General features: G+C 47.4%; 48 protein-coding genes, 2 tRNA genes and 1 other RNA gene. 16 read left to right on the forward strand and 35 right to left on the reverse strand.

What is annotated here, in order from left to right; genetic code table 11:
• Positions 1-450: 450 nt before the first annotated feature.
• Genes JWH17_RS17445 through JWH17_RS17455 form a run of 3 tightly spaced genes read right to left on the reverse strand, consistent with a single transcriptional unit; the run spans position 451 to position 4,327 of the window.
• The gene (locus tag JWH17_RS17445) at positions 451-3,009 is read right to left on the reverse strand and encodes an ABC transporter permease (RefSeq protein ID WP_205223944.1); all 2,559 of its coding nucleotides are present in this window, start codon (positions 3,007-3,009) and stop codon (positions 451-453) included.
• On the reverse strand, positions 3,006-3,668 hold the full coding sequence (locus JWH17_RS17450; protein WP_205223945.1) for an ABC transporter ATP-binding protein: 663 nt from the start codon (positions 3,666-3,668) through the stop codon (positions 3,006-3,008). The genes JWH17_RS17445 and JWH17_RS17450 overlap by 4 nt, the downstream gene beginning before the upstream one ends.
• On the reverse strand, positions 3,665-4,327 hold the full coding sequence (locus JWH17_RS17455; RefSeq protein ID WP_205223946.1) for an arylesterase: 663 nt from the start codon (positions 4,325-4,327) through the stop codon (positions 3,665-3,667). The genes JWH17_RS17450 and JWH17_RS17455 overlap by 4 nt, the downstream gene beginning before the upstream one ends.
• Before the next feature lie 164 nt (positions 4,328-4,491).
• Between JWH17_RS17455 and JWH17_RS17460 the strand changes: the two genes are divergently transcribed.
• Complete coding sequence (locus tag JWH17_RS17460) at positions 4,492-4,701, forward strand: hypothetical protein (RefSeq protein ID WP_205223947.1); 210 nt, start codon at positions 4,492-4,494, stop codon at positions 4,699-4,701.
• A 204-nt stretch (positions 4,702-4,905) separates the two neighbouring features.
• Here JWH17_RS17460 and JWH17_RS17465 read toward each other — a convergent pair whose 3' ends face one another.
• Positions 4,906-5,112: a hypothetical protein gene (locus JWH17_RS17465; protein ID WP_205223948.1), complete on the reverse strand. Its 207-nt coding sequence runs from the start codon at positions 5,110-5,112 to the stop codon at positions 4,906-4,908.
• 337 nt (positions 5,113-5,449) lie between these two features.
• On the opposite strand from JWH17_RS17465, the gene JWH17_RS17470 reads away from it, so the two are divergent.
• From JWH17_RS17470 to JWH17_RS17485, 4 genes are all read left to right on the forward strand, one after another.
• On the forward strand, positions 5,450-6,403 hold the full coding sequence (locus JWH17_RS17470) for a helix-turn-helix transcriptional regulator (RefSeq protein WP_205223949.1): 954 nt from the start codon (positions 5,450-5,452) through the stop codon (positions 6,401-6,403).
• Entirely contained in the window at positions 6,400-6,786 is a 387-nt protein-coding gene (locus tag JWH17_RS17475; RefSeq protein WP_205223950.1) for a hypothetical protein, read from the forward strand. Before JWH17_RS17470 ends, JWH17_RS17475 begins: the two co-directional genes overlap by 4 nt.
• Before the next feature lie 249 nt (positions 6,787-7,035).
• Positions 7,036-7,719: a CBS and ACT domain-containing protein gene (locus tag JWH17_RS17480; protein ID WP_205223951.1), complete on the forward strand. Its 684-nt coding sequence runs from the start codon at positions 7,036-7,038 to the stop codon at positions 7,717-7,719.
• A 230-nt stretch (positions 7,720-7,949) separates the two neighbouring features.
• Positions 7,950-9,131, forward strand: a complete 1,182-nt coding sequence (locus JWH17_RS17485; RefSeq protein WP_205223952.1) for a glycosyltransferase family 2 protein — start codon at positions 7,950-7,952, stop codon at positions 9,129-9,131.
• Positions 9,132-9,250: 119 nt separating this feature from the next.
• On the opposite strand, the gene ftsH is transcribed toward JWH17_RS17485, so the two are convergent.
• Positions 9,251-11,083 (reverse strand): ATP-dependent zinc metalloprotease FtsH, encoded by a 1,833-nt coding sequence (gene ftsH / locus JWH17_RS17490; RefSeq protein ID WP_205223953.1) that lies wholly within the window; start codon positions 11,081-11,083, stop codon positions 9,251-9,253.
• A 162-nt stretch (positions 11,084-11,245) separates the two neighbouring features.
• Between ftsH and JWH17_RS17495 the strand changes: the two genes are divergently transcribed.
• Entirely contained in the window at positions 11,246-11,413 is a 168-nt protein-coding gene (locus JWH17_RS17495; protein ID WP_205223954.1) for a hypothetical protein, read from the forward strand.
• A gap of 19 nt (positions 11,414-11,432) precedes the next feature.
• Here JWH17_RS17495 and ilvN read toward each other — a convergent pair whose 3' ends face one another.
• The 7 genes from ilvN to JWH17_RS17530 form a co-directional block, all read right to left on the reverse strand.
• Positions 11,433-11,939 carry an acetolactate synthase small subunit gene (gene ilvN, locus JWH17_RS17500; protein WP_205223955.1) on the reverse strand — a complete coding sequence of 169 codons (507 nt, stop codon included), beginning with the start codon at positions 11,937-11,939 and terminating at the stop codon, positions 11,433-11,435.
• Positions 11,940-12,164: 225 nt separating this feature from the next.
• On the reverse strand, positions 12,165-13,871 hold the full coding sequence (locus JWH17_RS17505) for a thiamine pyrophosphate-binding protein (protein WP_205223956.1): 1,707 nt from the start codon (positions 13,869-13,871) through the stop codon (positions 12,165-12,167).
• 847 nt (positions 13,872-14,718) lie between these two features.
• Positions 14,719-16,035, reverse strand: a complete 1,317-nt coding sequence (locus JWH17_RS17510) for a diaminopimelate decarboxylase family protein (protein WP_205223957.1) — start codon at positions 16,033-16,035, stop codon at positions 14,719-14,721.
• Entirely contained in the window at positions 16,022-17,386 is a 1,365-nt protein-coding gene (locus JWH17_RS17515; RefSeq protein WP_205223958.1) for an ATP-grasp domain-containing protein, read from the reverse strand. The genes JWH17_RS17510 and JWH17_RS17515 overlap by 14 nt, the downstream gene beginning before the upstream one ends.
• Positions 17,376-18,347, reverse strand: coding sequence for a GNAT family N-acetyltransferase (locus JWH17_RS17520; RefSeq protein ID WP_205223959.1), 972 nt, complete (start codon positions 18,345-18,347; stop codon positions 17,376-17,378). Before JWH17_RS17520 ends, JWH17_RS17515 begins: the two co-directional genes overlap by 11 nt.
• A 1-nt stretch (position 18,348) precedes the next feature.
• Complete coding sequence (speD, locus tag JWH17_RS17525; RefSeq protein ID WP_232371163.1) at positions 18,349-18,789, reverse strand: S-adenosylmethionine decarboxylase; 441 nt, start codon at positions 18,787-18,789, stop codon at positions 18,349-18,351.
• 216 nt (positions 18,790-19,005) lie between these two features.
• The gene (locus JWH17_RS17530) at positions 19,006-19,164 is read right to left on the reverse strand and encodes a hypothetical protein (RefSeq protein ID WP_205223960.1); all 159 of its coding nucleotides are present in this window, start codon (positions 19,162-19,164) and stop codon (positions 19,006-19,008) included.
• A 467-nt stretch (positions 19,165-19,631) separates the two neighbouring features.
• Between JWH17_RS17530 and JWH17_RS17535 the strand changes: the two genes are divergently transcribed.
• On the forward strand, positions 19,632-21,044 hold the full coding sequence (locus JWH17_RS17535; protein ID WP_205223961.1) for a sigma-54 interaction domain-containing protein: 1,413 nt from the start codon (positions 19,632-19,634) through the stop codon (positions 21,042-21,044).
• Positions 21,045-21,150: 106 nt separating this feature from the next.
• On the opposite strand, the gene JWH17_RS17540 is transcribed toward JWH17_RS17535, so the two are convergent.
• The 3 genes from JWH17_RS17540 to JWH17_RS17550 form a co-directional block, all read right to left on the reverse strand.
• Entirely contained in the window at positions 21,151-22,536 is a 1,386-nt protein-coding gene (locus JWH17_RS17540; RefSeq protein ID WP_205223962.1) for an MATE family efflux transporter, read from the reverse strand.
• A gap of 229 nt (positions 22,537-22,765) precedes the next feature.
• Positions 22,766-23,353, reverse strand: coding sequence for a TetR/AcrR family transcriptional regulator (locus JWH17_RS17545; RefSeq protein ID WP_205223963.1), 588 nt, complete (start codon positions 23,351-23,353; stop codon positions 22,766-22,768).
• A gap of 606 nt (positions 23,354-23,959) precedes the next feature.
• The gene (locus JWH17_RS17550) at positions 23,960-24,625 is read right to left on the reverse strand and encodes a 7-cyano-7-deazaguanine/7-aminomethyl-7-deazaguanine transporter (protein ID WP_205223964.1); all 666 of its coding nucleotides are present in this window, start codon (positions 24,623-24,625) and stop codon (positions 23,960-23,962) included.
• Positions 24,626-25,066: 441 nt separating this feature from the next.
• On the opposite strand from JWH17_RS17550, the gene JWH17_RS17555 reads away from it, so the two are divergent.
• Positions 25,067-25,327 (forward strand): hypothetical protein, encoded by a 261-nt coding sequence (locus JWH17_RS17555; protein WP_205223965.1) that lies wholly within the window; start codon positions 25,067-25,069, stop codon positions 25,325-25,327.
• A gap of 132 nt (positions 25,328-25,459) precedes the next feature.
• On the opposite strand, the gene JWH17_RS24685 is transcribed toward JWH17_RS17555, so the two are convergent.
• From JWH17_RS24685 to JWH17_RS17580, 5 genes are all read right to left on the reverse strand, one after another.
• A complete protein-coding gene (locus JWH17_RS24685; protein ID WP_205223989.1) occupies positions 25,460-25,597 on the reverse strand; it encodes a PEP-CTERM sorting domain-containing protein in 138 nt (45 codons plus the stop codon).
• A gap of 309 nt (positions 25,598-25,906) precedes the next feature.
• Positions 25,907-25,983 (reverse strand) — tRNA-Met (locus JWH17_RS17565).
• Positions 25,984-26,178: 195 nt separating this feature from the next.
• Complete coding sequence (gene groL / locus JWH17_RS17570; protein ID WP_205223966.1) at positions 26,179-27,828, reverse strand: chaperonin GroEL; 1,650 nt, start codon at positions 27,826-27,828, stop codon at positions 26,179-26,181.
• A 41-nt stretch (positions 27,829-27,869) separates the two neighbouring features.
• Positions 27,870-28,160 (reverse strand): co-chaperone GroES, encoded by a 291-nt coding sequence (gene groES / locus JWH17_RS17575; RefSeq protein WP_205223967.1) that lies wholly within the window; start codon positions 28,158-28,160, stop codon positions 27,870-27,872.
• Between the two features lie 246 nt (positions 28,161-28,406).
• Entirely contained in the window at positions 28,407-29,492 is a 1,086-nt protein-coding gene (locus JWH17_RS17580) for a branched-chain amino acid aminotransferase (RefSeq protein WP_205223968.1), read from the reverse strand.
• Between the two features lie 175 nt (positions 29,493-29,667).
• On the opposite strand from JWH17_RS17580, the gene JWH17_RS17585 reads away from it, so the two are divergent.
• Positions 29,668-30,849 (forward strand): AI-2E family transporter, encoded by a 1,182-nt coding sequence (locus JWH17_RS17585; protein WP_332468438.1) that lies wholly within the window; start codon positions 29,668-29,670, stop codon positions 30,847-30,849.
• 12 nt (positions 30,850-30,861) lie between these two features.
• Here JWH17_RS17585 and JWH17_RS17590 read toward each other — a convergent pair whose 3' ends face one another.
• Complete coding sequence (locus JWH17_RS17590; protein ID WP_205223970.1) at positions 30,862-31,260, reverse strand: hypothetical protein; 399 nt, start codon at positions 31,258-31,260, stop codon at positions 30,862-30,864.
• Between the two features lie 899 nt (positions 31,261-32,159).
• On the opposite strand from JWH17_RS17590, the gene pta reads away from it, so the two are divergent.
• Both pta and JWH17_RS17600 read left to right on the forward strand, forming a co-directional pair.
• Positions 32,160-34,277 (forward strand): phosphate acetyltransferase, encoded by a 2,118-nt coding sequence (gene pta, locus JWH17_RS17595; protein WP_205223971.1) that lies wholly within the window; start codon positions 32,160-32,162, stop codon positions 34,275-34,277.
• 68 nt (positions 34,278-34,345) lie between these two features.
• A complete protein-coding gene (locus JWH17_RS17600; protein ID WP_205223972.1) occupies positions 34,346-35,554 on the forward strand; it encodes an acetate kinase in 1,209 nt (402 codons plus the stop codon).
• Positions 35,555-35,600: 46 nt separating this feature from the next.
• Here the strand turns inward: JWH17_RS17600 and JWH17_RS17605 are convergent, their stop codons facing one another.
• The 5 genes from JWH17_RS17605 to purF all read right to left on the reverse strand — a co-directional run bounded on the left by JWH17_RS17605 (position 35,601) and on the right by purF (position 41,874).
• The gene (locus tag JWH17_RS17605) at positions 35,601-36,209 is read right to left on the reverse strand and encodes an NnrU family protein (protein WP_205223973.1); all 609 of its coding nucleotides are present in this window, start codon (positions 36,207-36,209) and stop codon (positions 35,601-35,603) included.
• 74 nt (positions 36,210-36,283) lie between these two features.
• Entirely contained in the window at positions 36,284-38,917 is a 2,634-nt protein-coding gene (locus JWH17_RS17610) for a cytochrome ubiquinol oxidase subunit I (protein WP_332468439.1), read from the reverse strand.
• Entirely contained in the window at positions 38,914-39,993 is a 1,080-nt protein-coding gene (locus JWH17_RS23900) for a hypothetical protein (RefSeq protein ID WP_232371164.1), read from the reverse strand. The genes JWH17_RS17610 and JWH17_RS23900 overlap by 4 nt, the downstream gene beginning before the upstream one ends.
• Before the next feature lie 144 nt (positions 39,994-40,137).
• A complete protein-coding gene (locus JWH17_RS17615; protein WP_205223975.1) occupies positions 40,138-40,338 on the reverse strand; it encodes a ferredoxin in 201 nt (66 codons plus the stop codon).
• Between the two features lie 99 nt (positions 40,339-40,437).
• The gene (gene purF / locus JWH17_RS17620; protein WP_205223976.1) at positions 40,438-41,874 is read right to left on the reverse strand and encodes an amidophosphoribosyltransferase; all 1,437 of its coding nucleotides are present in this window, start codon (positions 41,872-41,874) and stop codon (positions 40,438-40,440) included.
• Between the two features lie 414 nt (positions 41,875-42,288).
• Here purF and selD point away from each other — a divergent pair, with 414 nt between their 5' ends.
• Entirely contained in the window at positions 42,289-43,344 is a 1,056-nt protein-coding gene (gene selD / locus JWH17_RS17625; RefSeq protein WP_205223977.1) for a selenide, water dikinase SelD, read from the forward strand.
• A gap of 34 nt (positions 43,345-43,378) precedes the next feature.
• On the opposite strand, the gene JWH17_RS17630 is transcribed toward selD, so the two are convergent.
• From JWH17_RS17630 to JWH17_RS17660, 7 genes are all read right to left on the reverse strand, one after another.
• Complete coding sequence (locus JWH17_RS17630) at positions 43,379-44,524, reverse strand: M20/M25/M40 family metallo-hydrolase (RefSeq protein ID WP_205223978.1); 1,146 nt, start codon at positions 44,522-44,524, stop codon at positions 43,379-43,381.
• Positions 44,525-44,677: 153 nt separating this feature from the next.
• Positions 44,678-45,889, reverse strand: a complete 1,212-nt coding sequence (gene ispD, locus JWH17_RS17635) for a 2-C-methyl-D-erythritol 4-phosphate cytidylyltransferase (protein WP_332468440.1) — start codon at positions 45,887-45,889, stop codon at positions 44,678-44,680.
• 14 nt (positions 45,890-45,903) lie between these two features.
• Positions 45,904-46,275: RNase P RNA component class A (gene rnpB / locus JWH17_RS17640), an RNA gene on the reverse strand.
• Between the two features lie 144 nt (positions 46,276-46,419).
• Positions 46,420-47,016: a ribonuclease HI family protein gene (locus JWH17_RS17645; RefSeq protein ID WP_205223979.1), complete on the reverse strand. Its 597-nt coding sequence runs from the start codon at positions 47,014-47,016 to the stop codon at positions 46,420-46,422.
• On the reverse strand, positions 47,006-47,737 hold the full coding sequence (locus JWH17_RS17650; protein WP_205223980.1) for a zinc ribbon domain-containing protein: 732 nt from the start codon (positions 47,735-47,737) through the stop codon (positions 47,006-47,008). The genes JWH17_RS17645 and JWH17_RS17650 overlap by 11 nt, the downstream gene beginning before the upstream one ends.
• A gap of 79 nt (positions 47,738-47,816) precedes the next feature.
• Positions 47,817-48,662: a Nif3-like dinuclear metal center hexameric protein gene (locus JWH17_RS17655; RefSeq protein WP_205223981.1), complete on the reverse strand. Its 846-nt coding sequence runs from the start codon at positions 48,660-48,662 to the stop codon at positions 47,817-47,819.
• 154 nt (positions 48,663-48,816) lie between these two features.
• A tRNA-Ile gene (locus JWH17_RS17660) sits at positions 48,817-48,893 on the reverse strand.
• Between the two features lie 99 nt (positions 48,894-48,992).
• Here JWH17_RS17660 and JWH17_RS17665 point away from each other — a divergent pair.
• Positions 48,993-50,822 (forward strand): M48 family metallopeptidase, encoded by a 1,830-nt coding sequence (locus JWH17_RS17665; RefSeq protein WP_205223982.1) that lies wholly within the window; start codon positions 48,993-48,995, stop codon positions 50,820-50,822.
• A gap of 160 nt (positions 50,823-50,982) precedes the next feature.
• Here JWH17_RS17665 and JWH17_RS24425 read toward each other — a convergent pair whose 3' ends face one another.
• Positions 50,983-52,356, reverse strand: a complete 1,374-nt coding sequence (locus JWH17_RS24425) for an HD-GYP domain-containing protein (RefSeq protein WP_205223983.1) — start codon at positions 52,354-52,356, stop codon at positions 50,983-50,985.
• A 396-nt stretch (positions 52,357-52,752) separates the two neighbouring features.
• On the opposite strand from JWH17_RS24425, the gene JWH17_RS17675 reads away from it, so the two are divergent.
• The 3 genes from JWH17_RS17675 to JWH17_RS17685 are packed head-to-tail and all read left to right on the forward strand — an operon-like array spanning position 52,753 to position 55,134.
• The gene (locus JWH17_RS17675) at positions 52,753-53,499 is read left to right on the forward strand and encodes a DUF1499 domain-containing protein (RefSeq protein WP_205223984.1); all 747 of its coding nucleotides are present in this window, start codon (positions 52,753-52,755) and stop codon (positions 53,497-53,499) included.
• A 4-nt stretch (positions 53,500-53,503) separates the two neighbouring features.
• Positions 53,504-54,256 (forward strand): 5'/3'-nucleotidase SurE, encoded by a 753-nt coding sequence (gene surE, locus JWH17_RS17680; RefSeq protein WP_205223985.1) that lies wholly within the window; start codon positions 53,504-53,506, stop codon positions 54,254-54,256.
• Positions 54,257-54,267: 11 nt separating this feature from the next.
• Positions 54,268-55,134: a deoxyribonuclease IV gene (locus tag JWH17_RS17685; RefSeq protein ID WP_205223986.1), complete on the forward strand. Its 867-nt coding sequence runs from the start codon at positions 54,268-54,270 to the stop codon at positions 55,132-55,134.
• A gap of 332 nt (positions 55,135-55,466) precedes the next feature.
• Here JWH17_RS17685 and JWH17_RS17690 read toward each other — a convergent pair.
• Positions 55,467-56,328: fibronectin type III domain-containing protein (locus tag JWH17_RS17690; RefSeq protein ID WP_205223987.1), on the reverse strand; the 862-nt coding region annotated here is incomplete at its 5' end.

Here is a 56,328-nt window from a genome sequence, read left to right on the forward strand (position 1 = left end):
GCAGATCGTTTATGCTGTTTTTTCTTCATGGAAATGGTGACTCCTTATTGTGGTAATTTGGTCGTTAACACTTTAAGGATATTGCCATTTTCATGATTTCTTTTCAACTATCTGCAGGATTTAGGTAGTAGGCTATATTCACTAGCAAAATACTGAAGAAGATGGCGCCGCGTAGACTGACCTGCATTGAGCATTTTGTCAATTTTGAAGCATAGCTCTGAAATGATTTGTTTTTCAACAAATGGCAAAATGCTCATGAGAAATTCGGGTTAAACGGAAACGATCATACTGGGAGTTCTCTTTTTGTCAACTTTTTCTTGGTGACGGAGGTCTGCCATATCTTGAGTGTAAGTTGTTTTTCCTTCCTTGCGAAGGGGTACGCGATGGCAAATGGTGCTGGGAGGATTGCGGGTGTTGCCTCTAAGGAAACTTTTGCCGCGATACTACACTTCAATGAAGCAAGGTAACCGGGTTTTGGCGGATAACTGATCGGGTGGCAAGGGCAGCCGTGAAAATGCAGGTGAGGGTCGTACAGAGAACAATCCATATGCTGGAGAACATATCCAGGCCCCATATTCTATCAAAAAAATACCAGGAAACCACGTAGGAGAGGCTGGTGCTGATAAAAACAGAAAAAACGCCGGCAGTGCAGCCGAGCAGCCCAAACTGAAGAACAGTCAGCAGCCGGATATCAGAAAAGCGTGTTCCCAGTACTTTGAGCAGGTTAATCTCCGGGGCATGGCGAAATGCCTCATTGCCTGCGATGGAGTAAAGCGCCATCAGACCGGCACCAATGGCCAGCAGTGCTATGGATTTGATAGCAAAAATAAGCCGCTCGGTCAGCTCGATGATGCTGGTAATGGTTGAGGCGACGTCAATCACGGAAATATTTGGAAATCGGTTAACGATCTGCTCCTTGAGTGGTTGCTTGTCTGTTTGACTAACCTGGCTGATAGATGCCAGGTAGGTTTTGGGGGCATTTTCCAACACCCCTTTTTGGAAAAGCAGGAAGAAATTAGGCTGAAAACTGTTCCACCGTACTTTGCGTATGTTGGCGACCATTCCTTCAACCTCAATGCCTTGGATGTCAAAGACTATCCTGTCGCCTAATTGGAGATCGTATCGTTTGCTAAAACGTTGAGCAACGGAAATTTCAAAAGGAATACCGCTTTGAAAAGACCAGGTGCTTGTACTCAGCTCCTTGCCCTCGATCACGGTCTCTGATGGGTCCAGCTCATCGCGGCTTGAGAAGTTAAATTCGGTTCTTCGTAAACTGCCCCTTCCTTCCTGATCTGCCTGGATACGGCGTTGGTGAAAAGAGGTTCCGTTTATCGAGCGTATGCGTCCCCTGACCATGGGCGAGATATTGGAAAGGTGGCTTGGTTGCTGTTTAAAAAAATCTTGGAGCCCATTTATTTGCTCTTCTTGAATATCAACCAAAAAGAAAATCGGTATTTTCAAGCCGATCGGGTGGCTGAATTCCTGTTCGAGTCCTTTCTGGAGTTGGGGGATGAGATTTATTAGAAATACACCGGTTGCAATGGTAATAAAGATGGAGAGTGAAGGGAAACGGTTGCGGTACAGGTTGCGCAGAGCGATTTTTGGTAGCCCGTGGAAGGTATTTGAAAGATGTTTGCACCATGTAAGAAGGAGCCTGCCGATAATACCGAAAAAGAGCATGGTGACGGCCACCCCCCCGGTAAAAAGAACACCCTGGACCATTGATGAGGTCAGAAAAACGGTAAGAAGCAGGAATGTTAATATTGCCGGCACAAGGCTGAGCCACCACAGTAACCTGCTGGAGGCCGTTACAGGCATATTCCATACGGAACCTTCATGGAGGAGGTGAAGTGGCTGGATCGCTCTCAGTTTGGTCAATTCAGGGAGGCAGAAGAGGAAACTGCATGAAATCCCAAGAGCAAGGGCCATTACCATGCTGCCGCTATGCAGCGTAATGTGCAGGCCTTCCGGGAGCAGACCGGCAAAAAGGAGAGGGATGAGCGGGAGCATGCACGAAGTGATAAGTATGGCCAACACAGCGGACAGCGCTCCCATGACCGCAAGCTGGAACAGAAAAAGGAGTATGCAGTAGCGGCGTTGCGCGCCGAGGCTCACCAGGATGGCAATTTCTTTTACTCTGCTTTGAAAATAGCCCCTGAAAAGATATGATGCTGCTATCCCGGCCAAAAAGAGTGCTACGGTTCCCACAAGTCCCATGTATCCAAAAAAATGACCAGCAATGCTCCCGAGGCGGCTGTTGATATTATGGGTATCAAGTACTCTGAGGGTGGAGGCTCCATCAGCATGCTGGTCCAGGGTTTTTCGCAGCACGTCTGCCAGATGCTTTGCATCAACGTTATTCGCGGTACGGTAATACGTACTGTAGCTTAGTCGACTGCCAAATTGAAGCAGGCCTGTTTTGTTGAGTTGGGAGAGGCCTATGAAAATTTTTGGGGCCAGCTCAATGGTGGTTATATCGCTACCTGGGGCCTTGTCAAAAAAAGGCGCAACCTGGAAGCTGGTCCGGCCAATCTGTACGCTGTCTCCTTCGTTCAAATACAACGTTCCGGCAGTCTGTTGCGACATTGTTGTCAGCGGTGACCCGAGCAAGGCCTGCCGTATTTTTTGAAAAGGCTGATCACCCGGATAATGGAATGCCCCGTAGAGGGGGTAGTTTTCGTCTATCGCAACAATCCGCGCCAGCACCGATTTCTTGGTACCTTTTACCATGCTATAAAAGGCTACCTGCCTGGAAACTGTGACCTGATCGCCGAGAACTGTGTCGATAATTTCCTGTTCCTGTTGCTCGATCGGCCTGCTGCTGTAGATCATCAGGTCGGCGGTAAGGATTTCCTGGAGACTCTGTTTAAGATAGGAGATATAGGAGTTTTCCAAGGAGCCTATGGTTATCAGGCCGATCAGGCCTATTGCCAGGTTGCCTATAAACAGCAATGTCACCCGTTTATGGCGGAAAAGATCCTGCCATCCCAGTTTGAGCCAGTGGGTCATACCAGCTTCCCCTGGGAAAGAGTGACGCTTCTTGCACATCGTTTGGCAAGGGACGGGTTGTGGGTGACGACGACCATGGTCATGCCGATTTCCTCCACCAATTGAAACAGGAGTTCTGTAATGGCCGCTCCGGTTGTTGTATCCAGGTTGCCGGTTGGCTCATCGGCAAGGAGGAGGTTTGGTTCTATGGCCAGGGCTCTGGCAATGGCTACCCGTTGGCATTCGCCGCCACTCAATTGCCGGGGAAGATGATGTTTCCTGTCTGTCAGACCGGTTTTATCCAGTATGGATGCTACCTTTTGCTCCACCTTGTCGCTTTTGTGGATTTCAAGGGGAAGGCTGATGTTTTCTGCAGCACTCAAATGGGGCATGAGGTGGAATTGTTGAAAAATAATACCAATATTTTTTCCCCTGAACGTTGTCAGGCTCTCTTGGTCCATCTTGGTGATATCATTGCCGTCAATAGAGATGGTTCCCTTATCGGGCCGATCCAAGCCCGCTAACAAGGCTAGCAGCGTTGATTTACCGCTTCCGGAAGGTCCGGTTATGGCGACTGTCTCGCCTGCGTCAAGGGTGAAGTCAGTACCGGTAAGCACTTGCAGATCGGGCTTCCCTGGCTGGCGGTATGCTTTGTGGAGCTGAGTCGCGTTGAGTATCATTGGCGGATGGCTTGAGAAGCCGTAGGGGCTATGGGGGGAAGGGAAAGGTGCTGGAGTGCCTGCTGGATGTATGGGTAGACGAGTTGGGCGATGTGTTGGTGGCCTGCAGCATTAGGGTGAATCCCGTCGGCCTGGTTTAATGTTGCCTTGCCGGCAACACCGTCGAGGAGAAATGGAACAAAAATGAGGTGAAATTTCTCTGCTATCTGCGGGTACACGTTTTTGAAGGCTGCTGTGTATTCAACGCCGTAATTTGGAGGCATCTGCATGCCGGCCAGGATGACGATCATGTCATTTTGGTGTGCAACTGTGACTACTTTCTCCAGATTTGCAGTCAACTGCTTAACGTCAAGGCCTCGAAGTCCGTCATTTGCTCCCAGGGCGAGAAACAGAATCTCAGGCTGCCTCTGCTGGTACCAGCGGAGGCGCGATAACGCACTGGCGGATGTGGAGCCGCTGATACTGCCATTAATAACCTGAGCCGGTGTCGGGTAATCATGTTTCATTTTTTTTTCGATAAGACTCGGATAAGCCTGCTCGCTTGTTACTCCATAGCCTGCTGTAAGTGAGTCGCCAAGAAAAAGGATGGTCGTTGCCTGGATATGTACGGGGACAAAGGCGACAAGAATAAATGCGGTAAGGAAAAAGTATCTGGTCATTGTTGTCCTGGCCAAGAAGGAATTAAACGGTTGAGATATACATACATAGTATTGACATAATTCTTTATCAGGCAAGGTGCGGTGCGTAAAAAAAGAGCTCTTAATGCTAACGCGGTAATCAAAATGTCGAGTGCGGAAAGAGTTCAGCACTCGACATGGAAAATATGGGAAGAAAGGTTACCTGTAATAATGGTGTGGACGGTGGTAGTTGTGGGGCCGGTGGTGACGGTGATGTTGCTTTCGCCAATTTGCCTTGCGGAAGTGATGTCCATGTTTATGCTGTTTTTCATAAACATGGACCCGATGAGACACGACAGGTTGTCCGTGTCTGTCTCGAACGTAGTGGACACGGCGGTCAACCACGCGATGTTTAGGAGAGGACCAACCTGGGTTGAGGAACGTAATCCCTATATTCAAGGTGGAGTTGTCCCCACCTCCCTGTCTACCGTGACCTGCTGTGGCCATGTGTGGTGATACCAGTAAAAAGCTCAACAGAGCAGATGCCAGTAATGTTGTATATCGTCTGTTTTTCATGATTTACACCTTGCGTTCTGATAATTGAAGAGCATCTTTAACGTTTAACAACCTTCTATGGCCTTCTTTTTCGAAGTGGTTTTTATTTTTACTGTGTCCCCTTCTGTTAACCCGTCAACGCTTTTACATTGCAGGGTCACAATGTCGTCTCCTACCTCGACAACGGTACAAGATAGCTTTTTGGCAACGGCTATACCTGTCCCCATTGTAAGCGTAAGACTGATGATTAATGCTGTGAGAGTAGTTTTCATGAAATGTGCCTCCTTGGTTATTGTTCATGTCGATCATGCGAACTGGGCTTCTTCTGTTCAACACCTTAAGGGACTGAAAAAAAGCTGTCAGTCGACATATATGGACATTCGGGGCGATATAGGGTGATGTCGACCCGACATCGTGATAAAAACGGGAACTATCAAGGAGGAAATGGTATAGGTGAGAAAAAGACGTAAAGAGAAGAAATGCCTGCGCCTCAGCGGCATACCTGTGCATCGAAAGAGCTAACTATGAGCATTGTTTTTCAAGCAGTTCCGGGTAGGTTGGTAGCCGTATTTTTACAACGTCACTATTAATGATTGTAAGACTGGAATCATGAGCAGCGTCAACATCAACGGCAGTGCCATCAGAGAGTTTCGGGAACAAAAGGAACTGACGCAGCTTTACCTGGCGACGGTGGTCGGTGTTACTACGGATACGATTTCCCGTTGGGAAAATAAAAGATACCCATCCATAAAATTTGAAAATGCACAGCGATTAGCTGAGGCTCTGGGAGTTGAACTGGAGGCTATCCTTGAGCATGCTGATTCAGATCAAGTGGAAGCAGATGCTATCCGTACCGGCCAGCAAGAACGGAGAACTGAAAAGGGTAAAACGCTTTTTATTTCTCAAAAAGGGGTGTTTGCTGGTGCACTTTTTGTCATCCTGATGGTGCTGTTTGGTGGATATTATTGGATGAAAATCAGTCGGCAACCCACTGTTGCCGCCACCAGAATCCTGCCACCTCATACCGCTCCTAACCTCTCTTTTCCTGTTATTATCAGGCTTAAAGCAAGCACCTCGGTAGATACCCCGATTTTGCTCCGGGAAACTATTACCGGCAGAGCAACTGCTACAGCCATAAAAACAATCATGCCTTCGACTATGCAGGAGTATGGTAAAAATCCTCGCTGGATTGGTCGGCTTGTTCAGGGTGAGGCTGCTTTCTTGTACATGGTGCATCCTGATCAAGGGATGCAGCTGGGAGAACTGTTGAGCTTTGCAGGTGATTGTGTTTCCGGCAAGGTGAATAAGAAAGGAACCCGGATTGTCGGTCTGCAGTCGGTGCGCATTGAAATGGCTCACTGGGCAGATACAGATAAGGATTTTACTCTTACCGATAATGAAATTCTGGATGCATATGAGCACTACTCATTGCCTGGGAATATTGATGTCGATTTCAGTGATCTGGAAAGCCTGTGGCTTGCAGGAAAATATCGCTGGGATGAACATAAACAAACATTTGTTCCCGATCCGGGAAGTCGTCAATCACAAGGAGACAACCAATGATCAGGCGAATATTTTTCCTTGTTTTCATAGGGCTTTTACTGACCCCACTTGTGCTGCATGCAAAAACTGATGTGTCAGGATCATACATGCATGGGGGGGGGCAGCATGTCACAATAAAGATCAAGGTTTCGGAGCCACCACCCATGGCGTTTATCGTGCTCCAGCATTTGCCCCAAGGGATAGAACTCCTCTCCGCCAATCCTCGTCCTTCCGGCAAAGGACAAGGAGCGTCCTCCGTAAAATGGCTTTTTAAGCATGCCGGCCCAGGAAACCATATATTGAAGATGCACTTTTCCAAACCTGTAAATCCAAAGCAACTTCGGGGAGAAATTCGTTTTCGACATCCGGAAAGTGGTGTTATGATAACAACAAAGATAAGGTAATAAGCAATTTTGGATTTGGTTAGAAGAAGTATTTTTTTGTAGTGTAGGTATGAGTCTGTTGATTTACTAGGGTTTTCGTTCAAGGTCAAGGCATGCTTAAAAAATAACCACAGGCATATAGTTGATATTCCGAGGATTATTTTTTCAGCATAACGAAAAGATTGGGCGAAAAGACAGTAAATCAACGGGCTCAGGTATAACGTTTAATCTAGCTCAGGCTCGCCACCACTAATAATCAAGGAGACTACTATGTATATTGGCAGAATAATGCACACAGACCTGGTGACTGTTACCCCGGAAACCACCCTGGTTGAAGCTCGTGATCTTATTGCTGAACGATCCATAGATCACTTATTGGTGGTCAATAAAAAAGGGCAGCTGGTTGGAATCCTGTCCGACAGGGATTTAAAACAGAACTGGGCATCCCCTGCAACCGCGCTATCCACCCATGAGTTGAACTATCTGCTGCAGAAAGTAGAGGTAGGCATGATCATGGTGAAAACCGTTATAACTGTTGAGCCGGATACAACCATTGAACGAGCTGCCTATATCATGCAGACCAATAATATAAGTGCGCTGCCGGTAACGGATTATGGCGAACTGATTGGTATTATTACCAGTACCGATGTCATGGAGGTTTTGCTCAGGGCCATCGGGATGAGCGATGATAGTGTGCGTTTAGGGGTTTTTGTCGACGACAGCATTGGCAGGCTGGCTGAGGTGACGAATATTCTGAGTCAGGAACATATCAATATTCAGAGTCTTTTCTGCTGGCCCACCAAAGATCATCCAGGGGTGACCCATCTGGTTCTTCGTATAGCTGGAGACGAAGGTGCAAAAGCTGTACTGGCGTTGGAAAAGGGTGGATTTAAGGTGCTTACCAAGTATGAAAAAGACTTGACCCCTTATTTACCAAAGTCAGCTATGGGCTAAAAGAAACTGTGTTGTCGGTTTTTTCTTATGATACTTACGGTCGGTTGATCCCGGCCGTTTTTTTTTTGCTGAGAGCGGTCGTCATCTATGAATAATCAATGGAACATGTCTGGGTTAATCCGAACAGAACAAGCAATGTCGGTTATTTTTTTGGATGTAGAGCAAATACCCGTTTGGGGCTTTGCCCAGCCCGGCCCTAATGATTCATTGCCTACTCGTGGTAGAGCCTGATGCTTTTCTGGACAGCGGTGGCATTGGGGTCGGCACTCTCTATCCTGATTTATTCCTGGATTTGCAGTCGAAAATTACTGCGGCTGGAAAACGTTGTCCCTTGCGGCAAAGCCGGCAGTGACGAGACACCCACAGTATCGGTCATCATCCCTGCATGCAACGAAGGTGAACATATTGGCACGACTCTTTCTACGCTGCTGGCTCAGGACTATCCGAGCCTTGAGCTTGTGGTCATTAATGATCGCTCCACTGATAGGACCGGTGAGGTAATAGAGCAGTTTGCCGTTTTGCATCCCCAGGTAAAGACCCTGCATGTCGAGACGCTGCCAGGCGGCTGGCTGGGGAAGAATCACGCTTTGCAGCTTGGGGCCTCTCAGGCATCTGGAGAGTATTTCCTTTTCACGGATGGAGATATTCGGTTTGAAAAAACAACCATTGCAAGGGGAGTGTGCTGGATGAAAGCGCAACAGCTTGACCACTTGACCCTCCTTTTTAGAAATACTACACCTGGTGGTTTGTTGAATGCGGTGATAGTCGAGGCTATGACCGGCCTGCTGCTTGTATTGCAGCCATGGAAGGTCTCAGATCCTCGGAGTAAATATTTTATAGGGATTGGTGCTTTTAATCTAGTCCGCAGGGATGCCTATCTGGCTGTTGGTGGGCATGCGCGCAACCCTATGCATCCCATAGACGATATTATTTTAGGAAAAATTATCAAGCAGGCTGGATTCAGGCAGGGGTGCCTGCGCGGAGAACGCTTTGTTTCGGTCAACTGGTACGCTGATCTCGGGGAAATGGTAGAGGGGTTGATGAAGAATGTTTTTGCCTTCTATAATTACAATATTTTCTTCTCCCTTGCCGGAGCAGCCGTTATCATCGGGTTCAGTATTCTGCCTTTTTGGGGAATGTTCGTGTTAAACGGGCCTGCGCAAATACTGTGCGTGGCTGCAGTCTGTTGCCGCTGGTGCGCGTTTGTCATGAATGCTCGGGGGATGCTGGTTTCTCTTGGTTGCAGCCTGTTCGCGTTCCTTGCCCCGTATATTTTATTGTATATTTCACTGAAGGCAACTGTCGTAACCCTTAAGGACAAAGGAATATGGTGGCGCGGTACCCACTATCCGTTGCAGGTCCTGCGAAGCATTGAACCGATCATTACCCTTCGCTGGCTACTCCGCTGGTAGCCAGGCTTTCAACTAATCCGAAGGGGGCACTTTTTGATCTAAACCGAAAAACAGACTGTTAATTGTGCAATCACTTTTAAAGTAATAATATCAATTGATTGAGTTCAGAGTCAAAAGGTTCATGAGACATTCGGACTCACCCGTTTTAAGTCTTTGGTCAGTTCGCGCAATTCTTCCTCAACCAGGGTTTCCTTAGTCAGAAGCTCCTGGGCGCATTTTTCAAGAATGTCTCTGTTGTTTTCAAGGAGTTCAATGGTTTTGGTGAAGGTTGCATCTATAATGGTTCGCACTGAAGTGTCGATCTGCTCCGCTGTCTGGTTGCTGCAGTTCATGCTGGTCCCCAAATGCCCCTGCTGATCAAGATAGGTTTGTTTACTCTCCTCGTACACCACATGTCCAAGAGTTTCGTCCATGCCGTATTTGGTGACCATGCTGCGGGCAATATCTGTTACCCGCTGAAGGTCATCGGAAGCACCGGTGGAAAGATGATGAAATACGATCTGTTCTGCTGCTCTCCCGCCAAGAAGGACAGAGATTTTGTATTCCAGTTCTTCTTTGGTCATTAAAAAACGATCTTCGGTGGGACGTTGTAGAGTGTAGCCTAATGCGCCTATACCCCTTGGAATGATAGAGATTTTATGAACAGGGTCCATGTCTGGTAAGGCCAAGGCTGCAAGGGCATGGCCAACTTCGTGGTAGGCGACGATTTTCCGCTCTTTTGGGTTGAGCAGTCGGTTTTTCTTTTCAAGGCCTGCTACTATTCGTTCAATGGCCTGGGTAAAATCGACCATGCATACATCTTCAGCATGGCGTCTTGTGGCAAGCAAGGCAGCTTCATTGACAAGGTTGGCAAGGTCTGCTCCTGAGAAGCCGGTTGTCAGGTCTGCAATCTGCCCGGCATCCACATCTTTGGCTAACTGGATTTTTTTCATGTGCACATTCAGGATGGCTACTCGGCCTGTTTTGTCAGGCCGGTCGACCAGGACTTGACGATCAAAACGTCCGGCACGAAGTAATGCCTGGTCAAGCACTTCGGGCCTGTTGGTAGCAGCCAGCAAAACGACTCCGCTGGTTGGGTCAAACCCGTCAAGTTCCACCAGCAACTGGTTTAAGGTCTGCTCCCTTTCATCATTGCCGCCCATGCCTGCAGCCGTTCTGGATCTACCAAGAGCATCCAGCTCATCTATAAAGATGATCGCCGGTGCCGATTTTCTGGCCTGTTCAAACAGATCGCGGACGCGTGCTGCTCCAACTCCAACAAACATCTCCACAAACTCGGAGCCACTGATGGAAAAAAAAGGAACACTAGCCTCCCCGGCAACAGCGCGCGCAAGAAGCGTTTTTCCTGTACCCGGAGGGCCAACCAGCAAGATGCCTTTGGGCATTCGGGCCCCAAGTTTGCCGTAATCAGCCGGTGCTTTGAGAAAGTTGATAATTTCTTCAAGCTCTTCTTTGCTCTCCTCTACCCCTGCAACATCTTCAAAGGTGACCCCTGTTTCCTGCTCAACATAGATCTTGGCCTTTGATTTACCAATGTTCATAAAGCCGCCACCCATGCCTTGTTTCTCAGCAAATTTGCGCATGATAAAGAGCCAGATGCCTACAAAAACAAGGGCAGGGACAATCCAGGAGAGCAGGGTCACGAGCACTTTACTTTCGTTAACCTGCGTGTAAGGAACTTGGTATTTGGAAAGGTGCTCTGCAAGGCGAGGGTCGACTCGGTTGGCGACAACGATTTTTTTACCGTGTTCGTCAGGTTCGTAGAGTTGACCGGTTATAAATTTCTCGCGGACAGTCAGTTCGGCAACCTTCCCCTGTTCGAGCAGCGTTTCCAGTTCACTGTAAGGAACCGGCTGTATGGTTTGTTGTTGGACCCAGAGTTCGTGAAGAAGAAGAATGCCGAAAACAGCAATGATGGTGTAAACAAAATTAAATTTGTGTTTATTATCCATGGTAAGCTATCCTGTAGCAGAAAGGGATGCGCTCTACAGCGTATGTTTTCTCTGCAGTTTTAAAGATAAAGTGGCAAACTGTCATGACGTGCGCTATATGAAAAGCTGCCATCAATAAAAAGTTTAAAAAATCTACGCAGACACACAACTAGGGAGAGGTGTATGGATCAATTTACACGCTACATGGAAAGTATTAATGCCTATATTGAAAACCCATTTGGCATGGTCACGGTCTGCACTGCTCCCATTATTGTCTACTTTGTGTTCAAATTGTACATAAAACCTTTGTTTCAGAAGAAAGAGCAATCTCCTGAAACAAAGAGAGAATAAAGGCGGAAAGTACCGTTGGCTAGTTATCCATATGGGTCTCGTCCAGTTCTCTATACAGCGCAAGTATGCCTGAGCGGGTAAGCTTTTTGATACCCAAGGGGCGCAATATTTTTATCATGGCATCAATTTTTCCTTCAGTGCCGGTCACCTCTACAATATAAGAATCAGTGCCGGCACTTACCACTTTGGCGTCAAAGATTTCAACAGTCTGCACCAGCTCTGTTCTGTTTTTTGGAGTGACGGCAACACTTATCAACGCCATTTCTCTTCTTACCGCTTCGTCATGGGTCATGTCGCGGAGCTTGATGACATCAATAAGGCGGTTGAGCTGCTTCATAATCTCGTCAAGCTGGGGCGGGGTTGCATTGGTTTTAATGGTTATCCTGGATACCGCCGGATCATGGGTCGGTGCTCCGCAGATACTCTGGATGTTGTAGCCCCTTCCTGAAAATAATCCTGTTATTCGGGCAGTTACAGACGGCTTGTTGGCTACCAGCATCGTTAATATATAGGATTGTTCTTCCATACATGCCTCGTTTGTGGTTGTTGCGCTTTATTAAATGCTCTTGCTTGATGGACGTAATAAAATCCCATCGCACTCTTCAAAATGACGAAATAAAAATACAAATATAGCAGGAGTGAAATTTTTTATGGTGTAAAGGCATATGTTTGATATGTCGAGTACCATCAAAAATACCACGGCGCCGCAGGTAGAAGTTATTATGACGCCATCATTGCTGAATAAGAGGCGCTACACATCTTCCATATACGGCCCCAGGATCATGTCCTGGTAACCTGATCCAGCATGAATGCGCGGGTATAAAACTTCATCCTCGTCACAGACAACCTCAAGAAATGCCGGCCCTGTGGCGGCCATAAATTCTGCCAGGCCTGCTTTGAGCTCATCTCGCTCTGTAATGCGTTGCTGGAAGGCAAAACCGAGCTCTTTGGCTACATTGGCATAATTGACTGTAGAATGTTTCAGTGTTCCCACGTAATCCCCAGCATAAAGAAAGTCCTGAATATTTCTTACCATACCGTCGCCGTGGTTATTGAGCAATAATACTTTTATGGGGATTTGGTTTCTGCCGATGGTAAATAATTCTCCGAGGTTCATGAGGAGGCTGCCGTCCCCATCAATCGCAATAACTGTAGACTGCGGGGCAGCATAATATGCACCGATTGCTGAAGGCAGGGAAAAACCCATGGGGCCGAAACCGCCGGCAGTTAAAAAAGATTTTGGCTTAAACATGGTCAGGTACTGGGCGGCAAGCATCTGATGGTTGCCGACTCCGGTCGTGACTTTCGTCTCGTCGGTGATAAAATGTGCAAGACGGTCCATGACTTCCGCCTGCTGAATGGCTTTGGCCCGGCGGTTATAGTTGAGCGGGTATTGCTGCTTGAGTCCTTTTATATGTTCCTGCCATGGAGCAATGTCCAGTTGGATGTCGTGTTTGACGGCATAATCGAGAAGGTCTTCAATGACTCTTTCTGCATCGCCGATAAAAGAGAATTTTGGTTCCCGGGTAAAGCGGACTTCCTGTACTTTTTCAGGGTTAATATCGAAGTAAGCTATATCAGCATCCAGTCCGGATTCCCCTACCTTCTGGTTTACCCTGTCGTCCCAGCGAATACCAAAAGCAACAAAGAGATCGGTTTCCTGGATTGCTTTATTTGCAGCAGGAACTCCGAACATGCCAAGCATGCCGACCGACCAGAATTGGGTTTCATCAAGGATACCCTTTCCCATAAGGCTGTTGATGGAAGGGACGGCAAAGCGGCGGTTGAATGCACGAATTTGATCACTGGCTGCCTGTGAGTTGAGGCCGCCGCCAACATACAGCAAGGGCTTTTTCGCACTTTTAAGCAGTTCAAAAAATTGTCGGCACTGGTTTTTACCTAAGTGGTGCTCTTCGTCGTATTTGTGGGCGAACTTTTCACTGGCAATGCCCTGGTACTCGCCCTCTGTTTTTTGAATGTCATAAGGAAAATCGATCACTACCGGTCCAGGCTTACCGGATTTCGCATAAAAGTAGGCGTCTTTGACGACTTCTTCTATTTTGTGCATCTCATTAACCAGTATGACCTTTTTAGCGGCATCTTCGAAAACACTTTTTACATTAATATGTTGAAACTCATCGGTATCCATTTTTGTCTGGGCAACCTGTCCGGCAAAAACCAGCATGGGGATGGAGTCAGCGTGGGCATCAGCAACAGCTGTGAGAGTGTTGGTAATTGCCGGTCCTGAAGTAACCACCGCAATACCGACTTTGTCACCGGCTCTGGAGTAGCCTCCAGCTGCAAAAGCGGACGATTGTTCGTTTGAGCTGACGGTAATTTTTATGGGTGTGGAGCCGATGGCGTGGAATACGGGTAAAATAGTTGCTCCGGAAAAACCAAAAATTCTATCAACTCCCAGGTCAAGCAGACTCTTGGCCAGGATTTCTGCGTTGTTCATCTGTCAATCCTCATCATTTGATTCGTAATCTCTGAAAAAATATTTCTGTTTCGGTGTCTTGAATTTATGGGTGTCTCTATGGGATATTTGTCTTTGGATATATCAAGTGGAATTACGGCGAAATGTACTTGTCGTGCTCATTTGGTCGTTCACGGATAGTATCGTTAAAACAGAAGGTTGTGTTGTTTTTTTTCGTCGAACGGGGATGCTCCTGTTCGATAGAGAAAATTTCCCTTTTTTGAAGCTGCGGTGTCGGCGATGTTTGTAATGAGTTGAGTTGTACTGCGTTGCACTTTTCTCTCCACGGCACATGAAAAAAGGGTCTCGTAAAAGTGATAATATATCACCTGAATCCTGCAATTGCCAAGTTTGCCGAAGGTGCGAGGCTGCGTACACGTAGACGTAATGTAGTACTTCAAGTGTGCGCAAACAAGGCAGATTCGGTAAAATCGGACATGCAAGATTTAGGTATCAGGCTAAAACAAGCAAACGTGACCACTTACAATTAACACACCGTCAAGGGGAGGTAAAGAGGAAGGAAAAAAGGAGTATTGTTGCTGGAGGTGGCGAGTCGATGGAGAGTTCTTTTAACCCATCGTAAACCTCTTTGCGGAGTCCGTAAAAGTTATACGTATTTTAAGCAAAAAAGTATGGGGAAGCCCCACCAAAAAATAATTTTGCTGAGGCGTGAGGAGGTTTATTTGACAAGGTCAAGCAGCAGGTCACCAAGTTAAACCGCTACTCGATTCTTTGATCACAAAAGTCATTCAGAACAGATTAAAGAGCTCCAGCCCATTCAATGGTAATAGTTGATAAAGAAACGGCGGACGTTCGAAATAGCTGCCGGCTAAACAACAACAACCTCCGGTAATGGTTTGATGAAATTTTGCATGAGGCTATAAGTATAAGCCCCCTGGGTCGGTATCAACAGGATATCTCCGATCTCGATTCCTTCACCCCAGTATGAGTATCCCCAGGCATCATGGGGCGTGCAGAGAGAACCTAAAACATTGCAGGGTTTTTCCGACAACGCAGGTCTGCTGAGATTGAGAACCGGGAAGTAGTCCGTCTCAAAACGCTCCCAGCCAACCGCATTGGTTCCCGCATCGGTAATCACTACATTGTCACTTTTTTTATCAATCACAGTCATCAGGAGATGCATGGCATCGTTACAAAGCCAGCGACCTGGTTCAAAACAGATGCGGCAGTCAGGTATAAGTGGAAAGATATGGTTTTTTATGGCCCAACCCAAGTGCCCTGCAAAATCCTCTATTGAACAGGCGCTTTGAAAGTAGTGGTTATTGTCATTTTCCGGGCTTAATTCCATCGCCTTTCTGAGCAATCCTGCCTTTGTTGCTGCAGGCTGAAGCCATTCCCCCTGTTCAGGCCAATATCCGCCGCCGACGTCAATAAATGTTATTCGGCGAAGATCTTCATCTGTGAATTGCGCTAAAACTTTTTTCAGAAGGAGGATAAAATCGAGCTGCGCCTGGGCATTAAGGTTCCAACTTGTATGGAACTGAAGTCCTTGGAAATGTATATATGGAAAGCACTTGACCTCTTTCATAAAGCGAGCCAATGTTTCCGGAGGAATGCCGAATTTACGCCATAGCCCATCAACCCTGGTGGTAAGTCTCACTCCGACCCGTATATCTTGCTGCCGGGAACAGGCTATCTCTCCAAGGATTTGCAACTCATGGAAGCTGTCAATGAGCACCGTGACTCGTTCAGAGGCGGTAACAGCCATTTCCAGTTCTGCTCTGGTTTTTCCGGGCCCACTGAAAATGATACTTTGCGTATCCAGCCCAAGTGCCATTTTCAGTTCAAGACCGCTCGACACATCAAGCCCAAATCCTGTTGTGGTAAGCACTCGGGCAACCTCAGGATAGTTGTTACTTTTGACCGCATAATAAAAAACGGTATTTTTAAAATGTTTCTGAAATGCTACCTGAAATCGCTCTGAACGCCGGCGCAGTACCTCTGGCTCAAAAAGATAGAGTGGCGTCTCCTGCTTTTCAAAAGGTGCAAGAAATTCATCCCGACGCAAAAAAAAAGGTTCAACAAAACCTCGGAGAACCGAATCTGACAGAAGTGGGGTCTGTTCATGCAAAAGAGCCTCTACTCTTTCCGGACTATATCCTTGTTGCGAATCAATTGTCGGCATTGTACATCTCCACTTCAAGTAGGCACCTCAGTTCACGGCACTGCTGCTCAACAGGTAGCCCCGGAGCGGGTTGAAAGAGGATGTAGCCGAGGTACCAGGAATCATAATCAGAAGGTGGCATGGTAATCCGATGACCAGCCTCTCCGACCAGGTTTATTTCACGTGTGCGAGGATCCAGAGAGAGGCGATCAGTCTTTATTTTCGCAACCTCTCCGCTCCTTTCTGCATGAAGCCGTAATGCAACTAGCTCTTTACCTGATACACAGGTAACAGGAGATGCTGCCGTCCGATTTCCGGCAAACTCAACGAAATAACTTAATACATCAAACCCAGCTGCTTTATGAAGAAGAAAGGGGATGCAGTCTCCACCAGGTCGAGGTGTCATTTCCAGCAATAAAATTTTATCGTGGTCAACAATGAAATCCACCATACAGATGACATCGGAAAGTCCCAGTGCTTCGGCACCCAGTTTGAAAATGAGGGACAGCTGTTCCTGATTAATGCCGGCTCGCTGCCAGTCTGTTATGATGTAGCCGTTGATTGTTCCAAAAGGTTTTTCAGTGTACTTCAATTTCCTGGTGAGCCGCAAAATTTCTATTCGCCCCCTCTTGATGGTAAAATCACAGCTAAACTCATTACCGGCAACAAACTCTTCAGCTACAAAACTGGTAGTTGCATGACTGTAAAGCGGCATTTCTTTTCTCTCCGCGAGGCCATCCAGTATCATATGCGTTGCCCTTTCACACTCTTTGCGGCTCGAACAAAGGAAAACCAGTTCACTCCCGCTCCCGCTTAACGGTTTTACCACAACAGGACCACCGACTTCCTGCCAAAAGTCCATAACGTCTTCGGCTGACAGGGCAAGTTTATGGTGAGGACAAGGGATCCCTTTCGCCTGCCAGATAGTTTTTGTGACGAACTTGTCCCGGCAGAGACGGATACTGTCAGGAGGAGGATAGGATAAGGATAACTCCCTTGCCAGTAGAGCGGCGAGCTCCATAGACTCGCAATCAAAACTGACAACACCCTCCAGCGAAATGTCCCAACGATCTAGATGTACACGTATTTTCTGCAAAATAAGCGCTACATCCTCTTCAAGGTCGCAGACTATCTCCTCATACTCCAATGGCCTGGATTCACCGGCCTTGTCTCTTTCCGATTGATCGGTCAGGTAAAGAACACGACCTGGATTCGACTTTCGGAGCAAATCAACATAATCAGAGGTTGTACCGACCACCAATACCTTAGATCCACCAGTCTCACACTGAAGTCGCCGATGCTCCCTCTGTAAAAAAAGATTTTTGGTGGATGAAGGAAAATCCAGTGTACATGGAGTGGAATTAATGCTCATGAGTCACTTGGGCCATCCTGCATTCAGCTTCTGAAGAGAGTATAGACCCAGACTTCCGATAAATTTCATAAAGGGGGCGGCTCGAAAGGTGAAAGCGCCTCTTCCAGCCAAAATCTCCACAAAGAAAATCAACAACCTGCATCCGCTTCCGGCATGCCCATTCCAGATGGTGCATATTGATCATTTTAGCCACCCCCTGGAACTCTGCATTGGTGCCACCTGCCAAAATTGTATATCCTCTATTCCAGATCGTGCCGATATCTACCGCCGCAATCTCCCCGCCAAGTAAGACCGTGGTAGTCCGTAAAAGATTATTATCAAAGAGCCATGCGACAAGTTTTTCATAGGAGGCAAGGAATCCAGGGTCATTGAAATAGGACAACTCACCAAAAGATTCCAGGTTCCGTTGAAACATCCAATCAATGTCGGCACAATGATCATAACGATATGCGACACCACCACTTTGCAGACGAGCGATCTCCCTGCCTAGATTTTTTCTCGATTTACCGGAAAATTCGAGCATATACTTATCAAAAGAATAGTCATAACCGCCCGGAAAAAAGAGATAACCAACCTCATCCACCGCCAAGGGAAAGCTTCCCTCCGGCATGCAGTCAGGTGTGAGATAACGCAAATGAAGTGGACCTGGTATACTTTCGAGCATGGCATCAAGCACCTGCCTGGATGCAGCCGGCATTTTATTTTGTTCCAGCCAGGTCTTTCCCTGCCAGATCTCACCGGGGAAATGTCCGTAACTTCCGCTTTCTTCAATCCAACTAAGAGCCAGCATCCCTTTCACTTCACCGAATTCTTCAGCAACAACAAAGTAAGGTTTGTTATTAAAACATGCAGCAAAGCTTGCCCGGACTTCCCACAGATCAAAAATGCAGAGTTTCGGCCAGGTCTTGGTCCAAATTCGTGCGCATTCGTCGAAATCTTCACACGAGCTGATCTTCAACATATCAGTACCTCAAACTGACATTAAGATTACTGTGACTTCCCTCAAAATATTCCTGGGCAAATTGCTGTACCGTTTCGGGCAAATACGGCTTACAACTGAACACGTCAAGATAGACGGCGTTGGTCTGGTTGGCGAAATGTCCGGAAATCAATGATGTCTCAATAAGCTGAACCATCGAGTAACCAGCCACTCGTTCGTCTTCTCCAAAATGTACCACCTGGGTCTCTCCAAACCGTTTCATTTCAATCAGATCACACAATTCAACGACAAAACGGCGTATAGCATCGGCGTCGCGAATTGTGGAAGGATCACAGTTATATATATCTACAGATGAAGCTATCCCCCAGGCGTTACGTTCGATGGCCTCGTTCATAGCATGAATTCCTTCATAACCTGTTCTGACCGGCAGCGGTTCCGGGGTGTGAAGCGTTACAGTCTGCATTGTTGTCTCCTGTTGAGTTATAATTTTTTTCATTGTTTAAACCTGGGAAGGTTTTTCTCGGAGTCTATGGGACTAAACTTTTTTCAAATTATTGTTATTGTTATAAAAAATAACGCTTACAGGTGAGCGCAGATTCCAATGTGAAGTGTATGGCTGTGCTTCATTTTCCAACAATGCCTTGATTTGATAAAAAAAGTGTTCTATCCGACAAGACTCCTAGTCTTCCCACTTTTTATGAACCGGTCGGTGGCGCTTAGACTTTTTCAAGTAAAGTCTATCTTTTTCTGCCTGGGAGTAGAACGTGTCTTCCATGGCGAGAGATTTATAGGTATCCCGCCAATCATTTTCCGATCTCTTACATTCTCTTTTTTTCATTTAGACACCCTGCTGCCGAGTAGGCATGATCTGCTAAATTCACTATAAATGTTCAATCCAAACGAGTTACGACACCGCACTAAAGGCAAAATAGATGCCAAACAGCGAAAAGAAGCATGAGTAGGCTTTTTTTATCACAAAAACAATATCTTAAGCAAAAAAGAAGCCGCCTGCCTGAAAATTACGAAAACAATAAAAGAGTAAAATGTTACTGATTTTTTTTTCGCCTGGTGCAGCTCTTTTTGATGGAAATTCGTTATTCAAAAAATATGTCTCTTTTTTACAGGTATTTATTTGCGAATTTTTCATTTAGACATAAGCTCGGGCCTTATTTTTTCCCGTAGAACCTAGGTGTTCAAGTAAACAAGTAATTCATTGCTGATTTGTATGTTTCCAGGTAGAATCAGTCGTTAATTCAGTAATTTTTTACCTTTTTAGTCAAAAAAATATTTGAGCGAAGGAACCACATGCTGACACGGCTTATTTTGGCGTTGGAAAACAAGGAGCTGGAAGCGAGTATTGAACAAAATTTTGCGCCGTCCGACATTCAAGTGGAGTGCCATGGACAACAGAAGAATCCATGGCATAATGCTGTGCAGAGTTGTGGCGATATCATTGTTATCAGCGAATCCTTTATTCCGCGTCCTGTTGATTCAAGCATCAACCAACTCAACAACCTTCCGGAAGCGCCGACAACCGTGGTTGTTCATGATGTTGACTCGTCGGAGAAACACGCTAGGCTGATGGCCGCCGGTGCTGATGTCGTTTTGTATTCAAGAGTTTCTTTGAACAACCTTATTGACACTGTCCAGGCTACCCTTGAATCTCGCCTTCAACTTGTGGAATTCAACCATCTTGCTCGAAAAAAAGGTCCCCAGCCAAAACTGAACGACTTCATCTCAAATAGCGAGACGATGCAACTCTTTATCAATGAAGTCCAGCTGGTGGCACCCAGTGATTCTATAATTTTACTGCTTGGAGAGACAGGGGTGGGCAAGGAACATCTCGCAAAAGCCATACACGCTGAAAGTCCCAGGTCTTCTGGGCCATTTATTGCGCTGAACACTGCCGCATTACCGGAACAGCTGCTTGAAAGCGAACTTTTTGGTCATACCAGTGGAGCTTTTACCGGCGCCACACGGGCACGCCGAGGGGCTTTTGAGCTCGCCCACGGTGGTACGATATTTTTAGATGAAATAGGTGAAATGCCCCTGCATTTACAAACCAAACTATTGCGAGTTTTGCAGGATTTCGAAGTGAGACCATTAGGGGGAGAAAAACAGATATGGGTTGATGTCCGAGTGATTGCCGCCACAAATCGGGATCTGCAGAAAGAGGTCGAATTGGGGAATTTTCGCAAGGATCTCTACTTTCGGCTCAATGTGATGTCCTTAATGATACCACCACTGCGTGAACGAAGAGAGGATGTTCCATCCCTGTCTCGACGTTTTCTTTCCTTATATAAATTTAAAATTGCCAAGAACATCAACCACATCTCAAAACCTGCCATGACCGCGCTCAGCAACTATGAGTGGCCGGGTAATGTGAGAGAGCTGATGAATGTTATTGAACGAGCTATCCTGCTCTGTAAAACAGAGCAAATAACACTGGATGACCTGCCAAGCGTTTTTAATACAACGAGTAGGCAGATCAGTCCTTTCATGGCTCCAGTTATTGAGAATGTCGCTTTTTGGGAAGGGAAAACGCTCCCGGAAGTTCAGAAAATTGTCATGGAACAGGTGGAAGGAGCTTACCTGAGGATGGTGCTTACCAAGACTTGCGGAAGGGTAGGAGAAGCCGCCAAGATTGCAGGCATCCACTCAAGGGGCCTGTATGGCAAGATGAAACATCTTGGTATACGCAAGGAAGATTTTAAGTAACTCTTCAGCCGTACAACCGATGCCCCATCATGCTGCTGAAGAGTGACGACTTTAAAGCGTTTGTTCAAAAAAGTTTAACAAACATACTTTTCCGGCCGATTACCAGCTACTTCACCGAATACATCCTCGCCGGAGCAACGATCGGCATCAAAGCATTACTGATTAATTTTTCAGGTCTGTTTTTGTACAGCAGAAAAATAGAAAGAAAAAAGGTGCACAGTTCGGACAGAGGCAGAACGATGAGAATACCATCCCCACCTATTAATATGTGAATAATAAATAGAAAAAAAACAGGAAGGAAGATATTCCTCGACAAAATTATCAAGGTGGAATCAACGCATCTGTTCATTGCAGTTAAATAAGCCGCGAGCACGATATTTATTCCATTAACAATAAAAACAGGCCATATTTTTGAGATAAAATGATTCGTCAACTGTACCGTTTCTCTTTCTCCAGACGGGATGAATAGTCCGGAAACCGCCTGGGGGCTGGTAACCAGCAGGCTACTTATAGCAACACCGAGAGCAAAAACTGATAGCATCGAAATGATAATAAAGCTCTTGATGCGTTTATGCTTCAAAGCTCCACGATTCTGACTAATAATCGGGTGCATTGAATCACTAATGCCATAACTGATGACCAGTACTGTAATGACCATATAATTTATGATTGAAAAAGCAGCGACACCACTTGCTCCTAATTTTCTCATAATGATCCAGTTAAAAACGAACACAAATATTCCAAAAGAAAACTCATCAACAAACTCCGGCAGCCCAGCCATGGCACCTTTTATTACCTCCGAAATATCTTTTGTACGCCAGCAAAACTTAAGCCTGGTTCGGTTTGTGAAAAAAGGAGCGCATAAAAGAAAAAATGTAACAGCTGCAGAGAGACCGGTACCTAAAGCCGCGCCCTGATGTCCCATGTGAAACTGAGCAATAAACAGCCAGTCTAGAAAAACATTAATAAAACATCCAATGATCATTGTTGCAGAAGCCCAGAGCGGCTGGCCGGCAACACGGAGAAAATACGACAGACAGAGAGCTCCCAGCTGAAAAACGGTGAAACAGAGAAGTATTTCCAGATACTCCGCCACTACAGGTGCCAGTGCACTATCCGTGGTGAGGAGGAAAACAAGCTGATCCATAAAAACCTTCCCAAGTATGGTCAGGACCAGTGAGAGAAGAGAAATAAAAACAATAGACTGTGAAAAACTGCTGTTGGCTGCCTTGAGGTTCCCTGACCCAATAAATTTTCCGCAGCGGATGGCCCCACCTACAGAGAACATGAGCGCCAGGCCAAACAAGAGGCCACTCGCCGGTATGGTAAGATTTACGGAAGTGAGGGAGGTCATACCTGCATAGTTTCCCAAAAAAAATCCATCTACAACAACCGCGCAGGACATCGCTAGCAAGCCAATGACAGAAGGGACAGTATAAAAGAAAAAAACAGGAAATATTTTTCCGGTTACGGGGTTAATATCAGTATTCATTGGTCACCTGAAAAATTTGACTTGATAAAGCGTACTCGAAATACATCCGGCGCTTATTTGTCTTTTTTGCGCCTATTCTGAATGAGTGGTCTTGCGGGTGTGTTCAGATACTGCTGAAAAAGTTAAAGCAGGAGGCCGTATGGTGGACACTTGGGTCTCACCACAGAATTGTGAAATGGGTTCCCTGCAGAAAATACAGGAAATCGCCAGAACTGTTTTGCCGGAAAAGCTAACGCGGGGAAAAGCCGTTCAGGAACGAAGTAAGTACAAGTGCTGGAGCATCGTTTGGCGCAATGTCACCCTTCAGAACGGTTTCCCACGCTGTGTATATCAGGTTATCTAAAACCGCAGCGACCCAAGCGAGAGGGATTTCGGAAGAGACAACGTTTTCAGCCCGTAATCTTTTAGAAAGTTCCCGTAATCGCATTAATTGATTTTTATATAAATCATCAATACCTGAATCTTCCGCGTATATCTGGTTGGAATTTAAAAAATGAAAACTGGCGCCAAGGGGAACGAGAACTTTTATGAATTCTTCAAGAGTATCTCCGGCATTGAGGTTTTTCTCGATAATCGGCTTTATTGCAGTTTCAAGTTTAGTGTCAGCCTCCACTATAAGCTCGCTGACAAGCTGTTTTCTCGACTTGAAATAGCGAAAAATAGTAGCCCTGCCGACTTCCGCCACCTCTGCAATCTCGCTCAAGGAGGCTTTAGGATTTTTGGCAAGAACATGCATTGCTAGATTCAGGACCTTCTCTCTTGTCCGTGTTTGCCGACTATTGCTCTTGTTGACACTTGCCTGATCGAACAGTTCCATATCTCATCTCATCTCATCTCATCTCAATGTTTTACTTAAGCAGTCGTTAGAAAACAGACAGTATTAGCTCAAGTGAGACACCAGAGTATCATTAGAGACTGAAAAAATCAATACATTGTTTTTTAACGAAGTATCCTTATCAAAAGTAAATGGTAAAGCAGAGAGGTTTAAACAGGATTGTTCAACAAGGTTGCTGAAGGCGGCAATGGAAAAAAGTGAAGAAAACGATCCCGGATGGTCTGTCCGTAGGCGAACATTGTGGAAATTTGTACCTCCATTTAGCTTCGTTTAACATAATGAAATTATATACAATTGAACAAATTGACACAATGTTCAGAAGAAATTCGGGCTAAAGTGGCAGGCTCAGTATGGGAGGTAGTAGGTAGGTGCTTGACGTATATCGTGCGTATTGAGCGCCTCTGAAAAGCGGTGAAATATGAAGATATCTACTTTTATGCATATGACGCAGTCAAGGAGGCTGAAAATTCAATCAGCGAATATCTGGATTGGTAACAACTACTCCTGGCCAGGCTCAAGGTTAAGTAAAAGGTAACTGTTGAGCAATACAGCCGGGGGCCCGGTTGTACTGCTCAATATAGTGTAGAACTATGGGGTGGTGAGTTGGCGCTCCGGTTGAGTCGTCAGGATACGTTCGGTAAGATATTTGAGAAATATGCCGTACAGCGGCAGGAGCAATACCATGCTGACAATGAGTTTGAAGCAGTAATCACCGGTTCCAATCTCTATCCAGTGGGTTGCCATGAACGGGTCGGAACTTGCCCAAAAAGCAAATGAGTAAAAAATGAGTGTATCGAGCAGGTTACCGAAAATGGTTGAGGCACCGGGTGCGAGCCACCATTGCACATGTTGCCTGAGGCGAGAGAAAATTTTGACGTCCGCCAATTGGCCAAGGGTGTAGGCGGCAAAACTGGCAAAGGCTATGCGGAGGACAAAGGTGTTGAGCGTGTACAGATTTGCAACGCCCTGAAAGACCGCCTCAAAAAAAAGCACGGAAATGAGGTAGGAAAGGATGAGTGCCGGGAGCATGGCACGGAAAATAATCTTTCGCGCCTCGGCAGCTCCAAAAATACGGACCGTAAGATCAGTGGCCAAGTAGACAAAAGGGAAGCTGAATGTGCCCCAGGTGGTATGGAAGCCGAAAACCTGTATCGGCAGCTGAACCAGATAGTTACTTGCCGCAATGATGAGGATATGAAAGGTGGCCAGGATAAAGACGGCACGTTGTATCTGCGATTGGGTGAGGGTGAGCATGTTCTTCCTTTTTGGTTGTCGGGGTGAGGGAACCCGAGGTGAGTATAAAAGCTGATGTATCAGCGTGCATTGTAGCGAAAATGATTTATACCCGATTTTTTAATGAAGGCAAGCGGAAATCGTAAAATTAGTTATGCCGGTAGGCGCTGTGCATTATATTTTCAAGATCGATTTGGAAAGAGGTGGCGGAAGGTATGCAAGCGGCTTATTTTTTGCTCTTTGCTCTTTGCTCTTTGCGCTTTGTACCGAGGAGCAGGTGTAATGCTGAGAGACGTAATCTTCAAAGCTGTGTGTCACGCTGTGGCGCATAGTACATAAACTGCATGTCGTGCCCTGTTCTTTTTGTTTGCACTTTGTCTTGCTTGGTTTTATCTCGCTGAAATATATAGTTTTTTTTGGATGTTTACCGCTTGCCGGTTAGCCGGGGAGGTACATTGAGCCATGAAATATGTCGTTAACAGGCAACTTAGCCCAGGGTGCGCCATTGTCACTCTTAATCTTGATGGGTTTGGTAAGGTGCAGGTTGGAAATCTTGCCATGGACAATCCTGAGCTCGTAAAAGCATATAAAGAGGCCCTGCAAGGCTATCTCGGTCTGTCCCAGGGCTATTGTCAGTATTATGCTGCAGAGAGGTTAGTTCGGCGATTTGGAGGAAATATCGAGAAAATGGAAATCGGCGAAAATGTGGGGGCCACTATGTAGTGACGGACTTCCATCGCACGTATACAGAAAATGAGATCAAAGCTGACGGGCCACTTGCAAACATACAAGCTGTTTCTTTGGGAAAAGGTTTGTATGCAAGAGGAAATTATTCAAGATAGCCTCACAAAGCGTTTAGTCTCGTTTTCTGCTTACAGCCGCAACGCCGGCACCGAAAAGGAGCAGAGTTCTTGGTTCCGGTACAGGGGTGCCGGAGACTACAACATTGTCGATATATGCAGTTTTACAAGCCTTGCTGAAAGCAGTGCAAATTTTTAATCTGAAATTACTGTTTTTGGTTACTAACCCGAAGGGGGAACTTTTTGATTGAAAACGAAAAACTGACTGTTAATCGTGCAGTTATTCATTAAGTAATAATATCAATTAGTTGAGTTTAAAATCAAAAAGTTCATGAGGAATTCGGGCTAATACCCAACGCGTCAAGGTGGACATGGGCATAGCGACTACCTCTCTGTAGCATCTCCCAGAGCCCATGAAGCATTTCATTGTGAGTGATCACAATAAATAATGGAAAATAAAAAAAGGCTGCAATCCGAAGAAGATTGCAGCCTTATATGTAAATGGTGGCGATGCAGGGACTTGAACCCCGGACACCACGGATATGAGCCGTGCGCTCTAACCAGCTGAGCTACATCGCCAAAGTGTTCTATGTGAACGGTCGCTTTGGACCGGGACAATATTCAAAATTTCTCTTCATTTGTCAATAAGAAAGAACAGGAAAAGATCATTTTTTGTTCTTTTCAGTCTTTGCTACAAATAAAAGCGTTTTATTCTCCGTACAAGACTGAAGAATAAAACGCTTTGGTACTTCTAAAAACCTTGCGGGGAAGGGCTTACATCATGCCGCCCATGCCACCCATGCCGCCCATGCCACCAGGAGGCATTCCACCCATGGCGCCGGCATCGTCGGAAGGTTCTTCAGCAATCATGCATTCGGTGGTGAGAAGCAGACCGGACACAGAAGCAGCGTTCTGCAGTGCAGAACGGGTTACCTTGGCAGGGTCAATTACACCTGCTGCAATCAGGTCTTCGTACTCTTCGCTGGCAGCGTTGAATCCGTTAGCACCTTCGAGGTTTTTCACGTGCTCAACAATCACAGACTCTTCGCGGCCGGCATTGGCAGCGATCTGGCGTACAGGCTCTTCCAGGGCACGGCGAATGATGTTTTTACCCAGGCTTTGCTCACCCGGCAGTTCAAGCTTATCAAGCACTTTGAGACAGCGGAGGTAAGCTACGCCACCACCAGGAACAACTCCTTCCTCTACGGCAGCGCGGGTAGCGTTGAGTGCATCTTCAACGCGGGCTTTTTTCTCTTTCATTTCGACTTCTGTAGCAGCACCAACGTTGATTACTGCAACACCGCCGATAAGTTTTGCAAGGCGTTCCTGCAGCTTTTCACGGTCGTAGTCAGAAGTTGAGTCTTCTGCCTGGGTGCGAATCTGCTTTACACGTGCAGCAAGCTGCTCTTTGTCGCCGGCACCGTCAACGATGGTGGTGTTGTCTTTGTCGACAACAATGCGCTTGGCAGTACCAAGATCGTTTACAGTGATGTTTTCAAGCTTGATGCCAAGGTCTTCTGTGATGACCTGACCGCCGGTGAGGATGGCGATATCTTCTAGCATTGCCTTACGACGATCACCAAAACCAGGAGCTTTCACAGCAGCGATGTTCAGGGTGCCGCGCAGTTTGTTGACAACCAAAGTCGCCAGTGCTTCACCATCTACATCTTCAGCGATAATAAACAGTGGCTTGCCCATTTTCGCTACAGATTCCAGGATAGGCAGAAGGTCTTTCATGTTAGAGATCTTTTTCTCGTTGATGAGAATAAGAGGATCTTCCATGTTGACTTCCATTCGCTCTGGATCGGTAACAAAGTAAGGAGAAAGGTAACCGCGATCAAACTGCATACCTTCAACAACGTCCAAAGAGGTTTCCATGGACTTTGCTTCTTCAACAGTGATAACGCCTTCTTTGCCGACTTTGTCCATTGCTTCAGCAATGATGTTGCCGATGGTGTTGTCGTTGTTAGCGGAAATGGTTCCAACTTGAGCGATTTCTTTTTGCTCTTTGGTTGGGTTGGCGATGGAGCGGAGTTCTGCAACAACAGCTTCAACGCTGGCATCAATACCACGCTTGATTTCCATCGGATTGGATCCGGCAGCTACCAGCTTAGCACCTTCTTTGTAAATGGCCTGAGCAAGAACGGTGGCAGTGGTGGTACCGTCACCAGCTACATCAGAGGTCTTGGAAGCAACTTCCTTAACCATCTGTGCGCCCATGTTCTCAAATTTGTCTGCAACTTCGATTTCTTTGGCAACTGTAACACCGTCTTTGGTGATAACAGGAGCGCCAAATGATTTCTCGATCAGAACATTTCTGCCTTTAGGACCAAGGGTAACTTTTACTGCATCTGCAAGGGTGTTAACGCCGGCAAGCATCTTTTCGCGAGCTTTAGCACCATATTTTAATTCTTTTGCGGACATCTTATATATCTCCTAGGGTTACAATAATAACTGTGAGTTGTTTAGGCTTCTACTACGCCAAGAATGTCATCTTCGCGCATGATCAGGAAGTCTTCACCATCAAGCTTGACATCGGTGCCGCCGTATTTGGAAAAGAGCACACGATCGCCAACAGCAACATCCATGGCAACACGCTCACCAGCGTCACTGAGTTTACCTGGACCGACAGCTACGATTTCACCTTCAGCAGGCTTTTCTTTAGCAGAGTCTGGAATGATGATTCCACCAGCGGTTTTCTCTTCTTCTTCCAGTCTTTTGACCAGAATACGATCATTCAATGGACGAATTTTCATTAATACTCCTCCTGTTACTGAGTTATTTTGTATTGTAAAATGAAAGCTTAAAAATGCGCCATACCTAACGACACATCTTGCGCTGTTATGTGTATAGGACTAAAACGCAGCTCCTGATTTCAAACTGCGCCATACATTAGTGATGGTTTTTGAAAAATCAAGGGGATAAGGGCGGAAAAAAATATCCGCCCAACATGTTGAAATTATGGATAAAGGCAGGTGGCGTGTGGTTGGTCTTGTTTTTTTTTAGCTTACCGGGACTACCCATCCGTGGTTGTCTTCCTGCTCACCAAACTGGATGGCTTGCAACTCGTTGTACAGCTTTTGTGCCACAGGACCGGTGTTGCCACCGTTAATTGTAAACTCTTTTTCTCGATAACAAAATTCTCCCACTGGAGCAATAACGGCTGCTGTCCCGGTACCGAAACTTTCCTGAAGCGATCCATCTTCACAGGCTTTGACGATTTCGTCGATGGAAATCCGTCTTTCCTCCACTTGCATTCCCCAGTCTTCAGCCAGCTGAAGCACTGAATCGCGCGTTATTCCAGGAAGAATCGAACCTTTGAGTGGTGGAGTGATGAGCACATTGTCAATCACGAAAAAAATATTGGAAGTGCCGACTTCTTCAATGTATTTTCGTTGTTTGGCATCAAGCCACAGAACCTGAGTGTACCCTTTCTTTTGTGCTCCTATTTGCGCTTTGAGGCTGGCCGCATAGTTTCCGGCTGTTTTGGCATCACCCACACCTCCCGGTACTGCCCGGATATATTCGTCTTCGATGTAGATTTTGGTGGGATTAAAGCCTTCTGAATAATAAGCACCAACTGGGCAGTTAATGATGAAAAATTGGTATTCTTCAGCCGCGCGCAGGCCAAGCATTGGCTCGGTTGCAATCATGGTGGGGCGAATATAGAGGGTTGCTCCCTTTGCGTGAGGGACCCATTCTTTGTCAAGATAGATAAGAGCACGGAGCGCTTGGAGTACTCTTTCGGCAGGGAAGCGTGGCATGCACATCCTTATGGCGGACTTGTTCATTCGTGCAAAATTATCCTGGGGCCGGAAGAGTAAGATTCGGTTATCTTTGGTGCGGTATGCCTTGAGTCCTTCAAAGATGGCCTGGCCGTAATGCAGAACCATGGCCGCCGGATCCAGTTGGAGTTGCTGGAAAGGGTGTATCTTTGCTTCGTGCCAACCCTGTTGTCTGTTCCAATGCATGGAAAACATATGGTCGGTAAAGAAATTGCCAAACCCCAGGTTGTTTTGATCCGGTTTGGTTTTTAATTGATCTTCGGGTACTTTTTGTACCGCTATTTCAATATCATTGTTTATCATTGTGTCCTCTTCTAAATTGCCATTCGTATCCGGTTTCGTAGAGTGTACGATGAGATAACCTAGCATTAATTTGAGCCATGCTTTATTGTCTTCCCTTATGGTACGTAAGAAATCGAATAAAAAAAATGTTGTTGTAGAAAAGCCTGGTGCCCCCGATATCGGGCAGGAGCACAGAGTGCTAACTCCTGTTCAAGCCAAATTTTTTACTGTAATTTTTCTGCTGTCTACCCTTATGCTCGGCTGGGTTCTCTGGCCGTTTGGTCAGTTTTTAATCCTTGCATTTTTGTTGGCCGGTATCTTTCGGCCAATCTATACTTGGCTCAGCAGGTGGGTGTCATCATGGATGGCCTCCTGCATGACATGTGGGCTTATAACGCTGATCGTTTTTATTCCGCTCACATTCTGCGTTGGTGCACTTTCCTCGGAAGCGTTGAACCTGTATCACCTCGGCAAGGACAGTAATGTACTGCTCAAACTGCCGCAAGTCATCCAAAATAATACATGGGTGCAGCAGGTTCAAGAGATCCTTGTCGGCTATGGTGTCAACTTCGAACCGCCTGACATTACGGAGCTTGTCTCTAATATCAGTAAAACCGTGGGCATGTTTATTTACAATAAGGCGTCTGCATGGGCTGCCAATGTGATGAGTTTTGCCTGGCAGTTTTGCATTTTGATTCTGGTTGTCTTTTTCCTGTTGATTGAAATGGATAAGCTGATTGCTTTCCTGACCAAACTCTCACCGCTGCCTGATGATCAGAACCGATTGTTGATGCACAAATTTATGGAGATAGCAGGAGTCATTCTGGTGGGGAATGGATTAAGCGGACTGTTTCAGGGTACTCTGGGAGGAATTTTCTTTTCTCTGCTTGGGTTAAAATCACCTGTCCTGTGGGGGGCGGTGATGGCAGTGGTTGCCTTTTTGCCTATTTTCGGCATCGGGCTTGTGCTGGTGCCGACAGCCGTCATTTTACTGCTCAATGGGTTAACGGCCAAAGCCCTGATTACTCTCTTGTTTTATGTGGTGTTGTCTTTTTCTGTAGAATATGTGGTAAAACCGAAATTTGTCGGCAGTCAGGTGAAAATGCATACCTTGCTTGTCTTTTTGGCGATCATCGGCGGGATGAGTCTGTTTGGTGTACTTGGAATTATTTATGGGCCGCTGATTGTGACCGCTTTTCTGACTCTTTCTGATATGTATTTAAACGAATATAGCGTGGTGCTGGATAATGGGACCCCAACAACTCAGGGCAGACATGAAGGCGCGAGTGTCCCGCCAGCTGCAGGCCCTATAAGTGAGGAGCACTCTGTTGCGACTTGCAACGAGGGGAATAGCTCCATGAAGGACCATTCGACCTGATCGCATCTTTGCCTATTGGACGTGAAATGATGAGCACGGCTGTTTCTGCCGGAGTTGTTTGTTGGTCGGTCCTTCTGAAAACCTCAGCCTGATACCTTCCAGGTTGACTGTTTCTTCCAGAAATTGTCGTTTTTTTGTTTCGCCGGTATAGAGGACGGTTGTGAGTGGTTTTATTTCGTGTTGGTCAACATTTTCCTGAAGGATCTGGATAAGCTTATAAATTTTATACAGTGAATAGTTCTCAAGCAGTCGAGTTGATCGTAAATCAATAACAAGACACTGGCAGGAAGGGTCCGCCAGTTCTGCTTTTCCGGTACGGAAAAGAGCATCAGCCTGATCGTGATCGATTTCTTGGGCTGCTCGTATCTCGACTGTTCCGTTATCCGATCTTCGTATTTCTATATTTTTCATATCATCTGCTCTGTGTATGAAAGGTTACCTTTAAGCAATAATATTAATTAATTGAGTTTAAAGACCAAAAAGGTCATGAGAAATTTGGGTTGTAATCCTTCTTCTGTCTTACTTGCAATGTAAAACAAAATGTCGGCGGAGGACAGTAAACTTCCGGTAAGTCTTTTTGTAACCACTCTGCGAATACCTGAAAATTGTCAATCTACCCCGTACCGTAGCTGTTCAGCAGTGCCCCAAATGTTCACACGCATGCCGATTAACAGATAAGCCCCGACTTCGATACATAAGTATGTTGGGCAGGCAGGTGGTGAAGAGTTGGGTGCCGGTATAGTGCCCTTTTTTGTGAAATAGAGTCCGCTAAGATCGCTTTGGAGTAATTCCTGGGTGGAGTCTGCATTGCTCTCTGGAAGAGAATTTTTTTGACGATGTGCAACTATAGGTTGCTTATATTGTTGTTTTGTGGTTGTACTGGACATGTTTTTCGGTTATTGGTACTACCAATAACATTGGTTTTTGTTTAATTTTATTTGGACCCGCACCAGTTAATGCATACAATGAAAGGGAATATTTGGCCCTTGCTTGTATTGTTCATCCGTTCAGACGGCGCTAGGTTCAAATTTTTTGGTCATGAATAGGTAAGCGAAGACTCCGGGTAAGCGAAGACTCCGGGTAAGCGAAGACTCCGGGTAAGCGAAGACTTCAGGTAAGCGTGGAAAACCGTCGCTGTCTATATTCATTGCCGAAAGAGTGGTGAAAATGATGGTCGTTGGACTGACCTTTGTAAAAGAAAAAGGAATTGTGTGCAACCGGATACATTATCACCGTGTTGATAAGGGAACCGGGAGCATCGCTTAGAAATCGAAGGTACTTACGTAAGACACGTTACCAAGAGGCTACAAATGTCGAATAATCTATACATCACAGCTGCTGAAGAGAGAAGCGGCAAATCAGCCATCGTACTTGGCGTCATGCAGATCATTCTTAAACAGGTCGGTCGTGTTGCTTTCTTCAGACCTATCATCAATGATCAAGGGTTTGGGCGCAATGACCATGACCTGGATTTGATTCTGAAATATTTCAAACTGGATATTCCCTATGAAGACAGCTATGCCTTCACTATAACCCAGGCCAGACAGTTGATTACGTCAGGTCAGGAGGATATTCTGTTTGAGAAAATTCTCATGAAATATAAAGAACTGGAGAAAAAATACGATTTTGTCCTCTGCGAAGGGACTGATTTTCGAGGTAAGGACGCCAACTTTGAGTTTGACCTGAATGCAGATATTGCTGTCAATCTAGGTGCCTCCGTACTTGCCGTTGCCTCTGGAAGAAATAAAAGTACCGACGATATATGTGCCTATACAGCCATTACAATCGACACGCTTGAAGAGAAAGGTGTTGAACTGGCAGGGTGCATCATTAATCGTGCTCCAGAAGGGTTTCTTGAAGAAACTGCCGGCAATATCAAATGTATGGCCCAGTTTAACCGCTCTATTCCCCTCTATGTTATTCCTGAACATAAAGCGCTTGGCAACCCGTCTGTTGAGGATGTGAAACGGTGGTTGGGGGCCGAGGTACTCTACGGTGAATCCAGTTTGCTGACGTTGGTCGACAATTACCTGGTGGCGGCAATGCAGATCGGTAATTTCCTTGATTACCTGAAGCCGGGGAGCTTGGTCATTACGCCCGGCGACCGTTCCGATATCATCATCGCCAGTTTAGCTTCCCGAATATCCAGCGCTTATCCGAACATTGCCGGCATTGTCATCACCGGTGGTATTGATCTGCGGCCCAGTGTACAGAAATTAATAGAAGGATGGACGGGGATTCCCGTTCCGGTCTTGTTTGTTGAAGCGCATACCTACGATACGGTGCAAAGTGTAAATGAGTTGTATGGGCGGATAGAGGCAAGCGATGATAAGCGAATCGCAACAGCCATGGGCTGGTTTAACAAGCATGTAGATATTCGGGAACTGGGCGAGCGGGTTGTTTCCCGGACCTCTACTCGTATTACGCCACGTATGTTTGAGTATTCGCTTGTAGAGAAGGCGTCGAATCCGCGGCAGCATATTGTACTGCCTGAAGGGCATGGCGAGCGTGTACTTCAAGCGGCTGATATTATACTTCGGCGAGGTATTGCAGATTTGACCCTGCTGGGGCGTGAAAATGAATTGAGCATTAAGGCCGCCAGCCTGGGAATCAATATTGAGGGGGCAAGAATTATTGACCCGGTTGGATCAGAATATTTCGATGAATTTGTTGAAACTTATTTTGACGCCCGCAAACACAAGGGAATCGTCCTTGATGTGGCGCGCGACCGCATGTCTGATCCCACCTATTTTGGAACCATGATGGTACATAAGGGGCTGGCCGACGGCATGGTGTCGGGGTCGATCACAACAACGGCGCAAACCATCAGGCCTGCCTTTGAGTTTGTTAAGACCAAGCCCGGCGTTTCAGTGGTTTCCTCGATTTTTATTATGTGTTTTCAAAGCAAGGTCCTAGCATTTGGAGACTGTGCCGTCGTACCGAATCCCAATGCGCGTGAACTGGCGGAAATTGCCATTTCCTCTGCGGAAACCGCCAAGATTTTTAATATTGAACCACGGGTGGCGCTTTTGAGTTATTCAACCGGTGGCTCTGGAAGCGGGCAGGATGTTGAGAAGGTTGTCGAGGCTACTGCCATTGCCAAGCAACTCATGAAAGAGCGTGGACTCGATTATCCGTTAGAAGGGCCGTTGCAGTATGATGCTGCTTTTGACCTTGGAGTCGCCAAGCTAAAATCGCCGGATTCTGTTGTTGCCGGAAGGGCCACGGTTTTTATTTTTCCAGATCTTAATACCGGAAACAATACCTATAAAGCTGTGCAGCGTGCAGCCAATGCGGTTGCCATGGGGCCTGTTCTCCAAGGGTTGAACAAACCAGTTAATGATCTGTCGCGTGGTTGTTCGGCCCATGATATTGTTGATACTGTTGCTCTTACTGCTATTCAGGCTCAGGAGGCAGCAAAATCTTAATGTTCTGAAACCGGACGGGCTTTTTGCATGTTCGTCGGTTATCACGATATTTATTTGTTGGAGTAGAAATGAAAATACTTGTAATTAATTCAGGAAGTTCTTCGATCAAGTACCAAGTGCTTGATATGGAATCAGAAAGCGTGCTGGCTTCCGGGCTTGTTGAGCGGATTGGGGAGCCGGTGGGCAATCTGGTGACCAAGTTTCATCCGGATACAGACCAGGAAAATAAGGTGACCCGCGAGCAGCGTATTGCAGACCATAAGCAAGGTATGCTTGCCGCAATTTCCCTGTTAACCGATAGTGAGGTCGGCGTTATTGAAGATGCCTCTGAAATTGGCGCTGTTGGGCACCGCGTGGTACATGGGGGGGAAGATTTTCATGAGCCCACGGTTATTACTCCTGAAGTGCTGGAGGCAATTACAGCCAATATCCCACTTGCACCACTTCATAATCCGGCCAATCTGGATGGTATTACGGTTGCTATGGATATTTTTGCTGATGTTAAGCAGGTCGCTGTTTTTGATACAGCTTTTCATCAAACCATGCCGGAGCGTGCCTATATGTATGCTCTGCCCTATGCATACTATGCAGAAGACCGCATTCGCCGCTACGGATTCCATGGTACGTCCCATAAATTTATTGCCGCAGAGACAGCCAAGTTACTGCGTAAACCGTTGGCTGAATGTAATCTGATAACAGTCCACCTTGGCAACGGTTGTTCGATGACAGCCATTGAAAATGGACAGAGTGTAGATACTTCTCTTGGAATGACTCCTCTGGAAGGGTTGGTCATGGGAACCAGGTCAGGTGATGTCGATCCTGCCATTCATACCTTTCTTCACCGGAACAAAGGGATGGATATAGAGGAAATTGATGCTGTACTCAACAAAGAGTCAGGCCTCAAAGGGTTGTGCGGTATGAATGACATGCGTGACATCCATGATGCCATTGCAGAGGGCAATAAGCAGGCAAAAATAGCCCTGGATGTGCAGACCTATCGGAACAAAAAATATATAGGTGCGTATATGGCAGTGCTTGGCAGGGTAGATGCCATTGTTTTTACCGCCGGTATTGGTGAAAATGATCCTAAGGTACGTGAATTGTCACTGCAGGGAATGGAGGTCTTCGGGATTCAGTTGGATCTGGAAGCCAATGCCCAGCGTGTTAAGCAGCCGACCTGTATCAGCAGCAAAGAGAGTACTATTCCTGTTTTTGTGATTCCTACCAATGAGGAATTGGCCATTGCCAGAGAAACGTTGCAGGTCGTACAGGGCTAATTAATCGAATTTTTTCCTACGCAGTAACACAAGATTCGCGGGGAGCTCAAGTTAGAAAATTCTGAACAGCTTCCAGGGCAGCAGCATGGGTACTTGCTTGCAATATGCAATATAGGGCTGTCCCAATTCCTTTTTTAATCGCCTCTCTTCCAGTATGGTCCCAATTATGAAATAGCCGGTAAGGAGCATCCTTACCGGCAGGGATACCGTTGTCAGCGTACTTGTTACCCATACTAATGCAATCCCGCCCACTGTACCAGGGGTGGCGAACATATCGTAAAATGCCGCTGTGGTGAAATTCAATTGCCCTCTGCGCTCTCCCGTCACGAAAATCTTTCCATTGTCGTAACCCAAGGAAAAAAGGCATGTCATAGGCCTGACTTCCCAAAGAAAACATCAGTGCTGCATAGCAGAGCAGGAGTATTTGCAAGATTCTCCAGGCTCCGGAAAAGGCAAAGAGTACGGTTTGTTCTTGGGCAAGGGTGTAACCAACGACCGGTGCCAGGGTTATGAGGGAAAACAGGATGTAGCACAGCCGGTAGGTTCCTGGCGAAAGTTTGCTACTCCATGTATACAGCTTGTTTTGCACCGTTGGATGGATGAGCAGGCTATGCAGCAGGCACCAGAAGGCCCAGAGGAGAATTGTGATAAGCATGCCCTTGCCGTCCCTGGTGCGCGTGTGTAGAGGTTGTTTCGGTGGTGCAATGTTCTGCACCACCGGAGAAGCGTTTATTGGTTACGAAATTCGCGTAACATATTGGGATGGTGCATCTCGTCTTCCATCTCCACCGTGTGACAGACTGCACAGTTGAAATTTGAACCAATGGGCAAGGTATTGCCTTGGTACTGTAATGGTTGGATAGTATGCACCTGCTCACCATATCCGTTGGCTGCAGGGTATATTCCATGGGGGCTGGAGTGACAGGCCGCACAAAACAGTGAGCCGCTTTCATCGGTCCTGTTGCTGTACAGCTCTTCTGCTGATGCTGTCCACTGATTAAAGGTTGAATCACTTTCCGGTGCTTCAAATTCCAGGTGGCAGTTGAGGCAGTCCGGTTGGTTTACCCACGGTTGGCGAGCTGTAATCTCGTCGGGCGGTGTTACCACGTAGGGCTGCAAGTACTGCGCAAGCGCAGAGGCCTTGGGTTGGCCCTTGTCTGCTTCGCCTTTGAGGAGGCTCATGGCATGTTCTTCAATAGATCCGTGACAACTGGTACAATCAAGGCCTATTTCATTATGTATGCCCCGCAGAGACTGGGTCGCTCCGGTCGGAGATGAAGGGTGGCAAAGGCTGCAAGACTCTGCACCCTGACCCTTGAGAAAAGCTGAGTGAAAGCCGTGCATGGAAGCAGAAAGGTTAAGGGGTGCGGAGCTTCCATCTGTTTCGGTTGCCTGGCCACTGTGACAGCTTTGGCACCGTTGTGGTTTACCCGCTTCGGCCTGCGCCAGCAACTGGGTGCCGCTCATCCTATCGTGTACGGCAAGAATATTGCGGGCAGTCGTCTGGGTAAAGCCGGCTTTATTCTCAACCCGCCATTGGCCTCCGTGGCATTGATAACATCCCATCTCGGTTGACACCGGTGCAGCGACCTTGGTGGTGGCCAGCAGGGTGCCGTCGGCAGATTTCGCTTCTATGGTAACAATGGGGTAAGGATCGTAGCCATCTTTGGTATAGGGAACAACCGGAATCTGGTCGGCCAGGAAGAAACCGTCTTCCTGGGTCATGGTACCCTGCATTTTGGAACCGCTCAGGCCTGTGTTGGGTTCAAGCTTGTTGCCGAAAAGGATGGCGGAGCTGTCCCAGAAATGTACATGATCTGCAGGCGTTGAAAAGGCTGACTCCACGCGATAGTTGAGCACCACCTCATCGGTAACGACTTCCGGGGTCTCGCCACGCAGGATCAGTTGGGCATAAACATTGTTGCCGGGTGCCTGCAGGGACCAGTGTTCATAGGTGTCACTGATGGTATGCATGCCCAATGTATTCCATGCAAGCAGCACATGGGTAGATTCGTCATTGTTAAACGTCGGCACAGCTATTCTTTTTTTGCTGACCGGAACGGTCGTTTCCGGGTCCAGTCTCCCGTTCAGTCCATAAGCTATATAATAAGCCAGAGCGTATCGTTCTTCATCTGTGCCTGCATAGGGTGGCATGTATGGATGAAAAATGTCCATACCGCTGATCATCGCGTCTAGGCCGGAAGGAGTAAATCCGGCAGTCAATTTTTCAATACCATGCATTGGGCCGCCTACGGCATGGCAGGAGAGACAGAGAACGTTGTAGAGCTCTCGTCCTGTTTCCAGTCGATTATCATCGGTAATGGATTTGTTCTTAATCCATTTGGCATTGGCAAGGAGGCCCTGCTGGTTGATTTGCTCCATGTCATTGGTGAAAATCGAATTGGAGTACATATGGTCGTAAATAATATAGGGCTTGCGACCGCCTTCACGCATGAATTCAAAACATCCCATATACAGCAGACCAATGATGAGCATCGTCAAGGCGATAGGCCTGGTCACTGCCCTCGGCATACGGATGGCAAGCAGGAGGCCACCCAGTACCAGGAGAGGAGATATCCAGATAAACCCGCTGATATAGGGGGTCATGGCGGGCATTCGTTCAAACAGCATTTCCTGGATATCTGCAGGCAAGGCTGCCTTGTACCAATAGGCGGAAAAGATGAACAAGACAAAAGGAATAAGCAGCCATAAGGCGGCAAAACGGGTCATGGAAACACGGAGTGTTTCCTTTTTTATCCAGGTTGCAGTGACAAAGCCGAACAGCCCGGCGATGAGCAGCGCAAAAAAGGTCCTGAATGCCAGTGCCGGCCAGAATGTGGGGTTGAAAAAACCTGACCAGAAATTCTGATTTTCGATCCAGCTGCCCGGAGTGAGCATAAAGTCAATGATGCCGTTAATGATAAAAAGCGACATCCATGCTGCACCAAAATAAATCCAGCCAATGATAAGGTGATACTTCCGCTGCATTTTGCCGAAGCTGTAATAGTAAATAAACAGGGCAACTATTTCGATGACAAAGAAGACCCATTCTGCTGCCCAGCCAAAAACAAAGGTATGGATCAGCACTGATGTTGCGGCCGGATTGAGCAGGGCAATGGTAAACCAGATACCGACTCCGGTAATACCGCCGGCAACCATCGTTACCAGCAGGAAAAATTGAGCATGTTTGCGGACGTATTCAAGGATGGCGTTGTCTTCATCCCTGTACGCCTTCATCTCTGTAAGGACAAGGAACAGGCCGCCTCCCACGGCAAAGTGGGAGATATATACATGGAAGACAGCTATGGCTGCTATCAGGAACCCGCCACCGAAAAAATCAAGTTGCCAGACAGGGTAGTTCACGACTGCACCTCCTGGTTGTCGGTATTTTGAAAGGTAATTTTCAGCATCCAGCCGATAAGAGCCATTCCGCCGATAAAAAAGAGGAGAAAAACCAGCAGAGGAGAGTAGGATGCCTGCACTGTTAGCTCGGACCGGGAAAACCACGGTTGGAGATAAAGGGTTCGGAGCATGTCCCGAGCCAGTATCATCAAGACGATGGCTGTGAGCAAGCTGTAGAGAGCCGGCATAACCCTTTCTTTGAGTGCAAGCAGTGCTGCAAACACAGCGGCGATGATACCGCAGATAAGAAAGATCACAAAAAAGACGCCTGCAGCGGTGTGCATCGAAACAAGTCCCCGGGGCAGTGAGCCGAGGAACCATGCACCGATTCCAAAGTTTATAAAAGTCGCATACGCAAACCATTTACACCCATATTTAATCCATGGTGCCGCCTCCGGATCGCCGGTATGTTTTTTATAGGTAAAAAAGAGCGCGATACTCATACCGCCAACTGCAATCGCCGAGATTATAAAATGCAGGTACCTTGGCCATATGGTTGGATCGGCCAGATTAAGGAGTAACCCGCCGGGGCTGTCAAAATAACGCGGCCAAGATTCGGGATGAAGCATGAGCGTCAAATTGTTGCTAAACAAAAAAGCGATGAAAAGCAGCATGATGCAGATCGATCCGGTGAGCAGGGCTCTGCCCTTTTCCAACTGGAGGTATTTGTACTTATAGATATAAGCAAGATAGTAAGCAGCTATGAGTATGCCGATTATGGAGAGCCAGAAGGTTCCCATCAGGATGGAGCTGGTATAGATAAGGTGCCCATACAGAACCTGGACAAACAGCAGGGGGGCAACGCCGAAATTAACGGCAAAGGCTATGGTAAAGGGAAGTTTTTCGGCAACCGCCTTGGTTGGCGGGGAGCCGGCTCCATCACGGGTGAAGTGGTTTGCTGCTGCAATAAAGACCGTACCCAACATGATATTCATGAGCAGGATATGCAGAGTAAAGGTGACGAGGAGCAGGATATGGAACCAGCCCCAGTGTACAGGTATGGCATCCGGGGTGGGAATAAGGGTCGTGGGATCCATGGGGCCTCCTTTTGTGAATCCAGACATACATAGGACAAGAAGAGGCTGGAATGCTACAGCAAGGATGAGTAGCAGAGCCTCTCATTTTCCAATTTGCTTTAACGCCGTTGTCGGGCCTAAAGACCATTTACAGAAGAACAGTAGCTATGGAATCGACTCCTGTATTTCAATACATTTTTCCGGACAGTAGGCAGCTGCCTCACGTATGGCATCAGTTACTTTCTGGTCCGAATGAATTAACGCTGCTTTGCCTGTTAATTCATTGAGTTCGAATACATCAGGGCACATTTCAATGCAGGTCTTGCAGGCATTGCATAGATAAGTGTCGATAATGATTTCATGCATAGCGTCACCACTTCCCAGGTTGTTTCCTTCCGTATGGCGAACAGATGAACAGCATGTCCTCAGTATAATACGTTATGTTGCCTCGGACAATCAACTGTTTTACTGGTGTCCTGATAATGCATCTTTGGTGAAGTTTTTGTCAGGCAGGATCGGGTAGTTACCAGTGAAGCAAGCCAGGCAGAAGTGGTCTTTGCTCAAGCCGGTGGCTTCAACCAGTCCATCCACACTGAGGTAGGAGAGGGAGTCCAGGCCAAGATAATCCCGAATGCCTTCTATAGTGTTGTCGGCAGCAACGAGTTGGTGGTTGGAGGGAAAGTCTATCCCATAGTAACAACCATGGCGGGTTGGTGGACAGCTGACGACCATGTGGACCTCTTTTGCCCCGGCCTGTCTCAGACTTTGGACGCGGCTGCGACCGGTAGTCCCTCTGATGATAGAGTCCTCGACAATAATGACCCTTCTACCTCTGAGAAGGCAGCGGACAGGGTTGAGTTTGACCCGCACTGAAAAGTCGCGCATGGATTGAGTCGGCTGGATAAATGTTCTGCCGACATAGTGGTTTCTGATCATTCCCATTTCCATGGGAATTCCAGAGGCGTTTGAGTAGCCGATGGCAGCGTAGTTGCCTGAGTCGGGAAACGGCATAACAAAGTCTGCATCGATATTTGTTTCTCGAGCCAGGATTTCGCCCATCCGTTTACGGGCTCGGTAAACATTGAATCCAAAGACATCACTGTCCGGCCGCGCAAAATAAACATGTTCAAAGATGCAGAAGCTAGGCTGACACTGTTCCCAGGGAAAGAGAGAGTCTATACCTTCTTTGTTGATGATAAGGACCTCGCCAGGCTCTATCTCGCGGATATATTCAGCTTCTATAAGATCAAGAGCACAGGTCTCTGAGGCTACTACCCATGCGCCGTTTCCGAGTTTACCCAGGCAAAGCGGTCTGAACCCACGGGGGTCGCGAACGGCGATCATGGTGTCTTGGGTCATCAGCAGCAGCGAGTAAGCTCCCTGGATGTCGGTAAAGGTGTGCTTGATAGCCTCGTTGAGTCCTTGGTCAAGATATCTGGCCATCAGGTGGACAACGATCTCACTGTCCATGGATGTCTGGAAAATAGAGCCCTGTTGTTCCAGTGTTTTGCGGAGCGAGATGGAGTTGGTGAGGTTGCCGTTATGGGCTACGCTTAAAGGGAGCCCTTTATGGTGGACCAAAAATGGTTGAGTGTTGATGACGTTTGATTCCCCGGTCGTGGAATAGCGAACATGGCCGACAGCCATATGGCCGGAAAGTTTTTGCAGGTTTTGTTCGCTGAAAACCTCGGGCACAAGGCCCATGTTTTTATGAATTGTTACCTGCTCGCCATTAGAGGCAACAATGCCGGCGCTTTCCTGGCCGCGGTGTTGCAGAGCGTAAAGGCCGAAATAGGCAAGCTTGGCTGCGTCTTCATGGCCGTATATACCGCAGATGCCGCATTCGTGACGTGGTTTATCTGGATTTTGGCCTTCGGAAAGTTGTGTTTCTATTTTACTCATGACGTGAGGATCTACTGGTGCAGGGAGGCAGGTGGAGCAAAATTGAAAGGCACAAAGAACAATTCCTTGTGCCTCAATAGCAGTGCATGAATGAACATCTGCCTCAAAGCACTATTTACAAACAGATTACAGATTTTTTTTCAAGGTAATATAGAGTATTTTTGTTCAAATAATGCTGATCAGGTAATAAAACGTTCGATTTTATCGATATGAACCATGTTTTTTGTTGAAAGATAGACTGTTTTACCATTCGTTCCAATTTTACGATGCTATTTAGCTTTTTTTGGACTATGCATTTTTGTACCTAACGGCTATTTTGAAAAATTGCTAATTGATCCAACTCTTTTGTTGCATCCAAAATTTACTGAATAAACAACCTCATCGACATTGTAATTTTTTCTATAAAACTGACAAATGACCAGACTGACCCAGACAGTACAAGCAGCCGGTTGAGCTGCTAAGCTGGGCCCAGGGGACCTGGGCCGTATATTATGTGGGCTTGACCTGCCCAAGGACGCAAAATTAATTGTTGGTTGCGAAACCAATGAAGATGCCGGGGTGTATCAACTCAACGAGACAACCGCCTTAATCCTGACCCTGGATTTTTTCACCCCCATTGTTGACGATCCTTTCAGCTTTGGCCAGATAGCTGCCGCCAATGCCCTGTCGGATGTGTATGCCATGGGCGGTAAACCGCTTTTGTGCATGAATATCCTTGCCTGTCCTGTCAAGACCATGGCCGACGAGATATTCAGACAGGTTGTTGAGGGCGGCTTGTCTAAGGTCAAGGAGGCTGGTGCACTGTTGGTGGGAGGACATTCCATTGAAGATCAGGAATTAAAATATGGTCTGTCGGTTACCGGTACTGTCCATCCGCAAAATATCTTACTCAACAGCGGCGCCAGGGTCGGCGATCTACTGGTGCTGACCAAACCTCTTGGTACAGGAATTCTTTCGACTGCTATCAAAGGTGGGCTGGGGTCGGCGGCCATTGAAAAGAAAATGGTGGATACCATGGCGATGCTGAATCGGCAGCCCATGGAGTATGTTGGTGGAGACGGAGAGGAGAGGGTTAGCGTGCATGCCGCAACCGATATTACAGGTTTTGGTCTGTTCGGTCATGTGCATGAAGTGGCCGAAGCCTCTGGAGTGAACATCAGGATAGACTCAGGAAGCCTGCCGATATTATCTGAGGCGATTGAATTTGCTGATATGGGCATTATTCCCGAAGGTGCGTATACCAATCGCAGTTTTTACAGTAAGTGGGTCTCATCCACCCTTCCTGAAATGGACTCGTTGGAAATGGTGGGATATGATCCCCAGACATCCGGCGGTTTGTTGTTGTCCATGGAGCCGGATGCTGCCCATAGGCTGATATCATTGCTGCAGAGTAATGGCTACCCTTTGCCGTGTGCGGTGATCGGTGAGGTCATTACCGGTGATGTTCCTGGACGGATTTTTTTTACCTGACCCGGACTGATGAGCAATCCGGGCTGATATTTTATCATATTGTGGTTGCTGTGCTTAAACTGATCAGCAGTCTGGTCAGGTCAACCATATCCTGCAGATCACAGCATTCGTTTGTTGAGTGAACATTGGTCATGCCGGTGGCAATAATGGCTGTGGGTAATCCATAGCCATTGAATATATTGGCATCACTGCCGCCGCCGGCCTTCTCGTAGGTCAGGTCCAAACCAATACGTTTAGCCGCCTCTTCAACACGGTGGATCGTCTTGCTTTCCCGTTCCAGACGCATGGCGGGAAAATCATTGTGAACCGTGACATCAATGGTCGGGCTACCTTTTGCTTGTCCGGTGGGGTCGTTCCACTCCGCAGCCACAGCTGCACAGGCCTGCTCTATCTCCTGCGTTACTTGGTGCAGTTTGTCTAGCTGGTGGCTGCGCACCTCTCCTTCGATAACCACTTTTTCCGGAACAATATTTGAGGCCGCTCCCCCGGTGATGGTACCAAAGTTGGCGGTGGTCTCTGCATCTATTCTGCCGGTGGGGCACCTTGATAAGGCTGTGGCTGCAACGGTTATTGCATTGACGCCCCACTCCGGGTGGAGTCCGGCATGGGCGGCAACACCATAAACTGTAATGGTCAAACGGTTGGCAGCAGGTGCCTGGGTAACAACCTTGGCAAACCCGGTGGAGTCAAGCGCGTATCCCTCTTTGGCCTGTATATATGCCGGATCTAATGCTTTTGCGCCGAGCAGTCCGATCTCTTCGCAGGTGGTGATGACAAATTCCAGCGGGCGATGGGCGATACGGTTTTCCCGCAAAGTTTCTATAAGTTCGATACAGGCCGCAATACCTGATTTGTCATCACTGCCGAGGACGGTTTCCCCGGCACTGGTAAACATGTCGCCGTCTCTTTTTACCTGTATCCCACAGGCAGGTTCAACCGTATCCATATGGCAGCTGAAAAAAATCGGTTCCAGGTCCAGGCTGCCGTCAAAGCGAATAATGAGATTGCCGCATTGAGAGCCGGTTTGGGCTGCAGAGTTATCTTCTGTAACTTCGGTTGCGCCCAGTTGGCTAAATTTATCCTTGAGCAGTTTTGCCATCCTGCCTTCCTGCCGGGATGGACTGTCGGTTTCGCATAAAAGGACGAAGGTTTCTGCCAGGCGTTCTCTGTTAATATTCATTTGTAACCATTTGGCGAAGATAAGAAAATGGTCAATCTACCCCGAACTACAACTGTTCAGCAGTGCTCCAAATGTTCACAAGCTGACCGATTAGCCATACATATCGGTATGCTGAGCGGGCAGATCGTGGAGAGTTGGGGTGCTGCTGAATAGTTAATATCCATTGTATGTTGACCCCATGAGGACAACGGCATGAGCGGATATACCCTCACCGCGGCCGGTAAATCCCATTTTTTCGGTTGTTGTTGCCTTTATGTTGACCGCTTGCGGACTCACGGCGCATCCTCCGGCAAGGTTCTGTTGCATATCGTTTAAATAGCCGGCCAGTTTTGGTTGCTGGCAGACGATGGTTATATCAGCATTGGCGAGCTGGAGTCCAGCCTGTTGTGCTTTTTCAATGACCTGTTCCAGAAGAAAGATACTTGAGATGTTTTTATACTGGGCATCACTGTCAGGGAAGTGGCGTCCAATGTCTCCTGCCCCCATTGCTCCCAATACGGCATCGGTGAGTGCGTGACAGACCACATCGGCATCGGAGTGGCCATCCAGTCCAAGGTGATATGGTATCTCCACTCCTCCGAGGATGAGTTTTCGGTCCTTAACAAGTCGGTGGGCGTCGTAGCCGTGGCCAATTTTCATGATCTTCTCATGGGCGAGCAGTTTTTCAGCAAGCTGCAGGTCCCCTGGATGGGTTATCTTTACATTTTCCTCGTTTCCCAGCACCACCTGCACTTCCACTCCCAGGTGTTCGAGCAGAGAGGCTTCGTCAGTGCCTTGAAAATCTGTGGCAGAGGCATTGGCAAAAGCGGAGAGAAGTAATTGCTTGTCTGCAGCCTGTGGGGTCTGCGCCTGCCAGAGATCAGACCTGTCAACAGTAGTGGTGATGATGCAGGTATCTGCAATGACTTTTTTTAACGTGTCTTTGACCGGCACTGCGGCAATGACTGCTCCATGTGTGCGTGCGCCATCCATGGTGCGAGCAATTGTATCCTCGTCAACAAAAGGACGTGCCGCGTCGTGAACCAGAACTATTTCTATTGCTGCAGGGAGAAGGTGGAGACCGGCATGAACGGAATCCTGCCTGCGTGCACCTCCTTGGGCGAAAAGGAGCTTATGGTGAATATGTTGAGGGAGATGAGTAAAAAGCATCTCTTTTGTTTCCAGTTCATGGTCTGGATGAGCAACGATGACAATGGATGTGATTGCTTCCAGGGTAAGAAATTGCCTGCAGGTGCGGACAAGCAAGGGCCGGCCGCAGAGGTCGAGAAACTGTTTAGGCCGGTCACCTCCCATTCGGGAGCCAGTCCCTGCTGCTGGAATGATGACGGCTGTCGGCGGGAATGAGGAAGATATATTCGATTTCACTGCGTCGTAATAAAAATTGGGGGTGAGCTATAAGCCGAATTCTGTATCCATCAATGATGGACCATGATCATTTGACTGGGACAACAGTCGCCCGTTGCCTCGTGCAACCTACCCGGAAGTTTCGGACGGGTAGCCCTCAAACACTTCCCTATTTGGTCTTGCACCCGGTGTGGTTTACCGTGCCTTCCATGTCACCATGGAAGCGGTGAGCTCTTACCTCACCATTTCAACCTTACCTGTGAATGCCGGGCATTCCATCGGCGGTGTATTTTCTGTGGCACTTTCCTTCAGTTACCTGAAGTTCGCGTTACGAACCACCGTACCCTATGGTGTTCGGACTTTCCTCTCCGTATTCAACGAAACGGAGCGATCATGCGCTCACCCCCAAAAGGTGTGTCAAGCTTTGCATGACATGATTATCTGTAACTATTCCGCAGTGCTCCAGATGCGTACAAGCAGGCTGGATAACCATAGTAATGCTATGTTTTCCTGCCGGATCGTGCGGATATGGGGTGTTGCTGAATAGTTACTTATTTTTGGTCGATACCTTGGTTAGCCAAGGCGTCTGCCCTGGCATTTTGCGACCTGGGCACATGGTTGACGCTCCAGGTTGTAAAATGCTTAAGCACTGCCATCACATCTGTGTAGAGCAATTTGAGCGCTTCGTTTTTTACTTTGTAGCGACCCTGGATTTGGCGGACAATCAACTCTGAGTCCAGGTTAATCTCCAGGCAAACACAGCCAAGGTCAAGAGCTTTTTTCAGACCAAGCAGCAATGCTTTATACTCTGCCACATTATTAGTGCAAATACCAAGATAATCGGAACATGTGGCCAGTTCGTGACCGTCCAGGCTAAAAAGAACTGCCCCCGCTCCTGCCTGACCTGGATTGCCTCTCGAGGCACCATCAGTGAAAAGTCGACACAGCCCGTCCTGCTTTGCTGGACTGGATTGGGGCAAGCCGTTTGTGGCCGGAGTCTTTTCCTGTTTACCAGGCTGGTTGCCGGTGAGGAGAGATCTTACTTCCTGGGGAGAAGAGCCTGGGAAAAGTTGGGTCAGAAGAGCATCGTCAAGTTTTTCTGCCAGGGTGTCTAGGATTTGCTTTTTGGTCAGCAAATTATTTTTCAACAGCTACTTCCTCTTCTTTTACCTTATAGTAGAGAATGCGCTGACAGTTGGGGCAGAGATTAAGTTTGTCGCCTTTGCGGATTTCATTGAACTGCTGAGGGGGGACAGCCATAAAGCAGCCCTGGCAGACTCTTTCAATAGCTGGTACAACCGCCAGGCCATCACGCTTTTTGAGGAGCATGTTGTATCGTTTGAGTGATTTTGCCTGGAGGTCTTCAGAAAGGGTATCGCGTTGGCTCGCGACTTTTTTTCTGGTGGTGTCGATTTTTTTGATCTCTTTTTCGACCGCCGCTGTTTCCTCTTCAAGAAGTTCTTTTTCACCTGAGCAGAGGTTTTCCAGTTCTGTTGCTTCAAGTTTTACTGCTTCAATCTGCTCCATGATGTTTAAAACCTTTTCATCGGTCTCTTTGAGCAGTTTTTTGTTCTCTTCAATTTCTTTTAGCAGTGCCTGGTGTTCGCGACTTGTCTGGACCTGCATCATTTTATTCTGCCGATCCTTGATTCTTGTGCCTGCGTCTTCGTTTTCGGCATTGGTGTCACGCTGCTGCTGCAGGAGTGCCTCGGTCTTTTCCAGGCAGGCGGCGATGGCCTCTTTTTTCTCCTGGATAGACTTTTCCCGGTCTGTTATAATTTGTTGTTTTTCTGCAATATCTGTGTCAAATCCGGCAATTTCAGAGTCTATTGCCTGGAGGTTGATCAGTTTTTCTATTTCTTCTTTCAATGTGTTCTCCTTGATTGCCTGTCAAAGGGCCTTGCTTTGGTTCTGTGGGTGGGATATATCTCGTTGTCTTATGCGGGGTTCAGCCCAGCCTAAGAGCAGTGTCGATTGATTGTTTTATTATTCGTAGCGGTGCCTGCTGCTGCGCGGTTGTAATGGTGATGGGGGTATTCGTTGCTGCAAGGTGTTGTTGCAGTTGTTGTTGCAGGGCGGCCATTGCCGGGTTTTCTGTTGCAAAGTGACCGCCATCGATAATCCAGAAACCTGCATCTTCCGCCCATCGGGCAACAGAGTGTTTAATTTCTGCGGTTACAAAAACGTCAGCCCCTTGGGCAAGGGCACGTTCGGCAAAATCTCCGCATGATCCGCCGCAGACCGCCACCGTCTTTACTCGCTGCGGCCTTTTGCCGGCTTCAAGCAGCCATGGGGGGCTACAGGTCTGGAGGAGTCTGCTGATAAAATCATCCGGTTGCAATGCGGTGCTGTATGTACCTATTCTGCCGAGGCCGCAACGTTTTTCGGTGGTGCAGTCGCTCCGGCCGGCTACTAGGGGGCTTGTGTTTATTAGTCCCAATCCCTGGGCAAGAACATCACTCACACCACCTAATGCAGCATCAAGATTTGTGTGGCAACCAATTACGGCAATGTTATGCTGCAGCGCCGATGCTATAAATCGGCCTGTGGGATGATCGGTACGTAATGATGTAAGCGGACGAAATATGATTGGGTGGTGGGTCAGGATGAGATCGCAATCGTTGGCAACTGCGTCATTAACAAGCGCGGGGGAGGGATCAAGTGCCAGTAATACTTTGTGTATCGGTTGGCTTGGCTTGCCGACGAGTAATCCGACATTATCCCAGTCTTCGGCAAGAGCTTCCGGGGCGATTTTTTGTAGGATATTAATTAGTTCTTGAACCGTTGGCGCCATGTATTACTCTATAAAGAAAAAGAGGCACACCCTGTGGGGGTGCACCTCTTTATAGACTATTGGGGTACAATGCTTTGCTGAAGGTGTCAGCAAAATTTTTCGCAAGCCGATGAATATATTCAAATGCTAAAAAAAAATGTAGCTTTTCGAAAAATGGTGGGCCTACCTGGACTCGAACCAGGGACCGACCGGTTATGAGCCGGTGGCTCTAGCCAACTGAGCTATAGGCCCCAAAAAAGTCAGTAAACAAACAATATTATCAAGAAAAACAATTCCGTCAAGCTTTTTTTCTTTTAGCACCGGAAAAAAGAGCGACGACAAGGGATCTGGATGCTTTACAATAACCTTATTTACTTCCTGGTGGCCATCTTTACTTTTTCCACCAATACACCGGTTGAGGTCCCGCTGATCCCCTGGTGGGGGGCATTTATAGCCTCTGCCTTACTCCTTGCAGGCTTCAGTCTTGTCGCAAGGAGGTTATACGCTTCGGCTCTAACCGAAAAGGCGGTTCGGTATTTTTCCATCGAACGAAAACTTTCTATAGTTGCAGTTGTTTGCTTTATCATCTGGGTGTATGTGCTGGACCTCAAGTATTATTTGCAGCCGTTATCTCTGGGCGGCAAATTGCCTGTTTTAGAGAATCTGGGAGGCTTGGGTGCTTTTTTTCTTTTGTTCTGCGTAATATGGTATCGGGCGAGGCCTCTCTATCAGCAGCTCTTTCATCGCGAATACACCTCGTTTGGCTTTTTGGTGAGCAACGTGAAAATCAATCTGCCTATTGTTTTGCCGTGGCTGCTGCTTTCCTTTACCTTTGATATCCTGGTTTTGCTTCCCTTTCCAGGATTAAAAAAAATCTTGGTGTCACCGTGGGGAGATTTGATTCTCTTTGCGGTCTTTGTGTTTTTTCTGGTTCTTTTTTTTCCACCGCTGATACGGAGATTATGGGACTGCAGGCCCATGCCCGAGGGGCGGATGCGAGACAAGATAGTTGCTTTTTGTCGTGACCAGGGCTTTAGTTCCGAGATTCTTTGCTGGCCTCTTTTTGAAGGGCAGGTGATCACCGCCGGGATTATGGGGATTGTCCCAGGGTTTCGGTATTTACTGATAACGCCTGCATTGCTGGAGGCACTCAGTGAAAAAGAGCTGGAGAGTGTATTGGCCCATGAGATAGGGCATGTAAAAAATAAACACCTGGTGCTTTATGTGCTGCTCTTTCTTGGGTTCAGTGTTCTTGCAGGTGCACTAGCTAGGCCCATGCCTCATTTTATTCTGTCCAGTGATACCTATTACTGGTTACTCGGTAAGGTCAACCTTGCTCCCGATACCTTGCTGGGTATTCTTGGCGCGATACCGCTCTTGATACTGTTGATTGTTTATTTTCGGTTTATTTTTGGTTTTTTTATCAGAAATTTTGAGCGGCAGGCAGATGCGTCGGTTTTTCGTGCGCAGGGTACAGGGGTTCATTTGATCTCTTCGTTTGAAAAAATCGCAGTGCTGACCGGTACCAGAAGGGAGCAAAAGAACTGGCACCATTTCGGCCTTGGGGAACGTATCGGTTTTCTGGAGCAATGTGAACAGAACAGGCAGGCCATTGGTCGCCAGGATCGCAAGGTCTATGCTTCTTTGCTGTTCTACTTTTGTTGTATAGCAGGGTTGTCTTTTTCGGTGCAGCAGCTTGATTTGCAGAAAATTTCCGCTGGCTATGAAGTGAAATACGCTGAGGCTGTTTTACTCCAAAAGTCTCGTCAAGAGCCGGGCAACAGTTTGTGGCCTGTTTTGCTTGGTGATTTGATGCAGAGTGAGCAGATGGAAGGTAAGGCTGTGGAGGCCTATGAGCAAGCAGTCAAGCTGAGACCAACCAGCGTTGAGGTCAATAACAACCTGGCCTGGCTGCTGCTCACAGCAAAAGATAAAAAACTGCGTGATCCTGTCAGGGCGTTAACGCTTGCGAGGACAGCAGCGTTGCTCGATGAAAAAGGCTTTGTGTTGGATACACTGGCTACTGCTTTCTGGGCCAACGGACTGATCGAAAATGCCATAGAAACCGAGGTGCGCGCTATCCGGTTGGACCCTGGCAATCGTCGCTATTATCTGGAGCAGATACGGCGCTTTCAAAATAGCCGCTGGGGCGAAGAAACGGAAAAGGCAAAGAATCTATAGCACAGGCACGAGATAACTCCATAACCTCGATCAGTAACTGTTCAGCAGTGCTCCAGATGCGTACAAGCAGGCTGGATAACAATAGTACAGCTATGTTTTCCAGCCTGATCGTGCGCAGAGGTAAGCGCAGGCTCCGTGGGGTGCTGCTGGATAGTTACTCTTAAACAATAATATCCGGGATTACCATCTCGCCTTTGTCAAAGGCCGCTGCAAAGGCTTTAACAACTTCCGGGTCAAACTCTTTTCCTGTACCGCTGATAATTGCATCACGTGCGCTTTGCTCGGGACTGGGCTTTTCATGAAATTCTTCATGGACCAGGTTGTCATACCTGTCTGCCACGGCCAGGATTGAAGCACCTCTGGCCTGTTCCAGGTTTTCTTGTGTTTGGTGGTTGGCAAGGTAGCCTTGGCGTTGGCCAATAAGCATGGGCAGGATTTTTTTCAGTGGTCCCCTGGAGCAGTCTGGGAGATTTTCCGTTTCTTTGTCGACCTGTTTTATTGGGTCGTCCGCGTTTTTTTGAATAAGGGTTGAAGCCTTTTCTAAAATCTCCCGTTTAATCTGCAGGTTGCCAAGATCGTGCAGAAGGGCGGCTGAGCGAATATCTTCAAGCTGCTCCTCAGGCAGCCCCATGGTTGATGCGATTTTCACTGCATAGATTGAAACCCGGAAGCAGTGGTTTTCAGCGTACTCATCCTGGGAGATGAAGTGTCTGAGGATAAAAAGTATCCCCTGGTAGGTGTGCCGCAGTTCAGCTATTTTCTCCTGGATTTTTTCGTAAAGACTTCCCATGGTATAGGCTGTTATAAGCAGAATACAACCCCAGCAGGCAAGGTGGTACCACTGATCGACTCCGCCCAGACCGACAACGTCGGATCCTGTGAACCTGGAAGGGTTTATGACGTAGATCAGGCTGACCAGTAAAATGCTTGCAAAGGCAGTCAGCACGGCATGGCGCCTGCCGAAAAAATAGGCCGCTATCACAGGGGGAAGGCTGTAAAAACCAAGCAGTAAGTATTGCGAAGCCACAGTGTAGTTGAGCAACCACGCAATGCCGAGCATGGAGAGGATTATCAGCGACTCTGTGCATTTTTTTTTGCTGTCAGCCGAAAGAAGTTGGTTGAACCTTGTTGTTATTTGCCTTAATGAGGGCTTGGGTGTTGCAGGCAGCGATCGTTGGTCGGCTTTTTGTCCGTGTTGCTCTTTGTCCTGTGTATCTTTTTGTTGTTCTTGTCTGGCTGGGATAAAGGTCAGGTCGGCACTGAGTCTGCGCATCTCTGCCATCACTCTTCTGGCAGTGAGTTCGGGAACATTTCTGGCTAAAACAACCGGCAGCTCCTGCAGTAGTTCGGGGATTTCGTCACTCGGGATATTTTTGGCGTATTTTCGGAGATAGGCAGTAATTTCGCCTTGAGCTGTATCCGTATTGACGGATTTAAGAATGATTGAGCCTTTGTTTTCGATCATTTTTTGGTAGGTCTGGCGCGTTGCAATGCGATTATAGTGTTCTGAATTGGTTGCCGTACGTTTGTACACGAAGGCCCTTTTAGTATGGATTATAGTTAGCGAAAGATCTGGTTGCAAGAAAACAACATTTTTTTCGATACAGCTCCTGTGTCCGTGACATAGATGGCAAGCGCAGGAAATCAGAATTTTTACGATGCCGTCATAAATAATTCTGATTACGTACAAAACTCAGCCAATTATCTACCGAAACAGACAGGGGACTGATATTATTTCTCTTTAAATCCGGGAGACAGATCGAAGTCTACGCTATCTAATTTTCATAAAAAACCATGAAAAAAAATCAGTCCCCTACCTCAGTACTGAGAAATTTAGGTAAGCGAAGACTCCGATCTGTCTCCCGAGTCCAAAAAAAACGGCCGAGTTTCATGGATAATCAGATAAATAATGAGTTCAAAGGTGGATAAAATGGTTGAGAATAACGGCAGGTCGCGGGGGCATTGGCTGGTGGCGTGCCAGTGCGTGTTACTGGTCGGAATATTTTTCTGTTTTGCCGGGTTAAGATATGCATTCCTTCCCTGGCGTACAGCGCTTATAAGTGTCGCCATCGCAAGCCTGATCATGGCAAGCATAGGTTTTTTCAGTCTGCTTTTTGCGTATCTGCAGTTTAAAAGAGGGCGACAGGCAGGGGGGAGAAGTGCTTTTTTAGCGGTTGGCCTTTCTCTGTTGCCGGTTATGGCTATCCTGGTCTTGGGGGTGAAAAGCAAGGGGGTGCCACCGATCCACGATATAACAACAGATACTGGTAATCCGCCTGCTTTTACAGTGCTTGCACAACAGCGCCGGCAGGGGGAAAACAGTGCTCAGTACGCTGGGCAGGTCGTTGCTGAGCAACAGGCTGCTGCATATCCTGAGATTGTGCCCTTGGTGAGCACTAAGGGGACCGACATAGTGTATGCTGCCTGTCTCAAGGCGGTGCAGGAAAAAGGGTGGCGAATTGTAGAGCAAGACCCGGGTAAAGGGCGGATTGAAGCTGTAAGCGTAACTGCCTTTTTTCGATTTATAGATGACGTGGTTATACGGGTCACCGCAACAGCAGCTGGTAGTCGGGTTGATATTCGGTCTGCTTCCAGGGTTGGGGTGAGTGATTTTGGCAAGAATGCGGCACGGGTAAAGGATTTGTTAACAATCGTGGAAAACGAACTGGCAGAGTGAAAGAATGACCAAACCTCTTATTTTAGTCACCAATGATGACGGAGTGCATGCACCCGGTTTGCAGGCATTGCACGACGCTGTCGCCACGCTGGGTGAGGCAGTAGTGGTTGCACCGGAACGCGACAATTCGGCGGTGAGTCATTCGATCACCATGAATAGACCGCTACGGGTGGTGCGGCTGGACGAGCACATTTATACTCTTGATGGGACTCCGACAGACTGTGTAACCATAGCCTTGAACAAGATATTGGACAGGCGACCGGCATTGATCGTTTCCGGTATTAATCCCGGGGCCAATCTTGGGGATGACATCAGTTATTCCGGGACCGTTTCCGCAGCCATTGAAGGCACCATGTACGATATCCCCTCTCTGGCGTTTTCCCTGGAAGGGAGTCAGCCGTTTAATTTTGAGGTTGCTGCAGGGGTTGCCTGGAAGCTTGCCTCTATGGCGCTTGCCTTTAAACTGCCTCCCGGGAGTTTACTTAATATTAATGTTCCGCCTCTTGCGGCGGATAAAATACATGGGATACGTTTTACCTGTCAGGGGCGAAGAGTGTATAAGGATGCTATCCAGGAAACGTTTGATCCAGGGGGGAGGAAACATTACTGGATCGGTGGGGGAACGGTGCACTGGTCAGGAGGAAGTAACACCGATGAGCAGGCGGTCCGTCAGGGATACATTTCAGTGACGCCGATTCAGTTGGATGTGACCAACCACAGCGGCCTGGATTACCTTGAGCAACGTTGGAAAATGTAGGAGAGGAGCGAATGCCGTTATTGGGAGCCCATGAATCGGTAGCTGGGGGGATTCAGCTGGCGTTTGACCGGATTGTAGAAGTCGGGGGGGAGGCGTTGCAGATTTTTACCCGCAACCAGAGGCAGTGGCAGGCACCGCCAATGCAAAAGGAGGAAATCGCCTTGTTCCGTAGCGCCTGGGAAAAAACCGGTTGGATGCCGGTCGCTTCCCACGCTTCTTATCTGATTAATCTTGCCAGCTCTGATGCTGCAAAAGCTGAACGAGCGGTCAAGGCGCTGGCTGCGGAACTGCTCCGGTGCCGGCAGTTGGGCGTAGAATATGTTGTTATTCATCCCGGCAGCCATGGTGGTGACGGGGTTGAGCAGGGCCTGGAAAATGTGGCGAAGAATCTTGATGCTGCGTTTGTGGAGGCAGACATTGCCGGTCATAAAACAAGGTTGCTGCTTGAAACCACTGCAGGCCAAGGAACAGGGCTGGGAAGCAGATTTGAGGAACTGGGCTGGCTGTTGCAACGCAGTCGGTATGGGGCTCACCTGGGGGTTTGTGTTGATACCTGCCACATCTTTGCCGCTGGTTACGATTTGCGTGATGCTGCGAGCTACCAGCAAACATTTGCAGCGCTGGAGGATGCCGTGGGGCTGGAACATGTTTATTTTTTTCATCTCAATGATTCGAAAAAGGAATGCGGCAGCAGGGTCGATCGCCATGAGCATATCGGCAAGGGGTGTATTGGACTGGAGGGATTTCGTCAGCTCGTCAATGATACCAGGTTCAAGGACCTGCCGATGACTCTGGAAACTCCCAAAGGCAAAGACCTGAAAGAGGATAAGGAAAACCTGCAGCTGCTGCGCTCACTTATTACGCAGGCCAGCCGATGACTAACCCGAAGGGGGAACTTTTTGATTTCTGATTACCCATGAAACTCAGCCATTTTTTTGGGGACTCGGGAGACAGATCGGAGTCTTCGCTTACCTAAATTTCTCGGTAATGAGGTAGGGGACTGATTTTTTTTCATGGTTTTTTATGAAAATTAATCTGTCTCCCGGGTTTAAAAGAGAAATAAAATCAGTCCCCTGTCTGTTTCGATGACTAACTCGAAGGGGGAACTTTTTGATTTAAAGAAAAAAACAGACTTTTCATTGAGTTTGAAATCAAAAAGTTAATGAGAATTTGAACTAACGGTTGAAGTGCACAGCTCTCCTATGTCTGGTTACTTTTCTCCGCCAATCGGAGGGGTGCGGATGGAGACAATTGTTGATTTCCCACTCTCCAGCTCGTCTTTGTCTACTGCCACTATTTGAAACCTGTATTCCCTGTCTGCCTGGATATCTTGCCTGAAAAGAAACCGATTGGTAAAGGTGCGTCCGATCTCTTTGTCGAGAAATCCGACAGTCATTACCTTGTAGTACACAATATCCGGTTCGCTGTTTTTGTCCCAGGTAAGCAGGATGCTTTGCCCATTGGCAGAGGCTTGGAGACTGGTAGGAGGTGCTGGTCGTGGCTTGGTCGTCTTTTTAATAGGGGCGGAAAATGTACCTTTGAGACTGTCGCGGTCAATGGCGCGGATTGCGTACCAGTAGGTGCGACCGTCGGCAAGCCCGGTATCTGTAAATTTGTATCGACCGGCAGGGATCGTGGCTACTTTTTTTGATATATTGTCTGCCTGGTTGCCACGAAAAATTTCATACTGGTAAATGTCTTTTTCTGGATTTGGCTGCCATCCGATTTCGGCTTTTTTGACAAGATTTTGAGAGAGGGCCAAGGCTTTTACGGCCTTGGGGACGGGCTTGGTTGTGGCTGCAGCAATTTTTGAATCCTGTGAGTGGTTATCCACCACATTAACAGCCTGCAGTTTGTAGTAATAGCGAGTGTTGTCCTGTAGCGGGCTGTTGAAAGAACCCTGGTCAACTGTTTCTTTGCTCTGCCGCCCATCTATAAAATCGATCTGGGAAAAAGGACCGTTTGTGTTAGTGGCCCTGAACAGAGCGTAGCCTCGAGTATGTGGATCGCTGTCCTCTTTCCATGATAGAGAAACCCTGCGCGGCTGGTTATCAATAGCTGTTAGTTGGGAG

Origin of the sequence: Desulfogranum marinum, from assembly GCF_016918565.1 — a bacterium.
In the GTDB taxonomy this organism is placed as follows: Bacteria; Desulfobacterota; Desulfobulbia; order Desulfobulbales; family Desulfobulbaceae; genus Desulfogranum; species Desulfogranum marinum.

Bases quoted from the DNA above. Each gene is read 5' to 3' on its own strand.
- JWH17_RS17580 (WP_205223968.1), bottom strand. From the start codon at position 29,492: ATGATAAACAATGATATTGAAATAGCGGTACAAAAAGTACCCGAAGAT.
- JWH17_RS17520 (WP_205223959.1), bottom strand. From the start codon at position 18,347: ATGTTGAAGATCAGCTCGTGTGAAGATTTCGACGAATGCGCACGAATT.
- JWH17_RS17535 (WP_205223961.1), top strand. From the start codon at position 19,632: ATGCTGACACGGCTTATTTTGGCGTTGGAAAACAAGGAGCTGGAAGCG.
- JWH17_RS17665 (WP_205223982.1), top strand. From the start codon at position 48,993: ATGCTTTACAATAACCTTATTTACTTCCTGGTGGCCATCTTTACTTTT.
- JWH17_RS17630 (WP_205223978.1), bottom strand. From the start codon at position 44,524: ATGAATATTAACAGAGAACGCCTGGCAGAAACCTTCGTCCTTTTATGC.
- JWH17_RS17605 (WP_205223973.1), bottom strand. From the start codon at position 36,209: ATGCTTATCACAATTCTCCTCTGGGCCTTCTGGTGCCTGCTGCATAGC.
- JWH17_RS17555 (WP_205223965.1), top strand. From the start codon at position 25,067: ATGAAATATGTCGTTAACAGGCAACTTAGCCCAGGGTGCGCCATTGTC.
- JWH17_RS17465 (WP_205223948.1), bottom strand. From the start codon at position 5,112: ATGAAAACTACTCTCACAGCATTAATCATCAGTCTTACGCTTACAATG.
- pta (WP_205223971.1), top strand. From the start codon at position 32,160: ATGTCGAATAATCTATACATCACAGCTGCTGAAGAGAGAAGCGGCAAA.
- JWH17_RS17495 (WP_205223954.1), top strand. From the start codon at position 11,246: ATGGATCAATTTACACGCTACATGGAAAGTATTAATGCCTATATTGAA.
- groL (WP_205223966.1), bottom strand. From the start codon at position 27,828: ATGTCCGCAAAAGAATTAAAATATGGTGCTAAAGCTCGCGAAAAGATG.
- JWH17_RS23900 (WP_232371164.1), bottom strand. From the start codon at position 39,993: ATGGATCCCACGACCCTTATTCCCACCCCGGATGCCATACCTGTACAC.
- JWH17_RS17615 (WP_205223975.1), bottom strand. From the start codon at position 40,338: ATGCATGAAATCATTATCGACACTTATCTATGCAATGCCTGCAAGACC.
- JWH17_RS17550 (WP_205223964.1), bottom strand. From the start codon at position 24,625: ATGCTCACCCTCACCCAATCGCAGATACAACGTGCCGTCTTTATCCTG.
- JWH17_RS17455 (WP_205223946.1), bottom strand. From the start codon at position 4,327: ATGACCAGATACTTTTTCCTTACCGCATTTATTCTTGTCGCCTTTGTC.
- JWH17_RS17480 (WP_205223951.1), top strand. From the start codon at position 7,036: ATGTATATTGGCAGAATAATGCACACAGACCTGGTGACTGTTACCCCG.
- JWH17_RS17460 (WP_205223947.1), top strand. From the start codon at position 4,492: ATGGGAAGAAAGGTTACCTGTAATAATGGTGTGGACGGTGGTAGTTGT.
- JWH17_RS17685 (WP_205223986.1), top strand. From the start codon at position 54,268: ATGCCGTTATTGGGAGCCCATGAATCGGTAGCTGGGGGGATTCAGCTG.
- JWH17_RS17510 (WP_205223957.1), bottom strand. From the start codon at position 16,035: ATGCCGACAATTGATTCGCAACAAGGATATAGTCCGGAAAGAGTAGAG.
- JWH17_RS17600 (WP_205223972.1), top strand. From the start codon at position 34,346: ATGAAAATACTTGTAATTAATTCAGGAAGTTCTTCGATCAAGTACCAA.
- JWH17_RS17530 (WP_205223960.1), bottom strand. From the start codon at position 19,164: ATGAAAAAAAGAGAATGTAAGAGATCGGAAAATGATTGGCGGGATACC.
- JWH17_RS17590 (WP_205223970.1), bottom strand. From the start codon at position 31,260: ATGAAAAATATAGAAATACGAAGATCGGATAACGGAACAGTCGAGATA.
- JWH17_RS17655 (WP_205223981.1), bottom strand. From the start codon at position 48,662: ATGGCGCCAACGGTTCAAGAACTAATTAATATCCTACAAAAAATCGCC.
- surE (WP_205223985.1), top strand. From the start codon at position 53,504: ATGACCAAACCTCTTATTTTAGTCACCAATGATGACGGAGTGCATGCA.
- JWH17_RS17675 (WP_205223984.1), top strand. From the start codon at position 52,753: ATGGTTGAGAATAACGGCAGGTCGCGGGGGCATTGGCTGGTGGCGTGC.
- purF (WP_205223976.1), bottom strand. From the start codon at position 41,874: ATGAGTAAAATAGAAACACAACTTTCCGAAGGCCAAAATCCAGATAAA.
- JWH17_RS17475 (WP_205223950.1), top strand. From the start codon at position 6,400: ATGATCAGGCGAATATTTTTCCTTGTTTTCATAGGGCTTTTACTGACC.
- speD (WP_232371163.1), bottom strand. From the start codon at position 18,789: ATGCAGACTGTAACGCTTCACACCCCGGAACCGCTGCCGGTCAGAACA.
- JWH17_RS17515 (WP_205223958.1), bottom strand. From the start codon at position 17,386: ATGAGCATTAATTCCACTCCATGTACACTGGATTTTCCTTCATCCACC.
- JWH17_RS17540 (WP_205223962.1), bottom strand. From the start codon at position 22,536: ATGAATACTGATATTAACCCCGTAACCGGAAAAATATTTCCTGTTTTT.
- groES (WP_205223967.1), bottom strand. From the start codon at position 28,160: ATGAAAATTCGTCCATTGAATGATCGTATTCTGGTCAAAAGACTGGAA.
- JWH17_RS17505 (WP_205223956.1), bottom strand. From the start codon at position 13,871: ATGAACAACGCAGAAATCCTGGCCAAGAGTCTGCTTGACCTGGGAGTT.
- ilvN (WP_205223955.1), bottom strand. From the start codon at position 11,939: ATGGAAGAACAATCCTATATATTAACGATGCTGGTAGCCAACAAGCCG.
- JWH17_RS17545 (WP_205223963.1), bottom strand. From the start codon at position 23,353: ATGGAACTGTTCGATCAGGCAAGTGTCAACAAGAGCAATAGTCGGCAA.
- JWH17_RS17450 (WP_205223945.1), bottom strand. From the start codon at position 3,668: ATGATACTCAACGCGACTCAGCTCCACAAAGCATACCGCCAGCCAGGG.
- JWH17_RS17445 (WP_205223944.1), bottom strand. From the start codon at position 3,009: ATGACCCACTGGCTCAAACTGGGATGGCAGGATCTTTTCCGCCATAAA.
- JWH17_RS17485 (WP_205223952.1), top strand. From the start codon at position 7,950: ATGCTTTTCTGGACAGCGGTGGCATTGGGGTCGGCACTCTCTATCCTG.
- ftsH (WP_205223953.1), bottom strand. From the start codon at position 11,083: ATGGATAATAAACACAAATTTAATTTTGTTTACACCATCATTGCTGTT.
- JWH17_RS17470 (WP_205223949.1), top strand. From the start codon at position 5,450: ATGAGCAGCGTCAACATCAACGGCAGTGCCATCAGAGAGTTTCGGGAA.